40 protein-coding genes and 2 tRNA genes (1 of these 42 cut by a window edge) are annotated in these 42,791 nt (G+C 64.1%); 23 read left to right on the forward strand and 19 right to left on the reverse strand.

The window, feature by feature from the left end:
* On the forward strand, nucleotides 1–313 hold the 3' portion of the coding sequence (locus ACFSQT_RS28310) for a hypothetical protein (protein ID WP_379024324.1). 200 nt of this gene lie to the left of the window's left edge; only the last 313 of its 513 coding nucleotides appear in the window; its start codon lies off the left edge, out of view; it ends in the stop codon at nucleotides 311–313.
* A gap of 362 nt (nucleotides 314–675) precedes the next feature.
* Here the strand turns inward: ACFSQT_RS28310 and ACFSQT_RS28315 are convergent, their stop codons facing one another.
* Nucleotides 676–1,359, reverse strand: coding sequence for a response regulator (locus ACFSQT_RS28315; protein WP_379024326.1), 684 nt, complete (start codon nucleotides 1,357–1,359; stop codon nucleotides 676–678).
* A gap of 137 nt (nucleotides 1,360–1,496) precedes the next feature.
* Here ACFSQT_RS28315 and ACFSQT_RS28320 point away from each other — a divergent pair, with 137 nt between their 5' ends.
* From ACFSQT_RS28320 to ACFSQT_RS28330, 3 genes are all read left to right on the forward strand, one after another.
* On the forward strand, nucleotides 1,497–2,192 hold the full coding sequence (locus tag ACFSQT_RS28320; protein ID WP_379024328.1) for a fumarylacetoacetate hydrolase family protein: 696 nt from the start codon (nucleotides 1,497–1,499) through the stop codon (nucleotides 2,190–2,192).
* Between the two features lie 4 nt (nucleotides 2,193–2,196).
* Nucleotides 2,197–2,847, forward strand: coding sequence for a maleylacetoacetate isomerase (maiA, locus tag ACFSQT_RS28325; protein WP_379024330.1), 651 nt, complete (start codon nucleotides 2,197–2,199; stop codon nucleotides 2,845–2,847).
* Between the two features lie 132 nt (nucleotides 2,848–2,979).
* On the forward strand, nucleotides 2,980–4,020 hold the full coding sequence (locus ACFSQT_RS28330; RefSeq protein WP_379024332.1) for a zinc-dependent alcohol dehydrogenase family protein: 1,041 nt from the start codon (nucleotides 2,980–2,982) through the stop codon (nucleotides 4,018–4,020).
* A 109-nt stretch (nucleotides 4,021–4,129) separates the two neighbouring features.
* Here the strand turns inward: ACFSQT_RS28330 and ACFSQT_RS28335 are convergent, their stop codons facing one another.
* The gene (locus ACFSQT_RS28335) at nucleotides 4,130–4,993 is read right to left on the reverse strand and encodes a DMT family transporter (RefSeq protein ID WP_379024334.1); all 864 of its coding nucleotides are present in this window, start codon (nucleotides 4,991–4,993) and stop codon (nucleotides 4,130–4,132) included.
* A 106-nt stretch (nucleotides 4,994–5,099) separates the two neighbouring features.
* Between ACFSQT_RS28335 and ACFSQT_RS28340 the strand changes: the two genes are divergently transcribed.
* Entirely contained in the window at nucleotides 5,100–6,503 is a 1,404-nt protein-coding gene (locus tag ACFSQT_RS28340) for an aminotransferase-like domain-containing protein (protein WP_379024336.1), read from the forward strand.
* Nucleotides 6,504–6,510: 7 nt separating this feature from the next.
* Here ACFSQT_RS28340 and ACFSQT_RS28345 read toward each other — a convergent pair whose 3' ends face one another.
* Nucleotides 6,511–7,404, reverse strand: coding sequence for a LysR family transcriptional regulator (locus ACFSQT_RS28345; protein WP_379024338.1), 894 nt, complete (start codon nucleotides 7,402–7,404; stop codon nucleotides 6,511–6,513).
* A gap of 131 nt (nucleotides 7,405–7,535) precedes the next feature.
* Here ACFSQT_RS28345 and ACFSQT_RS28350 point away from each other — a divergent pair, with 131 nt between their 5' ends.
* Nucleotides 7,536–9,002 (forward strand): MFS transporter, encoded by a 1,467-nt coding sequence (locus ACFSQT_RS28350; RefSeq protein WP_379024340.1) that lies wholly within the window; start codon nucleotides 7,536–7,538, stop codon nucleotides 9,000–9,002.
* A gap of 10 nt (nucleotides 9,003–9,012) precedes the next feature.
* Here the strand turns inward: ACFSQT_RS28350 and ACFSQT_RS28355 are convergent, their stop codons facing one another.
* From ACFSQT_RS28355 to ACFSQT_RS28365, 3 genes are all read right to left on the reverse strand, one after another.
* Nucleotides 9,013–9,510 carry a MaoC family dehydratase gene (locus ACFSQT_RS28355; protein ID WP_379024342.1) on the reverse strand — a complete coding sequence of 166 codons (498 nt, stop codon included), beginning with the start codon at nucleotides 9,508–9,510 and terminating at the stop codon, nucleotides 9,013–9,015.
* Nucleotides 9,511–9,704: 194 nt separating this feature from the next.
* Nucleotides 9,705–10,133, reverse strand: coding sequence for a phasin family protein (locus ACFSQT_RS28360; RefSeq protein ID WP_379024344.1), 429 nt, complete (start codon nucleotides 10,131–10,133; stop codon nucleotides 9,705–9,707).
* Nucleotides 10,134–10,244: 111 nt separating this feature from the next.
* Complete coding sequence (locus tag ACFSQT_RS28365; protein ID WP_379024346.1) at nucleotides 10,245–11,540, reverse strand: DUF445 domain-containing protein; 1,296 nt, start codon at nucleotides 11,538–11,540, stop codon at nucleotides 10,245–10,247.
* Between the two features lie 274 nt (nucleotides 11,541–11,814).
* Between ACFSQT_RS28365 and rirA the strand changes: the two genes are divergently transcribed.
* On the forward strand, nucleotides 11,815–12,279 hold the full coding sequence (gene rirA, locus ACFSQT_RS28370) for an iron-responsive transcriptional regulator RirA (RefSeq protein ID WP_379024348.1): 465 nt from the start codon (nucleotides 11,815–11,817) through the stop codon (nucleotides 12,277–12,279).
* A 117-nt stretch (nucleotides 12,280–12,396) separates the two neighbouring features.
* Here the strand turns inward: rirA and ACFSQT_RS28375 are convergent, their stop codons facing one another.
* The 5 genes from ACFSQT_RS28375 to hemP form a co-directional block, all read right to left on the reverse strand.
* Nucleotides 12,397–13,185 (reverse strand): heme ABC transporter ATP-binding protein, encoded by a 789-nt coding sequence (locus tag ACFSQT_RS28375; protein ID WP_379024350.1) that lies wholly within the window; start codon nucleotides 13,183–13,185, stop codon nucleotides 12,397–12,399.
* A 39-nt stretch (nucleotides 13,186–13,224) separates the two neighbouring features.
* Nucleotides 13,225–14,328, reverse strand: a complete 1,104-nt coding sequence (locus tag ACFSQT_RS28380) for a FecCD family ABC transporter permease (protein WP_379024352.1) — start codon at nucleotides 14,326–14,328, stop codon at nucleotides 13,225–13,227.
* 8 nt (nucleotides 14,329–14,336) lie between these two features.
* Nucleotides 14,337–15,263: a heme/hemin ABC transporter substrate-binding protein gene (locus tag ACFSQT_RS28385; protein WP_379024354.1), complete on the reverse strand. Its 927-nt coding sequence runs from the start codon at nucleotides 15,261–15,263 to the stop codon at nucleotides 14,337–14,339.
* A gap of 11 nt (nucleotides 15,264–15,274) precedes the next feature.
* Nucleotides 15,275–16,336 (reverse strand): hemin-degrading factor, encoded by a 1,062-nt coding sequence (locus ACFSQT_RS28390; protein WP_379024356.1) that lies wholly within the window; start codon nucleotides 16,334–16,336, stop codon nucleotides 15,275–15,277.
* Between the two features lie 124 nt (nucleotides 16,337–16,460).
* Nucleotides 16,461–16,667 (reverse strand): hemin uptake protein HemP, encoded by a 207-nt coding sequence (gene hemP, locus ACFSQT_RS28395; protein WP_379024358.1) that lies wholly within the window; start codon nucleotides 16,665–16,667, stop codon nucleotides 16,461–16,463.
* A 200-nt stretch (nucleotides 16,668–16,867) separates the two neighbouring features.
* On the opposite strand from hemP, the gene ACFSQT_RS28400 reads away from it, so the two are divergent.
* The 5 genes from ACFSQT_RS28400 (at nucleotide 16,868) to ACFSQT_RS28420 (ending at nucleotide 21,400) form a co-directional block, all read left to right on the forward strand.
* A complete protein-coding gene (locus tag ACFSQT_RS28400; RefSeq protein WP_379024360.1) occupies nucleotides 16,868–19,093 on the forward strand; it encodes a TonB-dependent hemoglobin/transferrin/lactoferrin family receptor in 2,226 nt (741 codons plus the stop codon).
* Between the two features lie 5 nt (nucleotides 19,094–19,098).
* Nucleotides 19,099–19,542 (forward strand): hypothetical protein, encoded by a 444-nt coding sequence (locus ACFSQT_RS28405; RefSeq protein ID WP_379024362.1) that lies wholly within the window; start codon nucleotides 19,099–19,101, stop codon nucleotides 19,540–19,542.
* A gap of 274 nt (nucleotides 19,543–19,816) precedes the next feature.
* Nucleotides 19,817–20,656 (forward strand): energy transducer TonB, encoded by an 840-nt coding sequence (locus tag ACFSQT_RS28410; protein WP_379024364.1) that lies wholly within the window; start codon nucleotides 19,817–19,819, stop codon nucleotides 20,654–20,656.
* A 59-nt stretch (nucleotides 20,657–20,715) separates the two neighbouring features.
* A complete protein-coding gene (gene hmuQ, locus ACFSQT_RS28415; RefSeq protein ID WP_379024366.1) occupies nucleotides 20,716–21,030 on the forward strand; it encodes an antibiotic biosynthesis monooxygenase family protein in 315 nt (104 codons plus the stop codon).
* 1 nt (nucleotide 21,031) lies between these two features.
* Nucleotides 21,032–21,400 (forward strand): bleomycin resistance protein, encoded by a 369-nt coding sequence (locus ACFSQT_RS28420; protein ID WP_379024368.1) that lies wholly within the window; start codon nucleotides 21,032–21,034, stop codon nucleotides 21,398–21,400.
* A gap of 4 nt (nucleotides 21,401–21,404) precedes the next feature.
* Here ACFSQT_RS28420 and putA read toward each other — a convergent pair whose 3' ends face one another.
* Nucleotides 21,405–25,016, reverse strand: coding sequence for a bifunctional proline dehydrogenase/L-glutamate gamma-semialdehyde dehydrogenase PutA (putA, locus tag ACFSQT_RS28425; RefSeq protein WP_379024370.1), 3,612 nt, complete (start codon nucleotides 25,014–25,016; stop codon nucleotides 21,405–21,407).
* Between the two features lie 163 nt (nucleotides 25,017–25,179).
* Here putA and ACFSQT_RS28430 point away from each other — a divergent pair, with 163 nt between their 5' ends.
* Nucleotides 25,180–25,632 carry an Lrp/AsnC family transcriptional regulator gene (locus ACFSQT_RS28430; RefSeq protein ID WP_379024372.1) on the forward strand — a complete coding sequence of 151 codons (453 nt, stop codon included), beginning with the start codon at nucleotides 25,180–25,182 and terminating at the stop codon, nucleotides 25,630–25,632.
* Between the two features lies 1 nt (nucleotide 25,633).
* Here ACFSQT_RS28430 and ACFSQT_RS28435 read toward each other — a convergent pair whose 3' ends face one another.
* Complete coding sequence (locus tag ACFSQT_RS28435; RefSeq protein WP_379024374.1) at nucleotides 25,634–26,833, reverse strand: cytochrome-c peroxidase; 1,200 nt, start codon at nucleotides 26,831–26,833, stop codon at nucleotides 25,634–25,636.
* A gap of 7 nt (nucleotides 26,834–26,840) precedes the next feature.
* A complete protein-coding gene (locus tag ACFSQT_RS28440) occupies nucleotides 26,841–27,290 on the reverse strand; it encodes a FixH family protein (protein ID WP_379024376.1) in 450 nt (149 codons plus the stop codon).
* A 151-nt stretch (nucleotides 27,291–27,441) separates the two neighbouring features.
* On the opposite strand from ACFSQT_RS28440, the gene ACFSQT_RS28445 reads away from it, so the two are divergent.
* Nucleotides 27,442–28,365, forward strand: coding sequence for a sugar kinase (locus tag ACFSQT_RS28445; RefSeq protein ID WP_379024378.1), 924 nt, complete (start codon nucleotides 27,442–27,444; stop codon nucleotides 28,363–28,365).
* 10 nt (nucleotides 28,366–28,375) lie between these two features.
* Here ACFSQT_RS28445 and ACFSQT_RS28450 read toward each other — a convergent pair whose 3' ends face one another.
* From ACFSQT_RS28450 to ACFSQT_RS28460, 3 genes are all read right to left on the reverse strand, one after another.
* Nucleotides 28,376–29,398 (reverse strand): aldose epimerase family protein, encoded by a 1,023-nt coding sequence (locus ACFSQT_RS28450; RefSeq protein ID WP_379024380.1) that lies wholly within the window; start codon nucleotides 29,396–29,398, stop codon nucleotides 28,376–28,378.
* A gap of 92 nt (nucleotides 29,399–29,490) precedes the next feature.
* A complete protein-coding gene (locus ACFSQT_RS28455) occupies nucleotides 29,491–30,948 on the reverse strand; it encodes an NAD-dependent succinate-semialdehyde dehydrogenase (RefSeq protein ID WP_379024382.1) in 1,458 nt (485 codons plus the stop codon).
* A gap of 206 nt (nucleotides 30,949–31,154) precedes the next feature.
* Nucleotides 31,155–32,102 (reverse strand): AEC family transporter, encoded by a 948-nt coding sequence (locus tag ACFSQT_RS28460; RefSeq protein WP_379024384.1) that lies wholly within the window; start codon nucleotides 32,100–32,102, stop codon nucleotides 31,155–31,157.
* A gap of 129 nt (nucleotides 32,103–32,231) precedes the next feature.
* Between ACFSQT_RS28460 and ACFSQT_RS28465 the strand changes: the two genes are divergently transcribed.
* Nucleotides 32,232–35,252, forward strand: coding sequence for a caspase family protein (locus tag ACFSQT_RS28465; protein ID WP_379024386.1), 3,021 nt, complete (start codon nucleotides 32,232–32,234; stop codon nucleotides 35,250–35,252).
* 97 nt (nucleotides 35,253–35,349) lie between these two features.
* Nucleotides 35,350–35,898, forward strand: a complete 549-nt coding sequence (locus ACFSQT_RS28470; protein WP_379024388.1) for a histidine phosphatase family protein — start codon at nucleotides 35,350–35,352, stop codon at nucleotides 35,896–35,898.
* Here the strand turns inward: ACFSQT_RS28470 and ACFSQT_RS28475 are convergent.
* Both ACFSQT_RS28475 and ACFSQT_RS28480 read right to left on the reverse strand, forming a co-directional pair.
* Nucleotides 35,895–36,365, reverse strand: a complete 471-nt coding sequence (locus ACFSQT_RS28475) for a hypothetical protein (RefSeq protein WP_379024390.1) — start codon at nucleotides 36,363–36,365, stop codon at nucleotides 35,895–35,897. The genes ACFSQT_RS28470 and ACFSQT_RS28475 overlap by 4 nt on opposite strands.
* Nucleotides 36,362–36,568 carry a hypothetical protein gene (locus ACFSQT_RS28480; protein WP_379024392.1) on the reverse strand — a complete coding sequence of 69 codons (207 nt, stop codon included), beginning with the start codon at nucleotides 36,566–36,568 and terminating at the stop codon, nucleotides 36,362–36,364. Before ACFSQT_RS28480 ends, ACFSQT_RS28475 begins: the two co-directional genes overlap by 4 nt.
* Nucleotides 36,569–36,868: 300 nt before the next feature.
* Between ACFSQT_RS28480 and ACFSQT_RS28485 the strand changes: the two genes are divergently transcribed.
* The 7 genes from ACFSQT_RS28485 to ACFSQT_RS28515 all read left to right on the forward strand — a co-directional run bounded on the left by ACFSQT_RS28485 (nucleotide 36,869) and on the right by ACFSQT_RS28515 (nucleotide 42,719).
* Nucleotides 36,869–36,942, forward strand: a tRNA-OTHER gene (locus tag ACFSQT_RS28485).
* Between the two features lies 1 nt (nucleotide 36,943).
* A tRNA-Met gene (locus tag ACFSQT_RS28490) sits at nucleotides 36,944–37,010 on the forward strand.
* 372 nt (nucleotides 37,011–37,382) lie between these two features.
* The gene (locus ACFSQT_RS28495) at nucleotides 37,383–38,525 is read left to right on the forward strand and encodes a slipin family protein (protein WP_379024394.1); all 1,143 of its coding nucleotides are present in this window, start codon (nucleotides 37,383–37,385) and stop codon (nucleotides 38,523–38,525) included.
* Between the two features lie 277 nt (nucleotides 38,526–38,802).
* Nucleotides 38,803–39,084, forward strand: a complete 282-nt coding sequence (locus tag ACFSQT_RS28500; protein ID WP_379024396.1) for an acyl carrier protein — start codon at nucleotides 38,803–38,805, stop codon at nucleotides 39,082–39,084.
* A gap of 56 nt (nucleotides 39,085–39,140) precedes the next feature.
* Nucleotides 39,141–40,331, forward strand: coding sequence for a beta-ketoacyl-ACP synthase (locus tag ACFSQT_RS28505; RefSeq protein ID WP_379024398.1), 1,191 nt, complete (start codon nucleotides 39,141–39,143; stop codon nucleotides 40,329–40,331).
* Nucleotides 40,332–40,382: 51 nt separating this feature from the next.
* Nucleotides 40,383–41,654 (forward strand): beta-ketoacyl-ACP synthase, encoded by a 1,272-nt coding sequence (locus ACFSQT_RS28510; RefSeq protein WP_379024400.1) that lies wholly within the window; start codon nucleotides 40,383–40,385, stop codon nucleotides 41,652–41,654.
* Between the two features lie 36 nt (nucleotides 41,655–41,690).
* Nucleotides 41,691–42,719 (forward strand): zinc-binding dehydrogenase, encoded by a 1,029-nt coding sequence (locus ACFSQT_RS28515; protein WP_379024402.1) that lies wholly within the window; start codon nucleotides 41,691–41,693, stop codon nucleotides 42,717–42,719.
* The last annotated feature ends 72 nt before the right edge of the window (nucleotides 42,720–42,791 follow it).

A 42,791-nucleotide genomic window follows, 5' to 3' on the forward strand; every position in this document is an offset into this window, starting at 1 on the left:
GGTCAAGTCTTCGGTCGCGACGCCGCTTTTCTTCTTCAGCAGCCCTGACGGCTTTGCGTGGTATCAGCTTGCGGGCAGCTCTCTCTCCATCGGCAAGGTCAATGCCGATGGCACGCTTGGCGACGGTGCGGTGTTCGGGGATCATCTGTCGGGGCCGGCCGTCATCTACCATACGTTCGCTCCATTCACGTCGGATCCGCAGCCGGGATCGGATCCTGAGGTCGTTGGGGTCTATCGCAGCCTGCTCAACGGTCTTAGCGAACCGTTGATCGTGCAGATCGGCAACGCGCGTCGCACAGTATCCACACAGTAGGTCCGCGTGCAGGGCGCGGACGGCCACACATTAGGACGTGCAGGTCAAGTTTGTGATTTAGTCGGTGTTACGAGGCATTAACGGAAGCACACATGTTCAACGATACAATGCAGGCTTGTAGCTTACCGCGACGGGTTACGTTTGCCCAGTAGCCTCGACCGCTCCGCCGCCAAAATCGTGCCGGCCAAATGAGGCCTCTTCAGCGCCATGTTCGCCCGGCCATCGTTGAGCGCGGCGCCTGGCTTACCCTCCCCTCGATGGGGAGGGTCGGCGCGTAGCGCCGGGGTGGGGTGCAGCACGGCGCCGACCCCCACCCGCTCCGCTTCGCGGATCGACCCTCCCCACAAGGGGGAGGGTGAAGACTAAAACCCAGCCTGATCGCGAAACAGCTCCGCATTGTCCAGCTTCGAGACCTCGATCACTGCCTGCGTCCTGCTATACACATTGAGCTTGCGCAGGATTTCCGAGACATGCGCCTTCACCGTGGTCTCCCCGACCTGCAGCTCGTAGGCGATCTGCTTGTTGAGCAGGCCCTGGCGCAGCATCTGCAGCACCCGCAGCTGTTGCGGCGTCAGCGTCGACAGGCGCTGCACCATGTCGGCGCGGTCGATGCTGTCGGCGTCGGGCGTGCGGCCTTCATAGGTTTCCGGCACATAGATCGCGCCGTCCATCACCGAGCGTATGGCGGCGGCGAGGTCGCTCTTGCGCGCCGATTTCGGGATGAAGCCGGCGGCACCGTAGGACAGCGCCTCGGAAATGATTTTTGGCTCCTCATGGCCCGAGACGATGACCACGGGCAGGCGCGGATAACGGGTTCGAAGCTGCAGCAGCCCGTCGAAGCCGTGCACGTCGGGCATCGAGAGGTCGAGAAGCGCCAGATCGAACGGCTTGCCGCCAGCCAGAAGGTCGAGCGCCTCGCTGATCGAGCGCGCCTCCACCGTGTCGACCTCCGGATAGGCCATCTGCACCGCGCTGTGCAGCGCCTCGCGGAACAGCGGGTGGTCGTCGATGATCAGGAACCGGGCGCGATCGTGGAGTGCGGTCATGGGGGTTCATTTCGGTTCAGGGGCGATTAGAATAACCTCGCGACCATGGCCAGATTATTGCCAAATAGTATATCGCCATCTCCGTCGGAGGCTGTTTCGAAATTCGTTCAGCCGCGCCTGAAGCAGAAAGACCGGATATGACCGCCTTCGTCCTGCCCTCGCCTGCAATCCCGTCGGTGGCCGTTGCCGGTTCGCCCGAACGTTTCGCGGTGCGCCGCATCTTCTGCGTCGGCCGCAACTACGCGGCGCACGCCCGCGAATTCGGCAATGACGAGCGCGATCCGCCCTTCTTCTTCACCAAGCCGGCCGACGCGGTTATCGATTCCGGCACTGATATCCCCTACCCGCCCCTGACCGGCAATCTGCACCACGAGATCGAACTGGTTGCCGCGATCGGCAAACCGGGCTTCCGCATTGGGCGCGGTCAGGCGCTGGACCATGTCTGGGGCTACGGCGTCGGCATCGACCTCACCCGCCGCGATCTGCAGGATGAAGCCAAGAAGATGGCGCGGCCCTGGGACTGGTCGAAAGCGTTCGACCGCTCCGCGCCGTGCGGCCCGCTGACCCCCGTACAAAAGTCCGGCCACCCGGAAAAGGGCCGCATCTGGCTCGCCGTCAACGGCAAAATCAGGCAGGATGCCGACCTCGCCGAGCTGATCTGGCCGATATCAGACATCGTGTCGATCTGCAGCGAGGCGGTGGAACTCGAGCCCGGCGACCTGATCTTCACCGGTACGCCGGCCGGCGTCGGCGCGGTTGGTGCCGGCGACACGATGACCGGCGGCATCGACGGCATCGGCACGATCGAAATCACCATCGGCCAACCGAAGTGAACGCATGAGCGACATCGTCCTGCACAACTACTATCGCTCCTCCACCTCCTACCGGGTGCGGATCGCATTGGCGATGAAGGGGCTGAGCTACGACTATGTCCCGCATCACCTGCGCCATGGCGAGCATCTGGAAGCAGCCTATCTCGCGGTCAATCCGCAAGGTCTGGTGCCGGCGCTGATCTGGAACGACGGCACGCTCTTGACGCAATCGTTGGCGATCATCGAATTCCTCGACGAGACCAGACCTGAACCACCGCTGCTGCCGAAGGATCCGGCTGGCCGCGCGCGGGTCAGGATGCTGGCGCAGATGATCGCCTGCGACATCCATCCGGTGAACAATCTGCGCGTGCTCACGTCGCTGCGCGCCCTGTTCGGCGCGGGCGACCAGGACATCACCAACTGGTTCCGCCACTGGGTGAACGAAGGTTTTCAGCCGCTTGAAAAGATGCTGGCTGCCTCGGCCGAGACCGGTACATTCTGCCATGGCGAGGCGCCGGGCCTTGCCGACATCTGCCTCGGCGCGCAAGTCACCAGCAACGCCCGCTTCGGCGTCGACATGACCCCCTACCCGACGATCGCGCGCATCAACGCCGCCTGCATGGCGCTGCCGGCGTTCCAGAGGGCGGCGCCCGAGAACCAGATCGATGCCGAATAGAGCTTCATTCACCGACGCGTAGCGTCAGCGCCGGCGATCGGCCACCATGCCTGGCGGAATCGTTTTCCGCTTGACCGGACAGGGAATCGGCTATCGTTTCCCGCAGGCCCGTGTGAAGGTTGGGAGTTGCCAATGAAAGCCGTCGTCTTCGAGAAATTCGGCGAAACGCCGACGATCCAGACCGTTCCCGATCCGAAGCCGGCCGCCGATGGCGTCGTCATCAAGGTCGAGGCGACCGGGCTGTGCCGCAGCGACTGGCATGGCTGGATGGGCCATGACGACGGCATCCGCCTGCCGCATGTGCCGGGCCATGAGCTGGCCGGCGTGGTGGTGGCCGCCGGCAAGCAGGTCACCCGCTGGAAGGCCGGCGAGCGCGTCACCGTGCCGTTCGCCGTCGGCTGCGGCCGCTGCTTCGAATGCACGTCGGGCAATCACCAGGTCTGCGAACATCAGACGCAGCCCGGCTTCACCGGCTGGGGCTCGTTCGCCGAATATGTCGCCATCGAACACGCCGACACGAATCTCGTGCGCTTGCCCGACGAGATGGAATTCGCCACCGCCGCCAGCCTCGGCTGCCGCTTCGTCACCTCGTTTCGAGCCATCGTCGACCAGGGCCGGGTGACGCCAGGCGAATGGGTAGCGGTGCATGGCTGCGGCGGCGTCGGCCTGTCTGCGATCATGATCGCCAGCGCCATGGGCGCCAACGTCATCGCCATCGACCTCACCGACGAGAAGCTCGATTTCGCCAAAAAGATCGGCGCCGTCGCCACCATCAACGCGTCGAAGACGCCGAATGTGGTCAAGGCGGTCAAGCAGATCACCAATGGCGGCGCGCACATGTCGATGGACGCACTCGGCCACCCCACCACCTCGTTCAACTCGATCGCCAATCTGCGCCGGCGCGGCCGCCATGTGCAGGTCGGCCTGATGCTGGGCGAGCACGCCCGCCCGCAGGTGCCGATGGACAAGGTGATCGCCTTCGAGCTCGAAATCCTCGGCAGCCACGGCATGCAGGCATGGCGCTACCAGGCGATGATGGACATGATCCGCAACGGCAAGCTCAAGCCCGAACTGCTGGTCGGCAAGAAGATCAGCCTCGAAGAGGCGCCCGCGGCCTTGATGGCCATGGGCGGCTTCGAGGGCATCGGTATCGGCGTGGTGACGAAGTTCTAAAGCAATTCCAGGAAAAGTGTGAAGCGGTTTTCCCGGCAAAAGCGCGTAGCGCTTTCCCTTAGGGAATTGCGTCAAAACAAAGAGACACGGCGGCGGGAGCCGCCCGGAACTATCTCGCGAACTTCTTCGCGCCGAACACGCACAGCACCACGCCGAGCGTGACGACGACCATCAGCGGGCTGACCTGCTCATGCAGCAGCGTTGCCGCCAGCGCCAGGCCGAAGAACGGCTGCAGCAGCTGCAACTGCCCGACGGCGGCGATGCCGCCTTGCGCGAGCCCGCGATACCAGAACACGAATCCGATCAGCATGCTGAACAGCGAGACATAGGCGAGACCGATCCAGGCCTTGGAGCCGACGCCGGCAAAGGACAGCGGCTGCGTCGCGAAAGTCAGCGCCAGCGTGATCGGCAGCGATAGCGTCAGCGCCCAGCAGATCACTTGCCAGCCGCCGAGCTTGCGCGACAGCGCGGCACCCTCGGCATAGCCCAGGCCACAAGCGACGATCGCGGCGAGCATCAGCCAATCGCCGACCGGCGAGGCGGTCACGCCTTGCATCAGGGCAAAGCCCGCGACGAGCGCGCTGCCGACGCACGAAAACAGCCAGAACGCCAGGCGGGGACGATCACCGCCGCGCAGCACACCGAAGATCGCGGTCGCCAGCGGCAGCAGGCCGACGAAGATGATGGAATGGGCCGTGGTGACGTGCTTCAGCGCCAGCGCGGTCAGCAAGGGAAAGCCGACCACCACGCCAAGTGCCACGATCGCCAGCGACAGCAGATCCCCACGCTCCGGACGTTTCTGCCGGAACAACAGCAGCATTGCCACGCCAAGCAGTCCGGCAATCGCCGCGCGGGCCGACGTCAGGAATATCGGATCGAAATCCATCACCGCCACACGTGTCGCCGGCAGCGAGCCGCTGAAGATCAACACACCGATGAATCCGTTCACCCAGCCGCTCGCGGTCTTGTCCATTGCAGGCTCCATTTCTTTCGCCCTCTATCGGGCCGGCCCCTATGGTGTAGCCAGAGACAATGCGGTACAGTTTTACAAAACTGTAATGGCAGATTGAGCAGTACGGATGTCGGAACTCGCTTTGGAGACTGACCGTGCGCGTACCCTGGTCGAGGACGTCATGGCGACCATCCGCCAGCGGATCGCCGCGCGCAACCTGACGCCGGGAGCGCGATTGCCGTCGATCCGCGCCTTCGCCAAATCCATGCAGGTGTCCAAATCCACAGTGGTCGAAGCCTATGAGCGGCTCGCCGCCGAAGGCGCGATCCGCTCCCGGCCGGGTTCGGGTTTTTATGCCGCCGGATCACTGGCGCCGCTGTCGCTGGCCGAGATCGGCCCCCGGCTCGACCGCGCCGTCGATCCGCTCTGGATCTCGCGCCAGTCGCTGGACGCGGGCGATGACATTCTGAAACCCGGCTGCGGCTGGCTGCCGGCCGCGTGGATGCCTCAGGCAGGGTTACGCCGGGCGCTGCGCACCGTGGCGCGCGCCGACGATGTCGCGCTTGCCGACTACGGCACGCCGCTCGGCCTGCCGCCGCTGCGTCAGTTGCTTGCCCGGCGCATGGCCGGGCACGGCATCGAAGCCTTCCCCGAACAGATCATGCTGACGGAATCGGGCACCCAGGCCATCGACCTCATGTGCCGGTTCCTGATCGAGCCCGGCGACACGGTGCTGGTCGACGACCCCTGCTATTTCAATTTCCACGCTTTGCTGCGCGCCCACCGGGCCAAGGTCGTCAGCGTTCCCTACACGCCGTCGGGGCCGGATATCGACCTGTTCGCGCACGCATTGGCCGAGCACAGGCCGCGCCTCTACATCACCAATTCCGCCATCCACAACCCGACCGGCGCGATCCTGTCGCCGGTCACCGCGCACCGCTTGCTCAAGCTTGCCGACCAATCCGACCTGACCATCGTCGAGGACGACATCTTTGCCGATTTCGAACATGCGCCCGCCCCCAGGCTGGCGGCGTTCGATGGCCTCAGCCGGGTCGTCCACATCGGCAGCTTCTCCAAGACGCTTTCGGCCTCGGTTCGCTGCGGCTTCATCGCGGCACCGCGCGACTGGATCGAGCCCCTGACCGACCTCAAGATCGCCACGACCTTCGGCGGCGGGCGGCTTGCGGCGGAGCTGGTGCTGACGCTGCTGAAGGACGGCAGCTACCGCAAGCACATGGATTTGCTGCGGGCGCGGCTTGCGCGCGCCATGGGCGAGACGAGCACCCGCCTGAAGGCGATCGGCATCACGCCCTGGATCGATCAACCGGCCGGCCTGTTCCTGTGGTGCAGCCTGCCGGATGGCGTCGATGCGGCCGAAGTCGCCCGCCACGCTCTGGCCGACGCCGTCGTGCTGGCGCCCGGCAATGCGTTCAGCCTGTCCCGAACCGCCAGCCGCTTCCTGCGCTTCAACGTTGCCCAGTGCGCGGACGAGCGGATTTTCAAGGTGCTCGATGCGGCGATGGCGCGTTGATTGCCGGTCAGCGAGACGCCGCACAGACCTCCCGCACGCAGTCGCGCAGCCAGCGTTGCGCCGGATCGGCATCGAGGCGTGGATGCCAGAGCATGGAGATGGTGACCTCGACCGTGGCGACCGGCAGGGGAAAACTGTGCATGCCGGCGCGCGCGCCTTCCGTATGCCGCTCGGGCACGCTGGCGATCAGGTCGGAGGCGCGTGCCATGGCAAGCGTGGCCGAAAAGCCGGAAACCATGCACATGACGGTCCGCTGGAGTCCAAGCCGCTCCAGGGCTTCATCGATCGGACCTTTCTCGCGGCCACGCCGTGAAACGCTGATGTGGCGGCCGGCTGCGTAGCGCTCGGGCGTCACGACGCCCTCGCTGAAGGGATGGCCAGCCCGCACGGCGCCGATGAAGTGGTCGCGAAACAGCGCCTGAATGCGCATCTCGGGTCCGGTTTCACCGGCGACGCCGATTTCCAGGTCAATCGCCGCCTCGCGCAGTGATGTGACATCCTTGTCGAACTTCGGCGCGAAACGCAGCCGCACGCTAGGCGCCTCCGCTTCGATGCGGGCGACAAGGCGCGGCGCGAACTCCTCGACGAAGCTTTCATTGGTGCGCAGCGTGAAAGTCCTGGCTAGGCCCGAAAGGTTGAGGAGCCTGGCAGGGCGCAGGAGTGCTTCCGCATCCTGAACGACACGGCCGGCCTGCTGCCGCAACTCCTCCGCACGCGGCGTCGCAACCAGCCCGCGACCGGCCCGAACCAGCAGCGGATCGCCCGTTGCCTCGCGCAGCCGCGCCAGAGTGCGGCTCATCGCCGAGGGGCTGAGACCAAGACGATTGGCGGCGCGCGCCACGCTGCCTTCGGTCAGCAGAACGTCGAGAGCGACGAGCAAATTGAGATCGGGCGATGCCATCGGCGAACCATAGCATAGGATATGGCGTTTGGTGCACGAATAACATGCAAATGCTGCGCCTTCCGCCACATCAGCCAAAGGAATAGATCTCCGATAGCTCCGGTTCTGGAGCCGACGGAAAGGAGATCGCCTTGGCAATCGCAGAGCAAAATCGGCGCGTATCGGCGCTGGCACAGACACACTCCGCCCGCTGGGCGCTGGCAAGCCTGTCGCTCGCCACGCTGCTGTCGTCGCTTGGAACCAGCATCGCCAGCGTCGGGCTGCCGTCGCTGATGCAGGCGTTCGGCGCTTCGTTCCAGTCGGTGCAATGGGTTGTTCTCGCCTATCTGCTCGCCATCACCACGTTGATCGTCAGCGCCGGACGGCTGGCCGACATGTTCGGTCGCCGGCCATTGCTGCTTGGCGGTATCGCGTTGTTCACGCTGACATCGGTGCTTTGCGGTCTGGCGCCGACATTGTGGCTGCTGATCGCCGCGCGGGCCGTGCAAGGGCTTGGCGCGGCGCTGATGATGGCGCTGACGCTGGCTTTTGTCGCCGAAACCGTGAGCAAGGCCAAAACCGGCAGCGCCATGGGCCTGCTCGGCGCGATGTCCGCGATCGGCACGACGCTTGGCCCGTCGCTCGGCGGTTTTCTGATCGCCGGTCTCGGCTGGCGGGCAATTTTCCTGATCAACGTCCCGCTGGGCGCGCTGACCTTCGCCCTCGCCTGGCGTGCCCTGCCGGCGCGCGGCAAGGCAGCCCAAACTGCTCAAGGCAAGTTCGACGCCGTAGGCACCGCCCTGCTGGCCCTGACGCTGGCAGCCTATGCATTGGCCATGACGCTTGGCAGAGGCAATTTCGGCGCACTCAACATCGGCCTGCTGATAGCGGCCGGCATCGGCGTCGTGCTGTTCGCCACTGCGCAGGCGAAAGTGAAGACCCCGTTGATCCGGCTCGCCAGCTTTCGTGACCTGCAACTGAGCGCCAGCCTGGCGATGAGCCTCATCGTCGCCACTGTGATGATGGCGACCCTGGTGGTTGCCCCATTCTACCTGTCGCGTGGGCTCGGGCTCGATGCCGCAATGGTCGGCCTCGTGCTTTCGACCGGTCCGCTTGTTTCGACCCTGTCGGCGCTGCTGGCCGGACACCTGACCGATCGCTTCGGTGCATACAGGATGATGGTCGCCGGCCTCACCAGCCTCGCCACCGGCACGTTCCTGCTGTCGCTCGCCATGACGAAACTCGGCATTGCCAGCTACGTCGTACCGATCACCGTCACCTGCATCGGTTACGCGCTGTTCCAGACATCCAACAACGCAGCCGTCATGGCCGGTGTCGGCGCTGGCGAGCGCGGCGTCGTTTCAGGCCTGCTCAATCTTTCGCGCAATCTCGGCCTCATCACCGGCGCATCATTGATGGGCGCCGTTTTCGCCGTCGCATCGGCCGGGGAACGGCAAGACATTGGCCAGGACATTCTGAGTTCCGTGGCCGCCGCCCGGGGGATGCAGGTCACCTTTCAGATGGCCACGGCGCTGGCGTTGGTCGCGCTGTTCCTTGCGCTGCTCTCCTCCCACGCCGCTGGCCGTGCGGAGCCCAGAGTTTCAAAAGGCACGAGCTGATAGCGGCCGTTTACGCCCCTGCCCGTTTGCGGCGCTCATAGAGCATGACCAGTGTTTCAGCCGTGAGCGCCGGCTTTTCCTCGCCTTCGATCTCGACCGTGTTGGCCGCCTTCATCAGATACTGGCCAGGGCCCCTGTCCTCCATGGACAGCAGCGTGGTGCGCAGCCTGATGCGCGCGCCGACCTTGACCGGCGCCAGGAAGCGCACCTTGTCGAAGCCATAGTTGAACGCGGCCTGGGTGTTTTCGGGCACGATGCCCATGCCGAGCGCCAGCGCGCCGATGATCGACAACGTCAGGTAGCCATGCGCGATGGTCGTGCGGAACGGGCTTTGCCGTCGCGCGCGCTCCGGATCGACATGGATCCATTGATGGTCGCCGGTGCATTCGGCGAACTGGTCGATACGATTCTGGTCGACCGTCGTCCACTCCGACACGCCAAGCTCCTGCCCGGCCATCGTCCGCAACTGCTCGTAGGTCGGCGGCGTCTTAGGCCGTATTTCAGTCATTCCTGATTTCCCGATCGCTTCCAACGCCTCCGGACCACGAACTGGCAGCCCCTGTCAATTCGCTCCGCGCGAATCCGTTCCGCCGATTTCGGCCGCAATCGTGCCATGCCGCCCGGCGCAGTGGCAGGGCAAATCGGGATTTCCTGGCTTTCAGGGCTTGCCGGCGGCAGCAAAGCCACCTTGGTCGCAGGCCGCTACTTCCTGTCGTAGCCGGCGCGGATTTCCTCCATCGCCTCCTTGATGCGCGTGCGCAGGATGTCGACCGATTCGGTGCCGGATTTCTTGACCAGTTCAGCCACTTCGCCGGCATTCTTCAACGCAACCTCGAAGGATCTACGAGCGAATTCCGTCTGTTTGGCCATCAGGTCCTGCGGATTGCCCGGCGCCCTGTAGCTTTGCGCCATCTCGGTGACTTCGCGCAGGGTTTCCTGAAGCATCTCGCGCTGCCTGGACAACAGCGACGTCGCGCCGGCGGCACTGGCTCGGGCCGATTTCTCCAGCGCTTCAAGGTTCTTGCGATGATGCGCGAGGATAGCCTCGACATCGACATTGGGCACCTTCAGGTCGCGGCCGAACCGGCCGAACATGTCCATGAAGGAATCGGATTCCGATTGCTTGGCCAAGATGGTCTCCTCCCCTGTCGCCGCCGATTGGGCTCCCGGACGAGAGAATAGCACCGAAGTGCCGGGTGTCCATTCGAACGCAGTGGAATCGGCTCAGGCCCGAAACGGACGTCAGCCGACGAGGAACAGCCGCTCGGCGACATAGAGCACAACACCGGCAAGCCCACCAATAATCATGCCGTTGAAGCGGATGTATTGCAGGTCCCTGCCGATGTTCATCTCGATCAGCCGCGTCAGCTGCGCAAGGTCCCAACGCTTGACCTGATCGGCGATGAATTTCGACACGCCGCTCTTCTGGCTCTCCACGAACGAAGCGAGCGCCACCACGAAGCCCTGGTTCATGTCGGCCCTGATCTGTGCATCACTCGCAAGATGCCGGCCAACCTCGACGAACATGTTGGCGAGATGCGCACGGATAATCGACTCGGGCGCCTTGGCGTCCTGCTCGATGAACTGGCTGAGGCTTGCCCACATGTCGCCGGCCAGACCGCTGACTTCCGGCCGGGCGAGGAAATCGCGCTTCAGCTTCTCGGCGCGTTTGGCATATTGCTTCGATGTCCTGAGCTTTTCGATGAAGCCTTGAGCGAAACGGTCGAATTCGGCGCGCATCGGATGGTCGGGATCGGCCCGCACCTCGTCGAGCAGCGAGCCGGCCGAGGCGACGATCTTCTTCAAGAGATAGGCGTCGGCGCGAAACAGGTTGAACAGCGACGGCAGCTCCTCGCGGATTTTCTCGCGCATCGTCGCCAGCGCCTGCTCGTCGTTGAGGAACCGGCCGACCACCTTGGTGAATTCGTCGAACAATTTCTGGTGGCGGCGATCGTCGGTGAGCGCCGACAACAGTTCGGCGGCCAGCGGCGCCAGCGGCACCTTTTCGATCTGTTCGATCATGCGGCTGGTGACGAAGCCGCGCAGGCCGGATTGCTCGACGGCGGCGAGCGTCTGCGGCACCAGCCGCACGACGAAGCGCGACAGGCCGGCGGCACGTTCGGCATCGGCCAGCCAGTCGGCGACGAGCGCCGAAAAATCGACTTCGGCAAGCTTTTCACGCACCGGTTCGGGGGCGAGGAAATTGACCTCGATGAAGCGGCCGAGATTGTCGGCGATGCGGTTCTGGTTCTCGGGGATGATGGCGGTGTGCGGGATCGGCAGCCCCAGCGGCCGCCTGAACAGCGCCACCACCGCGTACCAGTCGGCGAGCCCGCCGATGGTCGCGGCCTCGGCAAAGGCGGCGACGAAGCCGAGCCACGGATAGGTGTGCTCCAACGACTTGGCGACCGCAAACACCAGCACGCAAAGCGCCAGCGCCGCCGCTGCAACGAACTTGGTCCGCCGCAGCGCGGACAGCTTGGCACCGGCATCGGTGTCGAAACGGACAGGCGCCAGGGACGAAGCCGATTGTGACATGGATGAGCCGCTCCTCGTCGATCTCGGGCTATCTAGTGTCTCACCCGACGAAATGCCCGTGACAGCCGATTTTCCTCGCCTTTTGTCGGGCTGCGCACACAAAGTTGACGAGAATGTTCATCTATTGTGCCAGCCAGTCTGGAATTGTTCCAAGGTATAGGCCATATTCCGCTTAGGCCAATGCGGCGAACCCGAAATTTTCGGGTTAAAGCGGCATCAGCAAAGTTTTGAGATCTGGCGCGGTTGCACCGCACCAGTGCCTTGTGAGGACAAAATGCGGCTTACGCGCCAGACCAACTATGCCATGCGCATCCTGATGTATTGTGCCGCCAACACCGATCGGTTGAGCCGCATCCCAGAGATCGCGGCTGCCTACTCGGTGTCGGAGCTTTTCCTGTTCAAGATCCTGCAGCCACTGGTCGAGCACGGCCTGGTCGAGACCGTACGTGGCCGCAATGGCGGCGTCAGGCTTGGTCGCGCCGCCGAGTCCATCAGCCTGTTCGATGTCGTGCGCGTGACCGAAGAGAGCTTCGCCATGGCCGAATGTTTCGAGAACGATGCCGCCGAATGCCCGCTGGTCGACAGCTGTGCGCTGAATTCGGCATTGCGCGAGGCGCTGAACGCGTTTTTCGCCGTTCTGGAGCGCTACACGATCGCCGATCTCGTCGCCGCACGGCCGAATGTGCGCAGCCTGCTCGGCATCGACATGCTAGTGGAACGCCGCGCCCCGGCTGCCTGAGCAAGTATCCCCGCGTCTGGGTAGGTATCGCGGGTTCCGAGAACCGGAACGGAGCGTACTTTCGGGTATACCGGAAGCGCAGGAAACCGCGATTCGCAGGCCGGCCTCACCTGAATATCAGACCGCTGATTGCGGCAATATGAACGGCATGTTGCCGGCCGGCAGCACGCCGACCCTGAGCCGGCAATCGAACACTTTTTCGATCAGATCGTCGCTCAGCACGTCCCGCGGCGAGCCGGTGGCGGCGAGCCTGCCGCGATGCATGACAAAGATCCGGTCGGCAAACATGGCCGTCAGATTGAGGTCATGCAGGATGGCGACCACGCCGCCGCCCGGTCTGGCGAAGTCGCGGGCGATGTTCATGATGATCAGCTGGTGCTTGATGTCGAGGCTGGAAACCGGCTCATCGAGGAACAGATAGCGCGGCCTGCCGTCGAGCACCGGCGCCCAGACCTGGCACAGCACGCGCGCAAGCTGGACGCGCTGTTGCTCGCCGCCCGAAAGCTCCTGATAGTAACGTCCGGCAAAACCGTCGAGATCGACGCGCGCCAGCGCCCGTTCCGGCAGCCGCGCGTCCTCGCCCGGCAGAACGCCTGAGCGGCCGCCGACGAGGCCGAGCTTGACCACCTCTCGCACCGTGAACGGGAACGACAGCGTCGTCGCCTGCGGCAGCACTGCCCGCTGTGTGCCGACCTCGACCGGCTTCATCGCCGAGAGATCGCGGCCGTTGAGGACGACATGCCCGGTGTAGGCGAGTTCGCCGCACAAAGCCTTGAGGAAGGTCGTCTTGCCCGAACCGTTGGGACCGACGATGGCGGCGATCTCGCCGGGCCGAGCAGCGAAATCGACACCGGTAACGATGCGCTTGCCGGCGATATCAACCGAAACGTCCCTTGCCTCGATCATCAAAGCCTCACAGGTCCCAAATCTCACAAATCCCAGATTTCACAAATCAATGACGCCGCGCTTGCGCAGCAGGATCCACAGGAAGAACGGCGCACCGGCGATCGCGGTGACGATGCCGATCGGCAATTCGGCCGGCGCCACGAAGGTGCGGGCAACGGCATCGGCCAACAGCAGCAGCGACGCACCGAGCAGCGCCGATGCCGGCAGCAGATAGCGATTGTCGGGACCGATCAGCAGGCGCAGCAGATGCGGCACGACGATGCCGACGAAGCCGATGCCGCCGCTGACCGCGACAGAGGCGCCGACCGCCGCCGAGACGCCGATGATGGCCGTGTATTTCAGCCGCTGCACCGGAATGCCGAGATGGCCGGCGGTCGCCTCGCCCAGCGCCAGGGCGTTGAGGCCGCGCGCCAGGAACGGCATCGCCGCCAGCGCCAATACGATGATCGGCCCGACCGAAGCGATCTTCGCCCAGGTCGCGCCACCGAGCGATCCGAGCTGCCAGAAGGTCAGGTCGCGCAACTGGCGGTCGTCGGCCATGAAAATGAGGATGCCGGTCAGCGCCATGGCGAGCGCCGCCAGTGCAATACCGGCGAGCAGCATGGTGGCGACCGAGGTTTGTCCCCGTCGCGTGGCAACCTGATAGAGCACCAATGTCGAGGCAAGACCGCCGAAGAAGGCCGCCAGGGGCAGCGCAAGTGTGCCGAGCCATGCCGTCACCGGCGCCAGCATCGTGGCGCCGAGCACGATGACGGCAACCGCACCGAGGCTCGAGCCGGCCGAAACGCCGATCAGGCCAGGGTCGGCCAGCGGATTGCGGAACAGCCCCTGCATGACCGCACCGGAGACGGCGAGTGCTGCGCCAACCAACATGCCAAGGATGATGCGCGGCAGACGGATGTCGTAAACGATCAGGCTGTCGCGGGCACTCAGCGCGGCGTTATCAGGCACGGTGCCGAACAGCCAGGTGCTGATCACGTTGACGGCCGATGCGTCCGATGCCCCTGATGTGAGCGACAGCAGCACGGCAATGACCAGCCCCAGGCACAGCAGAAGGATGACGGTGCGGGCGCGGCCCGAGCGGTCGCCTTCGGATGCACCGGTCAGCACCTTCACCGGGCCGGCGATTGATTGAGAGACCATCTGCCCGCTTAGTCCGCGACCTGCGCGCCATAAAGCGCGACGGCGAGGTCGTGGATGGCGTCGGCCGTGCGCGGCCCGAAGCCGAGCAAATAGCCACCGTCGATGCGGATCGGCTTGCGCGCGGCACCCGCCGGCGTCGAGGCCACGGCTGGATTGGAGAACAGTTCGTCGTCCGATACCGGAGGCCCGGCATTGCTCATCATCAGGATCACATCTGGCCTGGCGGTGATAACAGCCTCGTCGGACATCTGCTTGTAGCCGGAAAAGCCGTCGACGGCATTGATCCCACCCGCCAGCTTGACCATGCCGTCGGCGGCGGTCTCGCTGCCGGCGGCGAGGATCTTGCCACCCTGTATCGACAGCACGAACAGGATGCGCTTGCGCGCCTTGATCGAGGCCGTCTGTTGTTCGGCGGCCGTGAGCTTGGCGTCAAGCTCCCTGGCCAGCGCCTCGGCCCTGGCGTCGACGCCGAGCGCCTTGCCGACGATGCGGACCTTCTCTAGGATGCCTTCGTGGCTATAGTGCTCGGGCACTTCAATAAAGGGGATGCTCGCCTTCTTCAGCACATCGACGGCTTCCTTGGGCCCGCTGCCTTGCAGCGCCAGGATACCGGTCGGATTGACCGACAGCACACCTTCCGGCGACAGCTGCCGCATGTAGCCGACATCAGGCAGATCAAGTGCTGCTTTCGGATAGCGGCTGGTGGAATCTCGAGCCACCAGATGCTTCTCCTCGCCGAGTGCATAGACGATCTCGGTGATCGAGCCGCCAATGGCCGCGATCTTCGAGGCATCGGCAAAGACGGTCGCGCCCTCGGTGGCATTGCCGGGTTGCAAGGCGAAAAAAGCCAGGGAAAGACCGATCGCCGGACCCATTGCCGATCTTAGAATGGGCGCCAACCTGACGATAGGCGCCAGTCCTGGGAAGGAAACCATTTCTATCGTCCTCAGGCTGCGGTCGGGCTTGGGGTGCGCGGCAGGTTCTCCGCCAGGAATCGCCAGTCGTCGCGCTCGCTCTCGCCCTCATGGCGCTTGCCGAAGAACTGGATGATCATCTTGCCGTCGGCGTCATAGACCTCGAGCGAAGTGACATGACCGACCTTGGTCGGCTTGCGCACCGCCCAGACCTCGTGGATGTGGTCGGTCCGCAGATGCAGGTGGAAGGTCTCGTCCAGCACATTGATCCATGGCCCCATCGGCTTGATGGATTTGACCGGACCGGAATGGATCTGGATGCAGCCGCGATTGCCGACAAAGCACATGATCGGCATTTCGCCCTCGGCGGCATGATGGAACATGGCGCGGACGGCGTCATTGTCGAGCAGCCAGGCATAGTCCTGGCCGACCATGCGCACCGCCTGCCGGCGGCTGAGCTTCAGCGTCTTCAGCATGCCGAAGAACTGATGCACGTCGGTCAGCCGGCTCCAGCGGTCGCGCAGATCGTCGAGATTGGCAGTCGTTGCCGCGGCCTCGTTCTCGTCGTCGGAAATGTGTCCTGAAATGTCGACCATGGGCTCCTGGTTCGGCGATTCGAGCGCGGCGACCAGCTTCTGATAGGCATAGAGGCTGGAGGCCGGCCGCAGATGCACTTTGTGCACGGCCTCGCCGGCCGCGTCGAAGAACTGCAGGCTGCGGCGGATGTCGTCGCTATCGCGCTTTTCCACGGCAAAGCCGTGCGCCCAGACCTTCGGGAAGATGCGCAGGTCGATGTTTTCGCCGAGCACCATGGCATTGTGGTTGCCGGTGACGACCTTGTCGTAGATGCCGATCTTTTCGTGCACGGCGCTTTCATTGCGGGTCAGCGCCATGACTTCGCCGACGGCTTCGAGGCCGGTCAAAAGATCGTTGACGCGCGGCTCGATGCGGACGACGCCGTCGCCGCAATGCGCGGCGACCAGCTCGACCTCCGAAATGCCGAGCTGGACAGCCAGATCGCACTCGCGCGTCTTCGGGTTGTCTGTCCGTGCCCGCCGGATTTCATGCGGGGCGGGTTTTACGCGCTGGTCCATGTCTCGTCCCTGCTGCCTAGAGCAATTCCAGGAAAAGTGTGAAACGGTTTTCCGTCCGGAATTGCGTTAAAACAAAGAGATAGAGCGGTTCGGCGTTTCCGTGAAACGGTGAACCGCTCTAGCCTTACTTGTTGAGAATGAGCTTGCCCTGGCGGGTGATCTTGAGCCGGTAGAGTGCGCCATGATGTTCGATGCCGATCTCGTGCTCGCCCTGGAACAAGGTGTTGCTGGAGAGGGTTCGCACCGCCAGCGGAACCCTCTCGAAACGGGCGGAGGTGTCGTCGGAGCGGCGGACGCGATAGCGAAAGTCATTGGGATTGTGCGTGTTCATCTGGATCGATCCCTTTCCTGTGCCGGGCACCTGGCTAGGCGTTGCATAAATGCCGATTCATTTCTTGACTCGAATAATCATGTTTACTAGTCAGTGCAATACCGGAGCAAACGAGTCAAGATTTAAGACGCCGGACACGATCAAAAATGCCAGCAAGCCCCAGGCCAGCCAGCATCGAACCTGGATTTTGGAGTTGGGGCATGGGGTTGATGAATTGGCGCGGCCGGTTTGACGTCTGCGGGTCTGACGAGAGTCTTGGCGGGCGATCCACGACAAGAGGAATGGCGGCCTTGCTGGCAAGCGTCGCGGCAGTCACTTTGCTGACGCCACCGGCCAGCGCCCAGCAGGCCGCCGAGCCGACCGCAAAACAGCAGACGGCGCGATCACAGAAGGCTGAAGAGACAAAGCCTGCCCCGGCGGGCGCGACGCTGCTCGACAAGATCCTGGTGCTGAGCCGCACCGGCGAGACGGCGATCGAATCGCTCGCCTCGGCCAGCCATGTCGACCAGGAACAGCTCGACCGCCGCATGGCGACAACACCGAACGAGATGCTGATGGGTGTGCCCGGTGTCGCGGCGCAGGCCGACGCCAGGCGCGTCAGCACCAGCATCAACATCCGCGGTCTGCAGGATTTCGGCCGCGTCGCGGTCATTGTCGACGGCGCCCGCCAGAATTTCAAGCGTTCCGACCACGGCACGCAGTCGACCTTCTATATCGATCCCGAGCTCGTCAAATCCGTCGACGTGATCCGCGGTCCGGTTGCCAACACCTATGGCTCGGGGGCTATCGGCGGCGTCGTCTTCTTCGATACCAAGGATGCCGAGGATTTCCTCAAGCCGAACGAGACATGGGCCGGCTCCGTCACCGGACGCTATGAGACCAACGGCAAGGGCTGGACCACCAGCGCCTCCGGTGCCTATCGCTTCAATGAGAACTGGGACGCGCTCGGCAACATCGTCTACCGCAACTATGACGACTACAACGATGGCGGCGGCGACACCGTCAAGGGCACCGGCTTCGACGTGCTGAGCGGCCTGCTCAAGACCACCATCCGGCCGACCGACAACAGTGCGCTGAAGCTCGGCTGGGTCGGCTCAAGCGATGGCTGGAACGAGATCAGCGGCGGCGTGCCGGTGAATGACGTCGACCTCAAGTCGAACACCTTCACCGCTGGCTACAACATATCAGACGAAGACAAGAGCTGGCTCGATCTCCACATCAACACCTCCTACAACAAGACCAACCTCGACTTGACCAGCCTCGTCGCTCGGAAGCGGTTCGATCCGGTCACCGGCCTGCCGATTGTCTTGCCGGCAGGATCGCAATCGACGTTCGACGTAGGCACCACTGGTATCGACATCTGGAACACGTCCAGATTCGAGACCGGCGGCCTGGCGCATGAACTGACGTACGGCGGCGACTGGGTCGGCGACAACGTCAAGACCGGCGGCACGGCCGGCGGCGACAGTTTCTACACGCCATCGGGCAAGCGCAACGTGTCCGGCGCCTACGTCCAGGACAAGCTCACCTGGGACTGGCTCGAAGTCATCGCCGGGCTGCGTTACGACAATTACAGCCTCAAGGATGACACTCACGAAACGTCAGGCGACAGAGTGTCGCCGCGCATCACCGTCGGCGTCTCGCCCTTCGAAAGCGCCAGCCTTGCCGGCCTGCAATTCTATGGCACCTATGCGGAAGGCTACCGTTCGCCTTCGCTGACGGAAACGCTGATCAGCGGCAACCATCCGGCCGGCGTTTCCTTCCCGTTCCTGCCCAATCCCAACCTGCGGCCTGAAACCGGCAAGACGACGGAATTCGGCGTCAACTACAAGCAGAACGACATCCTGGAGGCCGGCGATGCGCTCCGCATCAAGGCGGCCTACTTCAACAACAATGTCGATGATTATATCGACGGCGTGACACTGTCGCCGTTCGACCCGACCAGCGGCTGCCCGTTTGGCCCCGGCATACCGATCTGCTTCCAGTATCAGAATTTCGCCAAGGCCAAGTTCAACGGCTTCGAACTGGAGGGCGTCTATGACGCAGCCTGGGGCTATGCCGGGCTCTCGGCATCGATCACCAATGGTCACACCGTATCCTACAAGGGTGTGGAAGCTGACCTCGCAACCATCCCCTCCTCGCAGGTCACGGCCCAGCTTGGCCTGCGCTTCCTCGAGGACAAGCTGACCGTCGGTGGCGAAGTGCAGTACAATGGCAAGCCGAAGGGCAATGCGGTGGCCAAGGACTATACGCTGGTCAACGCCTTCGCCAGCTATCAGGCGACCGACAATCTGAAGGTCGATTTCCGTGCCGACAATCTGTTCGATGTCAAATACGCCAACCCGTTGAACGGCAGCACGACGGTTGCGGTCTATGAACCGGGCATAGCGCTGAAGCTGGCGGCAACGATGCGGTTTGGAGGCTGACGGCAATGACACGCTTGATGACATCCCTTCGTCTGCTGACCTCGACGCTGACGATGTCGCTTGCGATGGTTCCGGCGTCGGCTGAGCAGTCCGCGCCGGTCCCTGCGTTGGCCCTCGAACTCAATGGTGCGCAAGCCTCCGACAAGGGCTGCCGCCTGACCTTCGTGGTCAACAACAATCTCGGCGCCGACCTTTCCAAGGCGGCGTTCGAGATCGCCTTGTTCAACGAGGCCGGTGTCGTCGACCGGCTGACCGTACTCGACTTCAAGGAGTTGCCAGCCGGCAAGACCAAGGTGACGCGTTTTGACCTCGCAGGCGCCGACTGCGCCAAGGTCAGCCGCGTGCTGATCAACAGCGCGACGGAATGCACCGGCACCGGCGTCGAGCCGAACGCCTGCATGCGCAAGCTGAAGATGGACACCAAAACCGGTATCGCTTTCGGCGTCTGAGGTGGGACTGCATCCCGCACTCCTGCAGAACACAGGGGCTTGGCCTCCGGCCGGCTCGCATGTGTTGTCGTTTGGACCAAGCGATCTTGATTTGACAAGTCCGCACGGGTCGCTGCAGGTCTCGTCCCACGACATGCGTGACATCAGTCCTCTCCTCGAAGCCGGCGCCGAACTGGCGATAGTGCCAACCAAGCCGCTTACGCCGTCGCGGCCATCGGCCTGGAGCAGCAAATGGACGGCAGCGATCGTCATTTCTTGCCTGCTCCATGCCGCCGTGGCGGCGGCTTTTCTGATTTCGCCTTCAGGAACATTCGAATTCCAGGACGCCGTGCAGCCAGAGGGCAGCGATCAGTCGGGCACCAATGTTGTCGGCAGCGCGCTGGATCGTGACCCGGCGGCAATAAATGTCGCGCTGGTGCCGAACCCGCAACCGACCAAGCCAGCGCCGGCAAAGGCGGCCAGGCCGGCGCCGCCAACGCAGCCTTCCGAGCCCGCTCGGGAAGCAGCGGAGCAGCCCGACAAGCCTTTGCCGGAACCTGTCAAACAGCCTGCGGTGACGCCGGACATATTGGTGGCCGGTGCTCCACGCCCCAATGACCGGAGCGTGACTCCAAAGACCGAAACACCGGCACAGCCAGCCGTTCAGGCCGAAAGCGCCGAGGCGCCTGTCACGGTTCCTGAGCAGCCACCGATTCCCAGCGCCAGGCCAAGTCCGGCAGTCTCCCCAGCAACAGCAAGTGAAGCGGGTGAGAGAAGCGGCACGGCCGATGGCCAGGACCGGTTGGCGCCGGCAGCCAGTAAGGGCAAAAGACAGAAAGAGGCAGGCAGCGCCGTGGAAGACAGCTACCGCGGCGACGTCTTTAGAAAGCTCGGCAGCGTCAATCGCACTCTCCCGCCTTCGCTACAACTGGCCGCACGCAACAATGCGGTTGTCGCATTCGTCATAGGCAGGAAGGGCAACATAAACGAGTTGCGCATCCTGGAAACCTCAGGATCGGCGGCTTTCGATGAGGCCGCGCTTGGCATTGTACGCAAGGCTGCTCCCTTCCCTCGAATTCCACCACAGGCAGCAAGCACAAGTTTGGAGTTCGAGACCGAAATCGGCCCATTTTAATTGTGCGCAGAACAAAACGTTGCGGCGCCCCCATCAACATCCGCATGAAAGGAACATCCATGTACATCGCCATGAACCGCTTCAAGGTGCAGACCGGCTCGGAAGCCGATTTCGAAGCCGTCTGGAAGAACCGCGATTCCAGCCTTGCGCAGATGAAGGGTTTCCGTGAATTCCATCTGCTGCGCGGCCCGGTCAACGAGGCCGAAGGCTACACACTGTTTGCTTCACACACGGTGTGGGCAAGCCACGACGATTTCGTCGCCTGGACCAGGTCGGAGAATTTTCGCGCCGCCCACAGAAATGTCGGCACGACGAAAGTCCACTATCTCGGCCACCCGCAGTTCGAGGGCTTTTCCGTCGTGGAGGGTGCCTGAGATGGCACCTGCGGAGGACCCCGCGCGCAGCATTCCGGTCTTGCCCTCGCCCGACCTTGTGGAGACGCGCAATTTCTATCGCGACGAACTCGGCTTCGGTGTCGTCGGGCCGGAGATGGACGACTATCTGATCGTGCGCCGTGGCGACATCGAGATCCATTTCTGGAAGAGCGACGACCGCAAACTTCCGGAAGTCTCGTCCTGCTATATCAGGGGCGGCGAGGTGCCGGTGCTGCATGCCGAATTTTCAGCGCGCGGGGTGAGGCAACTCAGTCCGTTTACCGTGCGGCCGTGGAACATGAAGGAATTCCATATCCGGGATCCGCACGGCAATCTGCTGAAGTTCGGCTGCGCACCCGAAGAGGTGTGAGCAGTCAGGCGCTGGCCAGCAGGCTGGCGTTGCCGCCCGCCGCGGTGGTGTCGACACAGACGGCGCGTTCATGCGCATAGGCTGCGGGGTTGAGCACCTCGCTGACCAGCGGCACGATCGGTCCGTTGCGGTCGGCGATGACCTTGCGCACGATGCGCGCGGCCTCGGGCGTGCCCGAAAAAGCGACGACGTCGACGTGCAGCGAGCGCGCTTCCACCGGATCCGGACGGCCGTCTATGGCGGCCAGCGGCAGGCCCTTGCCGGTCAGCGCCGAGAGCGCCGCCGGCGCACCGGGCGCGACCGCCAGCACCGCGTTGCCAGCGGCGAGCGCCTGGATGGTCTGCGCGAGCAGCGTGTCGGCGTCCGGACCGAGGCAAAGCACCCGTCCGCGCGGTGACAGCGACAGTGTGTTGGCCTCACCGGTCGGCCCGGGCAAATCGACCTGGCCGAAGTCGATGCCGGCGGCAGCGCCAATGGCTGCCGCACCCTTGCCGCGCAGATGCTTCCTCAGAATGGCGACCCGGTCGGGCCGCGTCGACCAGCCGCCCAGCGTCGGATCAGGCAGATTGTCTGCAAGCTCGGTCGCCGTCACCTTGTGGCCTTCGGCAATGTGCGTGCCGGCCTCCGGCCCCTTGCGGAAGCGGCGGAGATAGTGCGGACCGCCGGCCTTCGGTCCGGTGCCGGATAGCCCCTCGCCGCCGAAAGGCTGAGAACCGACGACAGCGCCGATCTGGTTGCGGTTGACATAGATGTTGCCGGCATGGATGCCGTCGACGAAATGCTGCACGCGCCCTTCGATGCGGGTGTGCAGGCCGAAGGTCAGGCCATAGCCCTTGCGGTTGATGGCGGCGATGACCGCATCGATCTCGTCGGCGTCGAAACTGGCGACATGCAGCACCGGCCCGAACACCTCGCGCTCCATGTCCTCGATGCCCTTGACCCGGAAGACGTGCGGGGCGACGAAGCGGCCGTCCTTGGGCGCCTCGAGCTTGGCGATCAGCCGGCCCTGCAGACCCATCTTCGTGCAGTACTCGCGGATCGAGCTTTGCGCTTCGTCGTCGATGACCGGGCCGACATCGGTCGAAATGCGCCAGGGGTCGCCGATATTGAGCGCCTCCATGGCGCCTTTCAGCATCTCCAGCATCTTCTTCTCGACGTCCTTCTGCACATAGAGCACGCGCAGTGCCGAGCAGCGCTGGCCGGCGCTCTGGAAGGCCGAGGCCAGGATATCGCGCACCGCCTGTTCGGGCAGCGCGGTGGAATCGACGATCATGGCATTCAGCCCACCGGTCTCGGCGATCAGCATGGCGTCGGGCGCGGCGGTTTTCGCCAGTTGCTTCTCGATCAGCTTGGCGACCTCGGTCGAGCCGGTGAAGCAGACGCCGGCAATGCGCGGATCGGCGGTCAGCGGGCCGCCGACCGAGGGGCCGTCGCCGGGCAGAAGCTGGATGATGTCTTCCGGCACACCGGCCTCGCGCAGCAGTTCGACGGCGCGGAAGGCGATCAATGGCGTCTGCTCGGCCGGCTTGGCGATGACCGAATTGCCGGTGACGAGTGCCGCCGCGATCTGGCCGGTGAAAATGGCAAGCGGGAAATTCCATGGCGAAATGCAGACGATGGCGCCGCGCGCCTGCGTGCCTGTCTCGGCATTGGCCGCCTCGGCCGCGTAGTAGCGCAGGAAGTCGACGGCCTCGCGCACCTCGGCCACACCGTCGGCCAGCGATTTGCCGGCTTCCCGGGTGGCCAGCGCGAAGAATTCGACGGCATTGGCCTCATAGAGATCGGCGGCGCGGTTGAGGATGGCGGCGCGCTCGGCGACGGGACGCTTTGCCCAGGCGGATTGCGCGTCCACCGCGATGCGCACGGCCGTCGCCACCTGTTTGGCGCCCGCCTCGCTGACCGTACCGACCACTTCCGCGGGCTTTGCCGGATTGACGATCGGCCGTTGCTTGCCATAGCCGGCGGCGCGCGTGATCGGCTTGGCGTGCCAGCGGTCGGGCCCGGCGAACGCTGCCCTGGCCTTGTCGATCGCAGCCAGAGTCACCGTATCTGTGATGTCGAAACCCTTCGAATTGCGGCGGCCGGCGCCGAATATCTGGGAAGGCCGGGCAATCGCCGGATTGGCGGCGGGGCCCTGGTCCTCGACCGTTTCGAGCGGATCGCGGGCGATATGCTCCGGCTCGACGTCCTCGTCGGTCATCTGGTGCACGAAGGAGGAATTGGCGCCGTTTTCCAGCAAGCGGCGGACCAGATAGGCAAGAAGATCGGAATGCGCGCCGACCGGCGCATAGATGCGGCAGCGCGTACCTTCGGCCTTGCGCACCGTCTCGTGCAGCGCCTCGCCCATGCCGTGCAGGCGCTGGAACTCGAAGGAATCGCGATCTCCAGCCATCGACAGGATGGCGGCAACGGTGTGGGCGTTGTGGGTGGCGAATTGCGGATAGATGCGGTCGGTCATCGACAGCAGCTTTTTGGCGCAGGCCACATAGGAGACGTCGGTGTTGGCCTTGCGGGTGAAGACGGGATAGCCTGACAGCCCCAGCGTCTGCGCCCGCTTGATCTCGGTGTCCCAATAGGCGCCCTTGACCAGCCGCACCATGATGGTGCGGTCGTATTTCTTGGCCAGCGCGTAGAGCCAGTCGATGGCAAACGCCGCACGCGGACCATAGGCCTGGACGACGACGCCAAAACCGTTCCAGCCGGCGAGTTCCGGCTCGGCCAGCACCCGCTCGATGACGTCGAGCGACAGATCGAGACGATCAGCCTCCTCGGCATCGATGTTAAGACCCATGCGCGAATGCCGTGCGGCCAGCGCCAGCGACAACAGCCGTTCGGCCATGACGGGCAGCATCTCGTCCTTCTGCGCCACCTCGTAGCGCGGATGCAGCGCCGAAAGCTTGACCGAGATGCCGTGGTTCTGGCGGATGTCCGGGCCGTTGGAGCCGGCATCCAGCGAGGAAATGGCGTCGGCATAGGCCTTATGATAGCGCAATGCGTCGGCCTCGGTGCGGGCCGCCTCGCCCAGCATGTCGAAGGAATAGAGATAGCCCTTCTGCGTCATCGGCCGGCCCCGCTTGACGGCCTCGGTGATGGTGCGGCCGAGCACGAACTGCTCGCCCATCTCGCGCATGGCGGCGGCCACCGCCTTGCGGATGACCGGTTCGCCCAGCCGGCGCACCATCGAGCGCAGCGTGCCTTCGATGCCGCCCTCGCCTTCATCGAGGACGCGGCCGGTCAGCATCAGCGCCCAGGTCGAGGCGTTGACGAAGATGGAACTCGAACCGCCCGAATGCGCCGACCAGTCGTGTGGCGCGATCTTGTCGGCGATGAGATCGTCCATCGTCTCGGTGTCGGGCACGCGCAGCAGCGCCTCGGCCAGGCACATCAGCGCCACGCCTTCCTTGGTGGAGAGACCGTAGGCGGAGAGGAAGACTTCCATCAATCGCGGATCGGAAGAGCCGCGCACCGCCCGCACCAGGTCGGCGGCGCGGGCCGAGATCGCCTTGCGATCTTTCGCGGAAAGCCCTGTCGCCTCGGCCAGTCGCTTCATGGCCTCGTCTTCGTCGGGCAGATAGTTGGCGCGGATCTGCTGGCGGATGGCATCAAGCGCTGGCATGGCGGTCCCGTGGATCGAGCAAAGGGGATCGGGCCGGCGGTCACCGGACCGAATGGCGCAAGCTAGCACAAGGTGCGAATTTCGGTCGGTCCGAATAAATCGACATTACAGGTCACTCGATCTATCATTAGCGCTCAGAATTGGCATATGGACTGCACTTTCGATGACAGAAGACCAATTGGACCGCATCGACAGGAACATCCTGTCGGCATTGGCAAGCGATGGCCGGCTTTCGATGTCCGAACTGGCGGCAAGGGTCGGCCTGTCGAAGACGCCGGTGCAGGCGCGGGTGAAGCGGCTGGAGAAGGACGGCTACATCAGGGGCTACCAGGCGATCATCGACCGCGAGCGCATGGGCGAAGGCCATGTCGCCTTCGTCCAGGTGAAATTGTCCGACACCCGTTCCGCGGCACTCGATGCCTTCAACCGTTCCGTGCAGGCAGTGCCAGAGATCGAGCAGTGCCACATGATGGCGTCGAGTTTCGATTATCTGCTGAAGGTCCGCACCCGGGATATCGCTGCCTATCGCCGCGTGCTGGGCGAACGCATCTCCGCCCTGCCCCACGTCGCCCAGACCTCAACCTTTGTGGCGATGGAGACGGTCAAGGATAGGTAGATCACTCCGCCAGCGTCTTCAGGAAGGTCACCAGCGCCGCGCGTTCGCGGTCAGACAGCTCCAGCGGGTGAATTTCGGATGTTCCTTCAACGCTCGGCGCAGCCTTGGCGTAGTGCGCGACCACCTCGTCGAGCGACGAAAACTGCCCGGCATGCATGTAGGGTGGACGCGTGGCGGCACCGCGCAGCGACGGCGTCTTGTAGGTCCGAATCAGCTGCGGCCCATCCTTGACCATGAAGCGCAACTCGCCGCAGGCCCTGGCATCGCCGTCGCGAAAGGCGCCCAAACAGTTGAACGGATCGGCCTCGACCTGTGCCACGGCATCGATGCGGCCTCGATCCGGCGGCAGATCCGCGACAGGCGGCACGCCGGTGTTGTGAAAGCTGTTGTCGGTGAAGCGCGGACCATCGTGACAGGTCACGCAATTGGCTTTGCCAATGAACAGTTTCAGCCCGAGGATTTCCTGCTCGGAAAAGAGGGTATCGCCTTTCGGCTCGGTGCCGGTGACGAGGTCGAGCGCAAAGCGGTCGAAGCGCGTCGGCGCCGGCTCGATCGACCGTTCGAAAGCAGCGATCGCCTTGCCGATATTGGCAAAGACGCCGTTGATCGCGTTGCGCTGCGTATCGCTCATAGCGTCCCAGGCGGCCTTCTCGGCATCGGTTCCAAGCGGGCTGGCATTCAGCGGCATGCCGGAAAAATCGGGCAACGGCCCGAAGATACGCTCATAGCGTTCGCCGAAGCGAGCCTTGATGTAATGCGCGTAGGCGGCGCGGTTTCCCGCCTGCTCCAGTGGGTTTTCGAGCGGCGTCAGCGCTTGCGCCCACAGGCTGTCGCGGCGGCCGTCCCAGAAGAACCAGGGATCGCGTGCCACGCCGGCCAGCGGCATGGTGCGCCGGTTGGTGTGACCGACGCCGACCGCTTGCGGCAGGTCGTCCTGGAACTGACGGTCGATCTTGTGGCAGGTCGAGCAGGAGACCGTGCCGTCGCGGCTCATCCCCTGATCGAAAAACAGCGTCGAGCCAAGGGCGGCGGCGGCCGGCACATCGGCAAAACGATTGGTGGTGTCGGTCTTCAGGGGCGGCAGTGCCGATAGCGCCAGCGAGGCGATGGTCTTCTTCTCGGCGTCGGAAAAATCAGGCTTGCCGCAACCGGCAAGGATAATGGCCACCATCAGCGCCAGAAACCGCGGAAACTGTCTCATCGGTCGCTCACAGCACCACGTTGAACAGCACCGTGTCGGAACCGGCCGTGGCCGAGATGGCGAAATGCAGCTGCCACCAGCCGCTCATGGTGAATTTCACCCCTTCGATCCGGTAGCGCCCGTCGCCGAGATAGTCGGTCGCTTGCGGGCTGGTCGGCAGGCCGTGATTGTGCTGCGGCATGCCGCCTGAGATTGCGATCGCCGCCCCCTCCACAGGGGCTCCCGCCTTTGTCTTCAGCGTCAGCAGCCACGATTCCAGTTCGCCTTGCCGCACAACGCCCCGCTCCGGCGCGAAGCTGGCCACGAACAACCCGTTGTCGGTGTTCTTCGTCCGGGAAACATCCGGGCCGGCAGGCTGAGACGATCGCGGCGCCGTCACATAGACGATCGCGAGAATGCCGACCAGCAAGGCAGCCAGACCAAGACCCGCCAGAAGATAACGCCATAACGATGCCAAACCGGTTCCTCTTCTGCAGACAACGTTTTGCCGGACGGATCGCGTCCCGCCAGCCTGTGGGAAAACGCTGTGGCGGAAAAAACCCTGCTTGCCAAGCATGGCGCTGCCGGTGGCAAAAAGCTACAGCACCGGGATCACTGGAGGATTGCAGATGGCGGGAAACGGCGTCGCCTCGATCGGCGAATGCATGCTCGAACTGTCGGGCCAGACGGGTCCGAACTGGCGCATGGGCTTTGCCGGCGACACGTTCAACACGCTGTGGGCGCTGCACGCATTGAGCAGCGACCGGCCGGCAACCTATGTCTCGGCCTTCGGCGACGACCCGTTCTCGCAAGGTCAGATCGGCTTCTTCGCCGAAAACGGCATCGGCATCGGCTCCAGCCCGGTGATAGCGGGGGCGCGGCCGGGTCTCTATGCGATCACGCTGACCGGCGCCGAGCGCTCCTTCACCTACTGGCGCGGCGATGCTGCCGCCCGGCAGCTCGCCTCCGATCCGGCTGCACTCTCGAAAAACCTGGAAAACCAGGCACTTGTCTACTTCAGCGGAATTACTTTGGCAATTCTGGACGACGACGCGCGCGCCACACTGCTGGCGGCCGTGGCCAAGGCTCGTTCGGCGGGCTCCACTGTCGCCTTCGACCCCAATTACCGGCCGCGGCTCTGGCGCCGACGCGAGGATGCGCAGGCAGCGATCGCCGAGGCACTTGCCGTCACCGACATCGCCTTGCCGACCTTTCCCGACGAGCAGATGCTGTTCGGCGACGCGACACCGCAAGCCACCGCCGAGCGGCTCGCGCAACTGGTCGGCGAGGTGGTCATCAAGAACGGCGAAGCGCCGGCGCTGATTGCCGAGCCTGGAACGTTGCACGAGGTGCCGGCGATCCATGTCGCGGCCCCCGTCGACACGACGGGCGCCGGCGATTCCTTCAACGGTGCCTATCTGGCCGCACGCCTCGCCGGCCACGCCCCGGCGGATGCCGTATTGCGCGCCCACCGCGTGGCCGCCGCCGTGGTGCAGGTGCGTGGCGCCTTGGCCCCGTTCGACACGTTGCGGGCGGCGTTCGAAACCGAGTGACCTGAAAAAACTAAGGCAGCCGGAAGCGATATTCCGTCACATGATGGTAGATTGCGCCCGGCCACAGCGTCGCCTGCGGGAAATACGGCCGGTTCGGCGCATCCGGCCACACTTGCGGCTCCAGGCAGAAACCGCAGAAGGCCTTGTAGTCTCGCCCTTCCAACCCCTTGCGCGGCGTCACGTACTGGCCGGTATAGAGCTGGATGCCGGGCTCAGTGGTCCACACCTCCATCTCGACGCCGGAACTCGCCCCTTGCGCCCAAGCCGCCTGCTTGAGCGGTCCGCGCGTCGGGGCGAGGCAGAAATTCTGGTCGTAGGGCAGCTGTTCGCCCTCGGTCTCCATGCGCAGCGGCCGCGCCTGGCGGAAATCGAAGGGCGTGCCGTCAACCGGCTTGACCACGCCGGTCGGGATCATGTCGCCATCGACCGGCAGATAGGCGCCGGCATTCAGCGCCATCCTGTGGTCGAGAATGTCGCCGGCGCCGCCATCATCGAGATTGAAATAGGAGTGCTGGGTGAGATTGCACAGCGTCGGCTCCTCGCAGGTCGCGGTCAGTTCGACGCTGAGCGTGCCGGGGATCTTCAGCCGGTAGGTGCAGGTGACGTCGAGCGCGCCGGGAAAGCCCATCATGCCGTCGGGGTCGTGCAGCGTCAGCGTGACGAAATCCCTGCCATGCAGCGAAACCGCCCACGGCCGGTGGAAATAGCCTCGCGAGCCGCCATGCAGCGTATGCTTGCCGAGGAAGTTGCGTTCGGTCTGGTAGCGCTGGCCGGCGATGGTAAAGCGGCCGTCGCGGATGCGATTGGCATAGCGGCCAACGACCGCGCCGAAGAAGGCGGTGTCGGTCTCATAGGCGTCCAGACTGTCGTAACCGAGCACCAGCGGCGCATCGTGCCCGGTCAGGCGCAGATCCTGGATGATTGCGCCGAGCCCGATGATGTTGGCGGTGAGACCACCGCCCCTGATCGTGAAGCGACGCACCGGCTCGCCTGCCTGCGTCGTGCCGAAAACCTCGCCGTCCTTCATTGCCATGCCCGCAAAACGCCAGTTGATCCCAAGGATTTTCGGCTGGTTTTCTCGACCCAGGCGGGCTGGTCACAGACCTGCCCGCCAGAGCTAGTCTATCAGAGGCCGAGGCCGCCGATGCAGACATATTTGGTGTCGAGATAATCCTCGATGCCCTGATGTCCGCCTTCCTTGCCGAGACCGGATTCCTTGACGCCGCCGAACGGCGCCTCCGGCGTGGTGATGAGGCCTTCATTGACGCCGACCATGCCGTATTTCAGCCCTTCCATGACGCGGAAGGCGCGGCCGAGATCGCCAGTGTAGAAATAGCAAGCGAGGCCGAATTCGGTGTCGTTGGCGAGCGCGATGGCTTCCTCTTCGGTCTCGAACTTGAACACCGGCGCGACCGGGCCAAAGATCTCTTCCTTCATGAAGCGCATCTTGGGCGTCGCGTTGGCAATGACGGTCGGCTGGAAGAATGAACCGCCGAGCGCATGACGCTTGCCGCCGGCGACGATTGTGCCGCCCTTGGCGGTCGCGTCGGCAATCAATTCCTCGACCTTCTCGACCGCTTTTTCGTCGATCAGTGGTCCCTGCTGCACGCCGTCCTCAAGGCCGGAACCGACCTTCAGCCCGTTGCTCGCGGCAGCCAGCTTCTCGACGAACCTGTCATAGACGCCGGCCTGAACCAGGAAGCGGTTGGTGCAAACGCAGGTCTGGCCGGAATTGCGGTATTTGGCGGTGATGGCGCCAGCCACGGCACGCTCGATATCGGCGTCGTCGAAGACGATAAACGGCGCGTTGCCGCCAAGTTCCATCGACACCTTCTTGACGGTGACCGAGGACTTCTGGATGAGAAGCTTGCCGACCTCGGTCGATCCGGTGAAGGTGATCTTCGACACCAGCGGATTTGCGCAGATTTCGTCGCCGATCTCGCTGGCCGAACCGGTCAGGATGTTGATGACGCCCTTGGGGAAGCCGACTTCCTCGGCGAGCGCGCCCCAGGCAAGTCCCGAGTACGGTGTCTGCGAGGCCGGCTTGACGACGGCGGTGCAGCCCGCCGCAAGCGCCGGGCCGAGCTTGCGGGCCAGCATCGAGGACGGGAAATTCCAGGGCGTGATGGCGGCGATGACGCCGACCGGCTCCTTGGTCACCAGGATGCGGCGGTCCGCCCACGGCGATGGCACCACGTCGCCATAGGTGCGGCGACCCTCCTCGGCGAACCACAGGATGTAGGACGCCGCGGAGCCGATTTCGCCCTTGGATTCGAACAGCGACTTGCCCTGCTCGATGGTCAGGAGTTCGGCCAGCACATCCTGGTTGTCCATCATCGCGTCGTGCAGCTTGCGCAGCAGCTTCGAGCGCTCGAGCGCTGTGGTCTTGCGCCACGATTTGAAGGCGGCTTCGGCGGCTTCGATGGCGCGGCGGGTCTCGGCCTTGCCCGACTTCGGCACGGTGCCGATCTTGAGGCCGGTGGCCGGATTGTTGACGTCGACCGTCTGGCCGCTGTCGGCCTGCACCCATTCGCCGTTGATGAGATTGGCCTGCCGCATGAAATGGCTGGTTTTCTGAAGCATGGTCTGTCCTCCGTTTGGCGCGCTGACGGGCCGGTCTGTGAATTCTGTGGTGAGCGTGCGCCATGGACTGAAGCCGGCACGCCGGAGCCACTGCTCTTTACCTAGGGCAAGGCCCGCAAGCAATTGCTACATGGCATATAGGGGTTGGGCCAGCCCGAGGCGAGAGCAGGCCGACATATGACATCCGATCGCAAGCCGGCACCCTGTCAGAAAACGTGGAGCACCACCGTCAGCCAGAAAGCAGTCGTCACGGCGGCGCAAGCCGTGGCGATGGTCATCTGGTTCGATGCCAGCGCCTGGCCGGTGTTGAACTGCACGGCGATGAGATAGGAATTGATGCCGGATGGCAGCGCCGCGATCACGACAGCCACCTTGGCCGTCAAGGGCGGCAGGCCGAGCAGCCAGACGAAGGCAAGAACCAGCGCCGGCATCAGGAACAGCTTCAGCACCGAAAGCGCCAGCGCCGGACGGACATTGCCGGAAATGCCGAAGCGGCGCAGGCTGAGCCCCATGGCGAACAGCGCGACCGGCCCGGCCGTATCGGCCAGCGCATCGACCAGCCGCTTGGCAAGATCGGGCAGCGGCACGCCGCTCAGGCGCCATGCCAGCCCCGCCAGAATGCCGATGATCAGCGGATTGATGAACAGCCGTCTCAGGAAACTGCGGATGATGCGCAAGGGATGCATGGGCTCGCCGCCGCCGCGGCCGAACATCTCGAACAGCACGATCGACGCCATCATCATGATGGGCAGGTGCACCGAGACTAGCAGCGACAGCACTTCGAAGCCGCTCGGGCCGAATATGCCGAGAATGAAGGGAGCACCGAGCAGCACGATATTGGAGTAGGCCGACGACACGCCGCCGACGACCCCGGCGCGCGCGTCCCGTCCGAAGATCCGCGTGGTGACGACATGGCCGGCGGCCCAGGTGATCACCACTGCCGCGAAATAGGCGCCCCATAGCGACCATGGCGCGACACCGTGGAAATCGGCGTTCACCATGGTCTGGAACAACAGCAGCGGCATCGCCACGCTGACCGCGAAATCGGATATCCCCTCGCCGCTCGCCGGCTTCAGATAGCCTGTGAACCCGGCGAGATAGCCGAGCGCGACGAGGCTGAAGACGAAGAGAACCGTTTCGGTGAGCGGAGACATTTTTCCCGTGATAAGCGAGCCACGGTCGCGGCGCAATCGCGCCCGAATTTGATCATGCCCGAATTTGATCATGATAAACTGGCAGCGTTATAGAGGGTTTGGATCATCAGGGGCGGGCGCGAACGACAAATGGTCTTTGTCGAAGCTTCAAAGCGCAATCTTTTCTGGCAGGCGTGGCTGGCAGCTTTCGTCGCAGCACTGCTTTGCCTGTTTGCCAACACGCTTCAGGCGGCCGAAACGAAAAGCCTGAAAGGTGTGGCGCTGATCATCGGCCAGTCTAAATACGAACACATCGCCGCCCTCCCGAACCCTGCCAACGATGCCCGCGACATGGCCAAGATGCTGACCGACCTCGGCTTCGACGCGCGCAACGTCACCGACCGCGACGCCGCCAGGCTGAAGCGCGACCTGGAGCGTTTCACGGAAGATGCCGAAGGCGCCGATGTCGCCTTCATCTATTATTCCGGCCATGGCATCGAGGCCGGCGGCGAGAACTATCTGGTTCCGGTCGATGCCGACATATCGTCCCTGAAAGACGCCGACGCGGCCCTGGTGCCGATTTCCGCCGTCATGGACGCGTTGAAAAAGACCGTGCCGGTGACGATCGTGCTGCTCGATGCCTGTCGCACCAATCCGTTTCCGGCGGACGCCGTGGTGCGACGCGCCCCGACCGCCTCTGCCTCGCCGATTGGCGCCGGCGGACTGGAACCGGTGCGCGGCGCCAAGGCGCTTGGCACCGCGCCGGCGACAGACGCGAGCCTGGGCACGGTCGTCGGCTTTGCCGCGGAGCCGGGCCGCCCGGCGCTCGATGGCGACGCCGGCGAAAACAGCCCCTACGCGGCGGCCCTGCTGCGTCACCTCGCGGCGATGAAAGGCACCGAATTCGGCTCGGTCATGCGCATGGTGACGGAGGAAGTCTATCTCGACACCAAGGCAAGGCAGCGCCCCTGGGTCAATGAGAGCCTGCGCCGCCTGCTCTATTTCGGTATCGCGCCACCGGAGCCGACGGGCGATGACGGGCTGATCACCGGCGAGCGGCGGCAGCTGCTGTTGACCATTTCCGACCTGCCCGACCCGAAGCGGGCACAGGTGGAACTGGCCTCCCTGCAGGAAGGCGTGCCGCTCGATGCGCTATATGGCGTGCTGAGGGCGCTCGGCACGGAAAAAATCCCCGAGGATCCGACCGATCTGCAGAAGGTGCTCGACGCCCAGGCCGAGCGCCTGAAGAAGATGATGTCCGAACGCGCCGCGCTGCGCACCGACGACCCCGAGATCAAGCGCCTCGTCGCCTCCGCCGACAAAGCCATCGGCCAGGGCGCCATCGTGACGGCGCGCAAATTCCTCGATGACGCGGTCGGCCGGGTCGAGCAGACAAGCGATGCGGTCGATGAGGCCGAAGACCTCGTCAAGCAGAAGCGCCTTGCCGATGCCGCGATCTATGCCAGGCGGGCCGATGCCTCGGCGCTGGTCTTCGACTACAAGTCCGCCGCCGGCGATTACGCCAAGGCGTTTTCGCTGGCCGAAAAATGGGACGACAAGCTGCGCTGGAACTACAAGAACCAGGAAGCCGAGGCGTTGAACGCCTTCGGCTATGCCACCGGCGATCTCGCTGCGCTGCAGCATTCCATCGAGGCCTATCGCATCATCCTGAACTTCATCCCCAATGGCGAACAGAATCGCGACTGGGCGATCACCCGCAACAACATGGCAGTGGTGCTGCAGACCATCGGCGAGCGCGAGACCGAAACCACGCGCCTCGAAGAAGCCGCGCAGATCTTTCGCGATTCGCTTGTCGTGTTCGAGCGCGAGAAGGACGACCTCAACTGGGCCGCCGCGCAGAACAACCTGGCCAATGTGCTCCTGAAGATCGGCGAACGCGAGAGCGACCCGAAGCGCCTGAATGAAGCGGTCGCCGCCATGCGCGCCACGCTCGAGAAGCGCCCGCGCGACAAGGTGCCGCTCGACTGGGCCGCTTCGCAGAACAATCTCGGCCTGGCGCTCTATGCCCTGTCCGAGCGCGAGGCCGCCGGCGAGCATCTGACGCAAGCGGAGGCGGCTTACCGGCTGGCGCTTGAGGAATACAGGCGCGAAAAGGTGCCGGTGGAATGGGCGATGGTCGAGAACAATCTCGGCAACACGCTTGTCTCACTTGGCATCCAGCTCAACGACAAGGCAAAGATCAACGCGGCGGCCGATGCCTTCCGCGCTGCGCTCGAGGTGCGAACCCGTGAAACCTTCCCGGTCTCGTGGGCAACCAGCCGGCTCAACCTCGGTAACGCCCTGAGCGGCGTCGCCCGCTTCGACATGGGCACCGGCGCGCTCAAAGAGGCAGCGGCGGCCTATGACGATGCGCTGACGGTGTTTACCCGGCAGCGTTTTCCGATGGACTGGGCATCAGCCCAGAACAATCTCGGCTCAATCTACCAGACGCTTGGCCAGCGCACCCGCGACGCAGCCAGGCTCCAACAGTCGGCCGCGGCGTTCCAGGCCGCCCGACAGGTCTATGTCAGGCGAAAATTCCCCCTCGACTGGGCAATGAGCCACTACAATCTCGGCAACACGCTGCAGCTTCTCGGCGGCGTGACCGACAAGCCGGAACACTACGGTGAGGCCATTGCCGCCTACCGCGACGCGTTGCGCGAGTACAAGCGCGAGACCAACCCGCGGCAGTGGGCGCTGGCCCAGGCCGGCCTCGGCTCGACGCTGCACTGGCTGAGCATGAGCAATGCCGATCCCAAGACCTTGCTTGAGTCCATCGCCGCCCGCAGGGCGGCACTTGAAGTGCTCACCGTCGAGGCCGCACCCGTCGACTGGGCCAATGCGCAGAACGGCATCGGCATGAGCCTGCTCAACCTCGGCAATCTCCAGCGGACCGACAAATATCTCAGCGATGCCGAAGCGGCCTTCACGGCAACGCTGAAGGTGTTCACCCGCGAAAGCCAGCCGCTGCAGTGGGCCTTCGAACAGAACAATCTCGGCGACATCCACTGGAACCGCGCCGGCTATGGCGGCGGGAAGGCCGAATATCGAAAGGCGATCGAATTCTTCGAGAATGCCAAGCAGGGCTTTACCGAAGCCGGCTACACGATGCCCATCCCGTTGACCGACCAGAAGATCGATCTGGTGAAGAAACAACTGGCGAAGAAGTAAAGCCCCACTCGACCGCGCCTTGTCTTTCGGCTGGCTTTACCGTCCCTATATGTCCAGCCACCGGAGCCCATTGCCGGGAACCGGAGAAGGATAGTCTATGATTCGATTTGTGCTGGCTTTGCTTCTGCTCGCCATCCCGGCCGCGGCCCACGCCACGGACGCTGGCTGGGCGCTGTTGCGCGATGGCGGCCATGTCGTGCTCCTGCGTCATGCCATGGTCACCGGCACCACCGATCCGGCGAATTTCGACATCGACAGCTGTGCCACCCAGGTCAATTTGTCGGCGCGCGGCAAGCAGCAGGCGAGCAAGATCGGCGCCTTGTTTGCCGCCCGCGCGGCACCCATCGAGCGCGTGCTGTCCAGCCGCTATTGCCGGTGCCTCGACACCGCGCGCATCGCTTTCGAGGCCGAGCCGGAGCTCTTCGCGCCGCTCGATCTCCTGAAGGGCGATGAGACGCAGAAGGCGGCGCAGATCGCGGCGATCCTGAAGGAAATCCGCGCCTATTCCGGCTCGGACAATCTGGTCATGGTCACCCATCTGGAAGACATCGTGGCGCTGACCGGCGTTTCGCCGCGCGAAGGCGAAGCCGTGGTCGTCGAGCCGCAGGGCGATGGCCTGCGCGTGCTCGGCCGCGTCACGTTCTAGTCGTGGCGAGAAGCGGCTGACGCGCCGGTGAGCAGCCATGTGTCGATGCGGAATTTCCATGCATCGATCATGCGTGCGAAAGCATCCTGCGTCAGTCCGGACAGATACGACCTGCCTGCCGCGCTCAGGGCAGTGAATGTATAGGCGATCGATGCCTCGGTGCCGCCGTCAGCAGCCGGATGGCAGACCACCTCGACAAATCCGAAACGCGAATCCGGCGTGACCCTGACATAGCGGACGCGATGCCCGACAGGATCCCAGTCGGCGCAGGCCCAGAGTGTCGTCTCATCACCGTGGGCGGTCCGGAAGACCATGCCTTGCCGCGTTGCGCCGCCTTGCGGATGCAGAAATTCCGGGTCCCAGCCTTCCACCCACAAGGTCTCGCCGATCGGCGTGAACAGCGGAAAGACGCGATCGACCGGACCGGAAAGGACGATACTGTGGCAGCGCTCAAGATGGCTCGTCATCCGTCTTCGCCCTTCCGTTCAGTCAGACGGTGGCTGTCCGCGGCGCCAAGCTCCAGCCCATAGATGCGCTTCAATTGGCTGATTGTTTCGAGTGTCGCTGGTGAAAACGGCGTCTGCCCTTCGAAAGCATGCAGCACAATACCTTCGATGAGATCGCCGAGGCTCATGTCGCGGTGTTCGGCCAAGGCCTTGAGCACCTTCACCAACCGCTTTTCCAGGCGGACCCCGGTCTGCACGCGTTCTATATTCATGGCCATTCGTACCATGGTACATTGGTACAAGCAATCATCCATGGCGGCTACCGGTGGTGTTGCCGAAATGCCACCACTGAAAGAAGCCGTAAATTCGCCGCGACAATGCCGCTTGCGACAACCCGTCGCAGGGGCTATAGGCGCGCACCCGGTCACGAAAACCGAAGTGAGCACAACGGTTGGAGCTTTTGTCTCCGCCCGTGCAGGCGGTTTTGCCGCCCTGTATACGGTGCCGCTTTGGGGATTGGGATCGCGGACGTAGCTCAGCGGAAGAGCGCCGGATTTGGGTCCGGAGGTCGCAGGTTCGATTCCTGCTGTCTGCACCACGGATAGCTCAGTTTGGTTAGAGCATCAGATTCATAATCTGACTGTCGAAGGTTCGATTCCTTCTCCATTGGCTGAAAAGCCAGCACCCTGCCAGGTGTTATCTGGAAACGGTCCGGGGACTGGAATGCTGAAGATCTGACGGACGGCACAAGCCTTCGGGCGCGGGCCGTATCGAAAGGTCTGACGCCATCGGCTCGCGGCCAGGCCCGCGGTGACGATCAAGGCGCAGTGTCGCCGGCAAGGGAGGCCAAGGCTTCCGGCGCCCGCTTCGCTGCCCCGCGGTCCGCTCCCGAAGGCCCGCCACGGATTGATGCCACCAGTCCCCGGATCATTCGTGCCCGGACTGTGACGCAAGAGACGATGTGAAACGAGAAACGAAGGGAAGATCGACGCATGACTTGACGCCTCGTATGGGGCCATGCCCGACAGGAGTAAGACAATGACCATTCTCGACAAGGTTCTTGGACGCGAGCGCGTCCTCGTAAGGGAAAATGAACGTGCCCTCACCCTCCACAAGGGTGAGATCAAGGCAGTCCTGCTGCCGGGCGAACATTGGCTCGCCAACCGGCGCGGAAGCCTCGAAGTGTCGCGGCACGATCTGAAGAACCCAGAATTCGTTTCGGCATACGAGAAGGCGTTGTTCGACAAGCTCCCGGATGTGGCCGCGCGTCATTTCACCGTCGTTCGCACCGGGCGCACGGAGGTTGCCGTCATCGAGCGTGACGGCAACCTGCATGCCGTGCTGGCGCCGGATCGCAAGCTCGTGCTGTGGATGGATGCCGGTCCGTGGAAGGTGACGACGATCGACACATCTGCCGATCTCGCCATAGATGCGGCGGTGATGCGCCGGCTCGGCCAGGCCCGGAAGGCGGAATTGATGTCCGTCCATCCGGTCGTCGACGGCCAGGCTGGATTGCTGTTCATCGACGGTGTCCTTGTGCGGACGCTGACTGCGGGCGTGCATGCGTTCTGGAACGTCGGACGCATGGTGCAGATCAAGGTCGTCGACCTCAAGCGCCAGTCGCTCGACGTTGCCGGGCAGGAAGTGCTGACCAAGGATCGCGTCACGATCCGCGTCAACATCGCCGCCGAATACCGGGTCGTCGATCCGGTCAAGGCGGTGAGCGCTGTGAAGGACTTCTCCGAAGCCCTCTACCGCGCCCTGCAGTACGCCTTCCGCAAGACGCTGAGCGCGCTGACGCTCGACCAGATCCTTGAAAAGAAGGTGACGGTCGACGAAGAAGCCGCAAGCAAGGTCCGCGCCGATATGGCGGAGATCGGGGTCGAAGTCAGCGATATCGCCCTCAAGGATGTCATCCTGCCGGGCGAGATGCGCGAGATCCTCAACCAGGTGGTGTCGGCCGAAAAGCAGGCCGAGGCCAACGTCATCCGCCGCCGCGAGGAGACGAACGCCACGCGTTCGCTGCTCAACACGGCCAAGGTGATGGCGGAGAACCCGGTGATGCTGCGGCTGAAGGAGCTCGAGGCTCTGGAAACCATCGCCGGCAAGGTCGAGCGGCTGACCGTCCACAACGGAACGGGCGGACTGCTCAACGACCTGGTCAAGCTCCGCGACAGCTGATGCATGTTGCCCAAAAGCGGGTCGGGTTTTGGGAAAACGACATGCATGGAACCAAACGCTTAAAGCGCGTCGCATGAATCCGTTACAACGCGACGCGCTATAAGCTCACGTGACGTAAAGGGAAGGGCCGCCGGGTCTGCCGGCGGCCCTTCTTGCGTTTCTTGAGACCCCTCCCATCTGTGCCCCGCGTATCAGGCCTTTTCCTGCCGGGAAAAACCGATTAGACAGCGCCCAAACACATGCGGACAGATTCCGCCCGCAACCGAAGGAAAAGCCCTTGTCCACCACGTTCGACAAAGTCGCCAAGATCATTGCCGACACCAGCGAGATCGATATCGACACCATCACGCCCGAGAGCCACACGATCGACGATCTCGGCATCGATAGCCTCGATTTCCTCGACATCGTCTTTGCCATCGACAAGGAATTCGGCATCAAGGTGCCTCTGGAAAAGTGGACCCAGGAAGTCAACGACGGCAAGGCTTCGACCGACGACTACTTCGTCATGAAGAACCTGTGCGCCAAGATCGACGCGCTGGTTGCCGCCAAGATCGCCTGACGTCAGTTGAGCGCGCGATCTTGACGCGCCCTGCCGCCTGACCCACAAAGCCGCCCATGAGCAGCCCCCACGACGTCGTCATCACTGGTATCGGCCTTGTCTCCTCGCTGGGAGAGGGTCCCGACGCCCACTGGCAGAAGCTCGCCCGGCCGGGCCTGCAGCCGGTGCTCGAAGCGGCGCGTTTCGCGCCTTACACAGTCCATCCGCTGCCGGAGATCGACTGGAACCTGCAGATCGCCAAACGCGGCGACCAGCGGCAGATGGAAACCTGGCAGAGGCTCGGCACCTATGCCGCCGGCCTGGCGCTGGACGACGCCGGCATCAAGGGCAATGACGAACTCTGTGCGACCATGGACATGGTGGTGGCCGCCGGTGGCGGCGAACGTGACGAGGCGGTCGACGCCGCCATTCTCGCCGCCTCGGAAAGCCGCAACGACCGCGACGTGCTGCTCAACGAGAAGCTGACCACCGAATTGCGGCCGACCCTGTTCCTGGCCCAGCTTTCCAATCTGCTCGCCGGCAACATCTCCATCGTCCACAAGGTGACCGGCTCGTCCAGAACCTTCATGGGCGAGGAAGGTGCGGGTGTCGCCGCCGTCGAGACGGCCGCCGCGCGTATCCGCTCCGGCCAGTCGACGCACATCCTGGTCGGCGGCGCCTTCCAGACCGAACATTCCGACATGCTGCTCGGCTATGAACTTGCCGGCTATCTGCATCGCGGCCCGTGGAAGCCGGTCTGGCAACGGCAGGGAGCAGAAGGCGGCGGCGTGGTCTCAGGGTCCGGCGGCGCCTTCCTGGTGCTGGAGCAGCGCGAACACGCGACAAGCCGTGGGCGTAAGATCTATGCCGAGCTCGGGCCGGTCGTCTCCGGCCGCGCCAGGCGGCGGCGCGGAGAACTCGACGCCGAGATCGCCTCACTGCTCAGCCACGCGGCGTTGCCGAACGGCAAGCTGCTTGCCCTGTCAGGCGCGTCGGGCGCGCATGCGGCAACCGCCGCCGAGAAAGCAGCGCTCGATGCCGATCCGGCGATCGCCGCGCGTGGCTTCTCGACGCTGACCGGGCATATGAAGGAAGCGCAGTTTCCGTTCGCCGTGGCGCTGGCCGCCCTCGCCGTCGACCGCAAGGCCGCCTACCCTGTTTTTGATGCCGCAGCCGAGAAACCGTTCGAAGGCGTTCCCGCAACCGTCCTTGCAACGGCGATCGGCTATCACCAATTCGAGGGCATGGCACTGGTCAACGCCGCCTGAGGCGGCACTCCGCAATCCATGCTGCAACGATAAACGCTCGAGGGCTCCCGGATGGCCAATCTGAACGATCACATGGGCAGGCCGATCGTCGCCGTCACCGGCATCGGCGTGGTGACCTCGCTTGGCATCGGCAAGGACGACAATTGGGCGGCGCTGACCTCGGGCAAGTCGGGCATCCACCCGATCACTCGCTTTCCGGTCGATCATCTGAACACCCGCATTTCGGGCATGGTCGACTTTTTGCTGTCCAGTTCGAAGGGCGCCAGCCTTCTTACCTATGAACTGGCCGAAACCGCCGCCCGTGAAGCCGTGGCCGAATCCGGTCTCGATTCCGGTGATTTCGGCGGTCCGCTGTTCCTGGCTTCGCCACCGGTCGAACTCGACTGGCATGAACGGTTCTCGCTCTACAATTCCGACAAACAGGATGCCGGCGCCGAGAGGCTGCTGCGGGTGGCGCGCGGGCTGAAGGAAACAGACATTTTCGAGACCACCCAGTTCGGCTCGATCGCCGACCGGCTCGCCGACCGCTTCGGCACACGCGGCCTGCCGATCACGCTGTCGACCGCTTGCGCCTCCGGCGCCACGGCCATCCAGCTCGGTGTCGAGGCGATCCGCCGCGGCGAATGCGACCGGGCGCTGTCGATCGGCGCCGACGGTTCGGCGACCGCCGAGGCGCTGATCCGTTTCTCGCTGCTGTCGGCGCTGTCGACCCACAACGACATCCCCGAAAAGGCTTCCAAGCCATTTTCCAAGGACCGCGACGGCTTCGTGCTGGCCGAGGGTTCTGGTGCACTCGTGCTGGAATCGCTGGAAGCCGCGTTGGCGCGCGGCGCCACTGTTCTCGGCATCCTGCGTGGTTGCGGTGAGAAGGCCGACGATTTCCACCGCACCCGCTCCAAGCCGGACGGCTCGCCGGCGATCGCGGCGGTTCGTGCGGCCCTTGCCGATGCCGGCCTGGGCGAAGACGAGATCGACTACGTCAACGCCCATGGCACCTCGACGCCGGAAAACGACAAGATGGAGCACCTGTCGCTGTCGACGGTGTTCGGCGAGCGGATCGGCTCGATGCCGATCTCTTCGAACAAGTCGATGATCGGTCACACGCTGTCGGCGGCCGGCGCCGTCGAGGCGGCGTTCTCACTGATGACGATGCGCGAAAGCGTCATTCCGCCGACCATCAACTACGACAACCCGGACCCGGCGATCGTGCTCGACGTGGTGCCGAACAAGAAGCGCAACGCCGAGGTTCGCACCGTTCTGTCGAACTCCTTCGGCTTCGGCGGCCAGAACACCTGCCTTGTCATGGCGCGGGAACCGGTCTAAGCGACCTTTTTCCGCCAATCAGAACCGACAGGCTCCATGCGCGCACTGCAACTTATCGAGGACCGCCGTCTTGAGACGGTGGACCTGCCGCCCCCGCCGCCACCCGCGCTCGGCGAAGTCACGCTGCGCATCAAGGCGGTGGCGCTGAACCACATCGACGTCTGGGGCTGGCGCGGCATGGCCTTCGCCAAGCGCAAGCTGCCGCTGGTCGTCGGCGCCGAGGCCTCCGGCGAGGTCGAGGCGGTCGGTCCCGGCGTCTCCAGCCTCTTGCCCGGGCAATTGGTGTCGATCTACGGCGCGCGCACCTGCGGCCTTTGTCGTGCCTGCCGCGAAGGCCGCGACAATCTCTGCGAACATGTTTCGGGCGTTCACGGCTTCCATCTCGACGGCTTCGCGCAAGAGAAGATCAATCTGCCGGCACGCCTGCTGGTCCCCGCCCCGCCCGGCGTGACCGACATCGGTGCAGCGGTCGCGCCGGTCACCTTCGGCACCGTCGAGCACATGCTGTTCGACAACGCCAGGCTGCAGCCCGGCGAGACCATCCTTGTCCATGCCGGCGGCTCCGGCATAGGCTCGGCGGCCATCCAGCTGGCGAAGCGGATGGGCTGCACGATCATCACCACGGTCGGCTCGAACGACAAGATCGACAAGGCCAAGGCGCTCGGCGCCGACCATGTCATCAACTATCGCGACGATCGTTTCGAAGGCGTCGTGCGCAAGCTGACCAGGAAGAAGGGCGTCGACGTCGTGTTCGAACATGTCGGCGCCGACACCTTCGCCGGCTCGATGCTGTGCCTGAAGCGCGGTGGCCGGCTGGTGACCTGCGGCTCGACCTCGGGCGTGTCGACGCAGATCAACCTGATGCAGCTGTTCCAGCAGCAGTTGAAACTGCTCGGCTCCTTCGGCTGCCGCATGGAGAACATGACCAACGCCATGCAGAAAATGGCGGCCGGACAGGTCGCACCCGTCATCGACACCGAAGTCGGTTTCGACGAGATCGATGCCGCGTTGAAGCGCATGGAAGGCCGCGACGTGTTCGGCAAGATCATCCTGCGCGTCGGCTAGAGCCTTGACCTCCGTGTTCAAGAAGCTTCGCCGAGACTTGATGTTTCGGTACGGCAGGCAGCTTCGCCAGCT

The sequence above is a fragment of the Mesorhizobium calcicola genome, from assembly GCF_042682105.1.
In the GTDB taxonomy this organism is placed as follows: domain Bacteria; phylum Pseudomonadota; class Alphaproteobacteria; order Rhizobiales; family Rhizobiaceae; genus Mesorhizobium; species Mesorhizobium calcicola.

Excerpts from the sequence above, each read along its gene's own strand:
- hemP (WP_379024358.1), bottom strand. The coding sequence starts at position 16,667 with ATGAACACGCACAATCCCAATGACTTTCGCTATCGCGTCCGCCGCTCC.
- ACFSQT_RS28355 (WP_379024342.1), bottom strand. The coding sequence starts at position 9,510 with ATGACTGAAATACGGCCTAAGACGCCGCCGACCTACGAGCAGTTGCGG.
- ACFSQT_RS28400 (WP_379024360.1), top strand. The coding sequence starts at position 16,868 with ATGGGGTTGATGAATTGGCGCGGCCGGTTTGACGTCTGCGGGTCTGAC.
- ACFSQT_RS28435 (WP_379024374.1), bottom strand. The coding sequence starts at position 26,833 with ATGAGACAGTTTCCGCGGTTTCTGGCGCTGATGGTGGCCATTATCCTT.
- ACFSQT_RS28345 (WP_379024338.1), bottom strand. The coding sequence starts at position 7,404 with ATGGCATCGCCCGATCTCAATTTGCTCGTCGCTCTCGACGTTCTGCTG.
- ACFSQT_RS28375 (WP_379024350.1), bottom strand. The coding sequence starts at position 13,185 with ATGATCGAGGCAAGGGACGTTTCGGTTGATATCGCCGGCAAGCGCATC.
- ACFSQT_RS28495 (WP_379024394.1), top strand. The coding sequence starts at position 37,383 with ATGACCATTCTCGACAAGGTTCTTGGACGCGAGCGCGTCCTCGTAAGG.
- ACFSQT_RS28465 (WP_379024386.1), top strand. The coding sequence starts at position 32,232 with ATGGTCTTTGTCGAAGCTTCAAAGCGCAATCTTTTCTGGCAGGCGTGG.
- ACFSQT_RS28385 (WP_379024354.1), bottom strand. The coding sequence starts at position 15,263 with ATGGTTTCCTTCCCAGGACTGGCGCCTATCGTCAGGTTGGCGCCCATT.
- rirA (WP_379024348.1), top strand. The coding sequence starts at position 11,815 with ATGCGGCTTACGCGCCAGACCAACTATGCCATGCGCATCCTGATGTAT.
- ACFSQT_RS28505 (WP_379024398.1), top strand. The coding sequence starts at position 39,141 with ATGAGCAGCCCCCACGACGTCGTCATCACTGGTATCGGCCTTGTCTCC.
- putA (WP_379024370.1), bottom strand. The coding sequence starts at position 25,016 with ATGCCAGCGCTTGATGCCATCCGCCAGCAGATCCGCGCCAACTATCTG.
- ACFSQT_RS28445 (WP_379024378.1), top strand. The coding sequence starts at position 27,442 with ATGGCGGGAAACGGCGTCGCCTCGATCGGCGAATGCATGCTCGAACTG.
- ACFSQT_RS28390 (WP_379024356.1), bottom strand. The coding sequence starts at position 16,336 with ATGGACCAGCGCGTAAAACCCGCCCCGCATGAAATCCGGCGGGCACGG.
- ACFSQT_RS28405 (WP_379024362.1), top strand. The coding sequence starts at position 19,099 with ATGACACGCTTGATGACATCCCTTCGTCTGCTGACCTCGACGCTGACG.
- ACFSQT_RS28340 (WP_379024336.1), top strand. The coding sequence starts at position 5,100 with ATGTCGGAACTCGCTTTGGAGACTGACCGTGCGCGTACCCTGGTCGAG.
- ACFSQT_RS28455 (WP_379024382.1), bottom strand. The coding sequence starts at position 30,948 with ATGCTTCAGAAAACCAGCCATTTCATGCGGCAGGCCAATCTCATCAAC.
- ACFSQT_RS28335 (WP_379024334.1), bottom strand. The coding sequence starts at position 4,993 with ATGGACAAGACCGCGAGCGGCTGGGTGAACGGATTCATCGGTGTGTTG.
- ACFSQT_RS28315 (WP_379024326.1), bottom strand. The coding sequence starts at position 1,359 with ATGACCGCACTCCACGATCGCGCCCGGTTCCTGATCATCGACGACCAC.
- ACFSQT_RS28475 (WP_379024390.1), bottom strand. The coding sequence starts at position 36,365 with ATGACGAGCCATCTTGAGCGCTGCCACAGTATCGTCCTTTCCGGTCCG.
- ACFSQT_RS28470 (WP_379024388.1), top strand. The coding sequence starts at position 35,350 with ATGATTCGATTTGTGCTGGCTTTGCTTCTGCTCGCCATCCCGGCCGCG.
- ACFSQT_RS28380 (WP_379024352.1), bottom strand. The coding sequence starts at position 14,328 with ATGGTCTCTCAATCAATCGCCGGCCCGGTGAAGGTGCTGACCGGTGCA.
- ACFSQT_RS28330 (WP_379024332.1), top strand. The coding sequence starts at position 2,980 with ATGAAAGCCGTCGTCTTCGAGAAATTCGGCGAAACGCCGACGATCCAG.
- maiA (WP_379024330.1), top strand. The coding sequence starts at position 2,197 with ATGAGCGACATCGTCCTGCACAACTACTATCGCTCCTCCACCTCCTAC.
- ACFSQT_RS28365 (WP_379024346.1), bottom strand. The coding sequence starts at position 11,540 with ATGTCACAATCGGCTTCGTCCCTGGCGCCTGTCCGTTTCGACACCGAT.
- hmuQ (WP_379024366.1), top strand. The coding sequence starts at position 20,716 with ATGTACATCGCCATGAACCGCTTCAAGGTGCAGACCGGCTCGGAAGCC.
- ACFSQT_RS28320 (WP_379024328.1), top strand. The coding sequence starts at position 1,497 with ATGACCGCCTTCGTCCTGCCCTCGCCTGCAATCCCGTCGGTGGCCGTT.
- ACFSQT_RS28460 (WP_379024384.1), bottom strand. The coding sequence starts at position 32,102 with ATGTCTCCGCTCACCGAAACGGTTCTCTTCGTCTTCAGCCTCGTCGCG.
- ACFSQT_RS28515 (WP_379024402.1), top strand. The coding sequence starts at position 41,691 with ATGCGCGCACTGCAACTTATCGAGGACCGCCGTCTTGAGACGGTGGAC.
- ACFSQT_RS28510 (WP_379024400.1), top strand. The coding sequence starts at position 40,383 with ATGGCCAATCTGAACGATCACATGGGCAGGCCGATCGTCGCCGTCACC.
- ACFSQT_RS28430 (WP_379024372.1), top strand. The coding sequence starts at position 25,180 with ATGACAGAAGACCAATTGGACCGCATCGACAGGAACATCCTGTCGGCA.
- ACFSQT_RS28420 (WP_379024368.1), top strand. The coding sequence starts at position 21,032 with ATGGCACCTGCGGAGGACCCCGCGCGCAGCATTCCGGTCTTGCCCTCG.
- ACFSQT_RS28450 (WP_379024380.1), bottom strand. The coding sequence starts at position 29,398 with ATGGCAATGAAGGACGGCGAGGTTTTCGGCACGACGCAGGCAGGCGAG.